The following is a 56901-nucleotide window of genomic DNA, read 5'->3' as shown; positions in this document are numbered from 1 at the left end:
CCGGCTCGGTCTGCGGCGAGAAGCGGGCGACGACCTTGCCGTCCCGGCCGATCAGGAACTTCTCGAAGTTCCAGCGGATGTCCCCGCTGTGGCCCTCGGCGTCGGCGAAGCCGACCAGACGGTCGTAGAGCGGATGCCGGCCCTCTCCGTTGACCTCGACCTTCTCGGTCAGCGGGAAGGTCACGCCGTACGTCGCCGAGCAGAACTCGGCGATCTCCTCGGCGCTGCCGGGCTCCTGCCCGAGGAACTGGTTGCACGGCACCCCGAGCACCGTGAACCCGCGGCCGGCGTACCGCTCGTGCAGCCGCTCCAGCCCGTTGTACTGCGGGGTCAGCCCGCACTTGGAGGCCACGTTCACGACCAGCACCGCCTGGCCTGCGTACTGCGAGAGATTCGCGGAACCGCCCTTCAGAGCGGCGATCCCGACGTCGAGGGGGGAGGAACCGTGCGTGTCAGTCGTCTCAGTCGTCATGAGCGGATGCTAGCCGCGCGAGATGTCGGCCCCCCGGCCGCACCCTGACCTTCCGCCCATTTGACCTCAGACACGGGACGTTCACGCGCCGCGTGGCGCGGTGGCACAGGGCCACCGCGCCACAGGTGCGGTGTTCCGGGTGGTCCGGGTCAGCCCGTACCGCAGGAGACGGTCGGCCAGGTCCAGTTGCCGTTGGGCTGGATGGTGACGCCGAAGGTGTTGCCGTTGCCGTTGGGTTTGGCGGTCAGTGTCTGGGTGTTGGGGTAGGTGGCGGTGGTGTTCCAGGTGGAGAGCACTTTGGCGGGGGAGGGGACGTTCATGGTGACGGTCCAGTTGCTGGAGCCGGAGACGGTGACGTTGAGGTTGTAGCGGTCGCTCCACTGCTGGCCCGCGGACACGGTCGCGGTGCAGCCGCTGCCGGTGCCGCCGCCGGTGCCGCCGCCGGAGCCGCCGCCGTCGGGAGCCACGGCGCGGCCGGTCTGCGGCGAGATCATCCCGGCACACAGGCCGCGAGCGGCCAGCCCCTGCGCGATCCGCGGGATCGCGGCGAGCGTGTTGGCGGACCAGTCGTGCATGAGCATGATCTGGCCGTTGGTGAGCCGGCCGGCGGCCTGCACGATCGCGTCGGTACTGGCGCCGTTCCAGTCCTGGGAGTCCACGTCCCAGATGATCTCGGTCAGGCCGTACTTGGCCGCGACCGACTTCACCGTCGCGTTGGTCTCGCCGTACGGCGGCCGGAACAGCTTCGGAGTGCCGCCGCCCGCGCTCGCGATGGCCTGCTGGGTCCGGGAGATCTCCGAGTCGATCTGGGACTGGCCGAGCTGGGTCAGGTGCGGATGGGTGTAGCTGTGGTTGGCGACCCACATGCCGGCGTCGACCTGGGCCCGTACCTGGGACGGGTTGGCGGCGGCGTACTGGCCCTGGTTGAACATCGTGGCCCGCAGCCCGTTCTGCCTGAGCGCGCTGAGCAGGCTCGTCGTGCTGCCGGACGGGCCGTCGTCGAAGGTGAGCCCGACGTACCCGTTGCAGGCGGCGGCCCGCGCCGGGGCGGCCTGCGCGGCCTGTGCGGTGTGCGCGGTGAGCGTGCCGGCGGCGGCCGTCGCGACGACGGCCAGCCCGGTGCCCAGGGCGCGTAAGCAGCGCATCGAGAGACGTGGTCTGGTGCTCATACGGAGTGTTCCTCCAGCCTGGGATGCGGGGTCAGCTCGCGCTGCAGGAGACGGTCGGCCAGGTCCAGTTGCCGTTGGGCTGGATGGTGACGCCGAAGGTGTTGCCGTTGCCGTTGGGTTTGGCGGTCAGTGTCTGGGTGTTGGGGTAGGTGGCGGTGGTGTTCCAGGTGGAGAGCACTTTGGCGGGGGAGGGGACGTTCATGGTGACGGTCCAGTTGCTGGAGCCGGAGACGGTGACGTTGAGGTTGTAGCGGTCGCTCCACTGCTGGCCCGCGGACACGGTCGCGGTGCAGCCACCGCCGGTGCCACCGCCGGTGCCGCCGCCGGTACCGCCGCCCGAACCGGTGCCACCCACCGTGATGTTGGAGCTTCCGCTGCTCTGGTATCCCTCGGTCGCGAGGATCATGTAGTAGTTGAAACTGCCGAGGGGCATTCCGGCGCGGGTCCAGGCGTCGAAGTGGTTGCCGGTGGTGATGGTTCCCCCCGTCCTCTTCGACTGCCGGACGCTCCAGTACTGGTCGAACGTGCGCGTGCCTTCGACGGACGGGGCGTTGTACCGCGTCGTCTTGTAGATGTCGTACGTACCGCCGTCACTGGTGACGGTCCCCATGGGCGTCCCCGTGGGCCGGTACGTGCCCCAGTTGTCGACGATGTAGTACTCGACGAGCGGGTTCGAGGTCCACCCGTAGAGGGTCAGGTAGGCGTTGCCGGACGGGTTGAACGTGCCCGAGTAGGTCACCGCCCTGCGTGAGCCGGTGCTCCAGCCCTTGCCGGCGACGAAGTTGCCGGTGTTGCTCCACGAGGTGCTGTAGTTGCCCCCGGAGCCCAGGTTCATGGAGACCGTGCCGGGGGCGTCGGTCCAGAACGAGTAGTAGTAGCCGTTGTTCGTGCCGGTCTGGTTCGTGTTGACGACCGTGTCGGCGTGGGCGGTGCCCGGCATGGTCATCGCGGCCACAGCGACCAGCGCGGTGGCGCAGACACCGCTGATGAACAGCCTGAAGCGGCTGAGCGTCCGGAAGCGGCCGAGGCCGCGACCGCGACCGCGTGCCCGGTCGGCGGGGTGTTCGGGGTGTGCGGGTGCGGGTGCGTCGTTCATGTGTGTTCCTCCTCGTCCTCGTGAGGCCGGCGGCGGACCAGACAGCGGGACATGACCTGCGGTGGTCGCGACCGGCAGGTGAGGGTGGCCGCGCAGGGACGGCGGCGACCGAAGTGGCAGCGGTTGAGCCCTGCCAACGGCGACAGTGTTGGTCTGGCCACGTCAACTGTCAACTGTTTCGGCAATGATCGCGAAACATTCGGTCGGTGGTTGAGGGGGCGAGGGCGCGTAATGCCTGATCAGAACCCGTTCGCGGTGGACCTGTTCGGCCATGGCTGGCAAGGTTGCCGAAGGTCGCGATCTGTGTGGACCCTCGATTCTTCGAAAGTTTCGAGGAATTTCCGGATCAAACAGAGCTGACAGAGAGGGCCGTGTCACTGCCTCGGAAGCGGTGGCACGACCCTCTCCTGGCTGCCGACTCGTGTGAACCGAGGTTCACTTGTGCCGCTGGGGGATCCATTCACGGATGCGCTTGGTCTGACGATCATGCTGAGAGGCGAAGCCTGTGACTCCAAGGCGTGATCCCGAGGCGTGATCCCAAGGCGTGATCCCGAGGCGTGACTCCGAAGTGCCAGGCGATGTCAGGAGGCGGAGTCCGGGCGGGATGTGTGGGCAGGATGGCCGGCTGTGCGGCGGGTCTCCTTCAGCTCCGCCTCGTACAGATGGTCACGGCCTTCGGCCAACTGGTCCACCGCGGCGCGTTCGAGCCGTTTGAACGGCTCGTAATAGGTGGCGTCATAAGCTTCGATGATCTGGAAAGTCCAGTGGCCGGGGATGACGTTGCGCCCCAGGACCTCTGTCTCTACTTTCTCGGCCCACTCCGCGTGATCTGCTTTTCGCAGGAGCTCCACCGCGCGGTCCAGTTCCAGATCCGCCGTGCCGGTCAGCTGGTGAAAACTGTAGAGATGCCCGCGGGCCCGCTCTGTGGTCTCCAATGCCTTCGACAGAGAACCCAGGGCCTGCACCATCGTGTCGCTGAGGCCCTCGGGGCGCTGATGGGCGTGGTCGGGGACGTCGTTGTGAGCGCTCATGCTGTTTCTACCCAGGAGATGGTGGTCGGATTGCCGCCTCGGAAACTCAGGGAACTCAAGGGATCCCCGAGGATCTCAGGAGGCACTGCCTTCGGTTGAGGGTGCCCCCTTCTCCCGGAAAACACCCGCGCTCCGGCGAATGCCCCCCAGACGGAACAGGGCGGGCGGAATGAGGGCGGGCGGGCGATGAGGGTGAGCGGGCGATGAGGGCGGACGCGCTCGGCACCGCCCGCCACCGCTCGCCACCGCCCGCCCCTGCCCGCCGGGGCGCACGCCGCTCGCCGCTCGCCGCTCGCCGCCGACCGTCCCCGGCTGATCGCCGGCTGATCGTCGGCGCAGTTTGGTCGCCCAGGTCATGTGGGGTTTGCGCCAGACGTGGTACTCGCCCACAGGAGCCGCTTTCGACAGCCGACTCGTCACCGGCCCGACCGTGAGGACCAGAGCCATGACCGCACACACGCGCCACCCGGCCCGTACCTCCCGCACCCCCGTACAGCAGGCCGCCATGGCGGTGGGAGCCGTATTCCTCCTCGTGGGCATCCTGGGATTCATCCCCGGCATCACCACGCGTTACAGCACGATGGAATTCGCCTCGCACGAATCGGGTGCCGAGCTGCTGGGCATTTTCCAGGTTTCCATCCTGCACAACCTCGTCCACCTGGCTTTCGGCATCGCCGGCCTGGCACTGGCCCGGACGGCTTCCGGAGCGTATTCCTACCTGCTGGGCGGCGGTGCCATTTACCTGGTGCTGTGGATCTACGGTCTGGTCGTCAGCCACGGCAGTGACGCGAACTTCGTCCCCGTCAACGCCGCCGACGACTGGCTGCACTTCGTCCTGGGCATCGCGATGATTGGTCTCGCCCTTCTCCTCAGCCGACGGGGTGTCCGGCACTGACGCCGCGGTAAGGGCGGCGCGCAGCGCGTTCATCGCCTGCGAAGAGGTCCCCGTCTGACACAAGGACGACGGCATGCAGACTTTCCTGCCCTATTCCGACTTCAGGGCCTCGGCCCTGGCCCTGGACCGTCGCCGGCTCGGGAAACAGCGGGTCGAGGCATTGCAGGTCCTGCGCGGCCTGATCGTGCCGGGTTACGGGTGGCGCCACCATCCGGCGGTGCGGATGTGGACCGGATACGAGGAGGCGCTGGTCCGGTACGGCCTGGAAATCTGCAAGGTGTGGTGTGAGCAGGGCCGCCAGGACAGCTGTGCGACCACTCTCGTCGCCGATCTGTTCGCGTTCCGTCCCGGTGCCTCGATACGCGACCAGGCGCTGCTGGCGGACGCCGGTGAGCTGCCGTCCTGGCTCGGTGACGACGCCTTTCACCGCAGCCACCGGTCGGCACTGGTCCGCAAGGACCCGACCACGTACGCACAGCTCTTCCCCGACGTACCGGATGACCTGCCCTACGTCTGGCCGGCGTCGGACCGGACGGCGGAGCCGCTTCCCGAGGCGTGAGGCGCGAGGCGCGAGACGTGAGGCGGACTCCAGCAGGGCCGTGCAGGCCCCTTCGGCGGCCCGGTCCTGCGCCGGGTCCGGGGGCCGGGGCCGGGGTACCGAGGGTGAGCAGGGTGTCGTAGGGGTAGTGCCGAAGGCCGAGGCAAGGCCAAAAGCCGCCGGGTGCGGCCACGAGCGGTGAGGCGGCGGGCAGCCCCGCGCGCCGAGTCGTCAGGCGGGCTGGACGGTGATGGTGCAGAGGCGCTTGGTGGCCCGGGTCAGGGCTACGTACACGTCCCTTTCCCCACCGGAGCGGGCCGTGCTGATTTCCTCGGGGTTCACGACGACGACCCCGTCGAATTCCAGGCCGCGTGCTTCGGACGCCGGCACAATGCGTGCGTGGTGAGCGATGCCCTGGGCCGTCAGCTCGCTCACCCTGGTGTCCGCGCAGATCACTCCCAGCAGCTCGCCCGGGTGCGCGGTGCTCTGGGCGCGGAGTTCCTGAACGACGGCGGTGACCAACCCGTCCGCAGGCGTGGTCACGGTGCGAGGGCTCTCACCGCTTCGCAGTGACCGTGTGGGCTTCTGGTCCGGAGCGATCCGCGTGAGCAGGTCCCGGACGCTCTCCAGGATCTCCTGCGTGGTGCGGTAGCTGACGGTCAGGTGGTGCAGTGCGAACCGCGGTCCGACGTGGGGGCTCAGTGCTTCCTTCCAGTCGCGCGCTGTCGCGACCGGGCCTGCCTGGGCGAAGTCACCCACCAGCGTCATCGCCCTTGCCGGGCAGCGGCGGACGATCATCCGCCACTGCATGGCGGTCAGTTCCTGCGCCTCGTCGACGACGACGTGCCCGTACGTCCGCTCAGGGGGGCCGTCGACCAGGCTCGCCGCCTCGTCCAGCAACGGCACATCGGCATCGGTCCACGGGTCGTCCGGACCGCGCAGCAGAAGGGACCGCTCCTGCGCGGTCAGGCGGGGCAGGCGCTCGGCGAGAGCGCCGGCGTTCGTCAGGAGCGCCTTCACCAGGTCACCGGGTGCCAGCCGCGGCCACAACACCTCGACCGCTCGGTCGACGCCGGCGTCGTCGAGGAGATCGGCTCGGATGGCGTCCAGGTCCAGCTCGTGGACCGGACCCGAGTCGGCCGCACCTTCGGCACGGCGCTGGGCGGCTCCCGTGAACCGGTCGAGGTCGATGCCCGTCATCGTTTCGGCATCGGCGTCGATCTGCTCCAGGAGGTCGCCCATGTCTCGTCGCATCGCGTCGGTGACAGCGTCGACCAAGAGCTCCTTGAACACCTGGCGCGCGGGGTTGTGCCCCGGTGCGGCTGCCACGGCGGCGTCGCGTGCCGTGGCGACCTCCTCGCCGGACAGGTGAACCAGTTCCTGTCCGACCCGCACGGTGAAGTCACCGGCGGGGGCTTGGTGGACGCGCAGCAGGCCGGCCAGGGCGTCGGCGAGGTCGGAGCTGCCCTTGAGACGCGCCGTGTCGAACGGGGCCGCCGTGTCCGTCGACACTCCGGCCAGTTCCCGGCAGGTCGCCAGAACGACGTCGTTCTCTCCGAGCGAGGGAAGGACCTGGGAGATGTAGTCGAGGAACCGGGCGTTCGGGCCCACCACCAGGACACCCTCCTCCGCGGCGCGCGGGAACGCGTACAGGACATAGGCCGCCCGGTGCAGGGCGACCACCGTCTTGCCGGTGCCGGGCCCGCCCTGCACCACGGTCACCCCGCGGTGGGCGGAGCGGACGATCTCGTCCTGCTCGGCCTGCAACGTCGCGACGGCCGCGTGCATCCTGCCCGTACGCCGTGCCGACAGAGCCTCGGCCAACGGGCCGTCCCCCACGACGTCCTCGTCGGTCGGGGCACTCCCGTCCAGCAGTTCGTCGCTCACCGAGATGACCGTGCGCTCCGCGAGGCGCAGGTGCCGGCGCCGCCGCAGGTCCATCGGGTGGACCGGTGTCGCCTCGTAGAAGGGCCGCGCCGCGTTCGCGCGCCAGTCCACGAGCAGAGGCAGGTCATCCTCCTCCGTGTGCAGTCCGATCCGCCCGATGTGCAGGGCCGTGCCGTCCGTCCAGTCGATGCGCCCGAAGACCAGCCCCTTTTCGGCGCCCTCCAGCCGGCCGATTTCCTTGGCCAGACGCTCGGCGGCGATTTCCCTCTCGTATGCCTCACCGGCGCTTTCCGCCGGGGCCTTCAGCACACTCGCTCGGTGTGCTCGCGCCTCGGAAAGCCGCTCGGTGAGCAACTCATACAAGGAGGACACATAATCCCGCTCCAATTCAACCGCACGCACAGCGGGATCATTCATTTTCGACAACAGGGGGCTCCTTCGATTCGAGCCATACCATACGGTCAAAGCACCCTGAAGATAAGTCTTGACTTACGTGGTGAAACCATGGCCCTATGACGCCGTTCCGTATATCGCCAATTGCGTTCCCGATGCCCGCCTGCCTTATGGGCGAGCCCGCCCTCGGATGCCGGCGATGTTTTGCCGCGCTCGGACTGCACTCGGACTGCACTCGGACCGCGCTCGGACCGCGCTCGGGAAAGCGGAGGACTCCACGTGCGGTACGGAGGAACGGACGGCCTGGTCCCCTCGACTCGCCACACGTCTCTCGACCCCGCACCAGCCGACCGCTCTTGACTCTCCGCGTTGGCCGGGCGACCGACCGCTGGCCGCCTGTCCAGCCACGGGCGGAGCGGCTCGACTGGTGCTGCCGTCATGAGATGGCACAGCCAAGCCCTCGCCAGCCACCCGCACCGGCCCAACCCGTCGGGCCGCGCGACCTACCGCCCGTTCACCCTGTCGCCTACCGTCACCAAAGGTGACTGCGTCGTCACCGATCCGACCCCGTCCGCCTTTCTGTAACCGTTCCCGTCCGTCCCGTTGACACTCTGCACACGTCCCCTTACTGTCACGCCAACATTGCGAACGTTGGACGAGATTTCGAACCCTGAAAGGTGACTGCCCTGTGCAGCCCCGGAATCAGCACGCACGTGGCCGGAACGCCGTGGCGCAGCCTGACGTACAGGAGCACACCGGCAAAGGGATCACGGGAGCCGGCGAGCGCCGGACGCCGGGTCGCAGCAACGCACTGATCCGCGATGCGCGGGGCACCGAGGCGTCCCAGCGCCGGCTCAGGCAGCGCGCAGGGCCGACCTGACCTCAACCATGTGAGCGAGGTCCGCCGGTTCTTCAGTCGCCTTGGAACTTGCGTACCCCCAAGACCCCCGACGCGACGACACCAGAACCTCCGACGACCTCGGCGGTTACGTGCGGACCGATGAGGGCGCCGAGCTGATCCGCCCCGGCGCACCGTTCCGTCTGAAGTCGGCTCGTCGGCTCGTCGGCTCGTCGGATCCGTCCAGGGTCAGACATCGCAGACGGGTGCCGTACGGGTGGATCCCCGGGTGCCCGTCACCCGGGAACGGGTCGGAGCGTCCGCCTCGCTCCCGACCGTCCTGCCGAGTGCCCGGCTGACTGCCCGGCCGACTGCCCGGCCCGCTCCACCGTTTCCCCAGCAACGTCCGATACGCCGTCATCCTCTCAACGACGAGAAGAACAAGGACCGATCACCATGTACACCCGAAGAGCCGCCCTCGCCTCCCTCGCCGGAGCCGTCTCTCTCGCTCTCACGTTGTCCGCCTGCGGCGAGAACAGCGAGGGCAGCTCCGAGACCAGCCCCGAGGGCGGTACCGTCGGCATCGCCATGCCGACCAGGTCCTCCGAGCGCTGGCTCACCGACGGCAAGAGCGTCGTCGAGAACCTGAAGACCGAGGGGTACAAGACCAAGCTGGTCTACGGTGACGACAACCCGAAAGTCCAGGTCGCGCAGATCGGGGACCTGATCAAGCAGGGCGTCGACGCGCTGATCATCGCGGCCATCGACGCCAAGTCGCTGAACGGCGTGCTGCAGCAGGCCGCGGATGCGGAGATACCGGTGATCTCCTACGACCGGCTCATCCTCGGCACCAAGAACGTCGATTACTACGTCTCCTTCGACAACGAGATGGTCGGCCGGATCCAGGCCCACCACATCATCAAGAAGCTCGGCCTGGAGGACGGCGAGGGCCCGTTCAACATCGAGCTGTTCGCCGGCTCCCCCGACGACAACAACACCAAATACTTCTTCGACGGTTCGATGGCGCTCCTGCAGCCGTTCCTGGACAGCAAGCAGCTGGTCGTCCCGTCCGGCCAGACCGAGCTCAGCCAGATCACCACCCTGCGCTGGGACGGGCCCACCGCGCAGAAGCGCATGAGCGGCCTTCTCGCCCAGTGGTACAGCGCCAAGAAGGTCGACGCGGTCCTGTCGCCGTACGACGGCATCTCCATCGGCGTCCTGTCCGCGCTGGAGTCGGACGGCTACGGCTCCGGCAGCAAACCGCTCCCGGTCATCACCGGTCAGGACGCCGAGCTGGCCTCGATCAAGTCGATCATCGCGGGTCAGCAGTCGCAGACCGTCTACAAGGACGTCCGCGAACTCGCCAGGGCCGCATCGGAGATGGTCGACGACATACTCAGCGACAGGGTGCCGCGGGTGAACAACCGGCGTGACTACAACAACGGCGTCAAGGACGTGCCCGCCCACCTGTTGCAGCCGCAGAGCCTCGACAAGGCCAACTACGACATCCTGGTCCAGGACGGCTACTACACCGCCAACGAGCTCAAGTAGCGACGTACCTTCTCCGCGCCAAGCCCGCCCGTCCCCTGCCTCGGCACGGCCGGCCGCCGCCCTTCCCTCGACGGCGGCAGGAACGTCGGCTTGGCTCAAGACCGACCCGACATCCCGATATCCCGATATCCCGACGACACTGACGCCGCTTGCCTTCGCCCGGGCTGTGTGCTTGCTCTGGAGCAGATCCTTTGGCCTACGCTTCGGGTTTATGGGGGCGATGGACTGGAGCGGTGTCCGGGAGCGGGTGGAGGGGTGGATTCTTAAAGGCTGACATTGACAACGGCCTTGTACATGAAGGGCCGTTGAGCGGTGGTGCGTGTCTGACTGCGTGACAGCGCCACGAGCAGGGCGGCCTCAGGTGCCATCGGGAGTGAGCGTGGCCATCATGCGGGCCACGCCCTCCCTCTCGGCCACCGTCGGCCCGGTCGAACGGGCGGGCGCGGGGCGTCTCGGGGTCCTCGGGGCGCTGAGGGACGATGCCGATGCCTCCACGAGAGCGCGGACCTTGGCGAACATCTCCTCGTCAAGCCGGTAAACGTCCCCATTCCCGGATTCGTAATGACGGAAGATGGCCTCCATCTCGGTCAGGTCATATCTGGACCCATCACCGTGTTCCATCCAGCTCTCCAGAGCCCATTCGGCGTAATCGTCCATGCGGCCTACGACATACTCATGCGCCTCTTCGCCTTTTTCGAAATCCGTCAGTAGTGAGGCGAAATCCAGGGCGTCGCTCAAGGATCGCCAATCCGGAAGATCGAACTCCATGATCCATTCGGCTGCCTGGTCGACCGCTTGCGGGAAGAATTCTCTGAGATCCTGTCTCTTCGAATCGCCGAGAAAGCTGAGAATGTCCTGAACCGTCTGCGGATCCCATGCCTCGCTGATCACGCTGTGTTCGCTGATGCTCCGCCACCCAATGTCATGCACGCGCTCGGACGCCACGGCGGTTCCCAGCTTCAGGCAGAGCAGGGCCCGATGGGCGTTGTCATGCGCGGAGTGGTGACCTTCCACCACGACGGTCTCCGCCCGGAAGGCAAGCTCCGCACTCCGTTCCAACTCCGGCATGCAGCGCATCAAGGCTTGCAGCACCTGCTCCGCGTTACGGGAGGAGAGCATGGACCATAGCGACTCGACCTGCTCGAAGAGCCGGATGCGACCGACGAAGTCCTTCATCTCGGAGTGATCGGAAGAGATGAAATCGCGCATGTAGTCACGCACCGACGGGTTATGGAACTCCACGAACATCACTTCTCCGTGACGCACACTCCTGAGCATCGTCCCGTCCAGCACCTTCAGTGCATTGTGCAGGTCCCGGAGTGCACCCCCCGACGAAGCCCAGACGCTTTCGAGCGTATCCATCCGGATACCGGACAGGAAGGATAGTTGCGTTTTAAGTAGGAGGGTGTCAGATGCCCCGATTTGATGGTTGACGATGTGGCCCCAAACGCGGCCGGGGTCATTCAGGTTCGCGACCATTTCGGTCGCGATGCGCTTCCCGGCGGTTCCGAATGCTACAGCCTCGGACAGCGTCGCGGCGATGACGCGCGGATTGAAATTCTCGTGCTGGACAATGGGTGCGTACGCATCTGGAGATGCGAATATTGACTTCGTGCGGTCCGGAAGGCTGGAGGCAGAGACGTGATTGTAGAGGATTGACGCCCTCGCCCCGTACGTGTAATCGGCCACATCGAGCACGCACGTCTGGACATCGAAACGGTGCCTATCGAGGCGCTCGTACCTCTGTCTGGCCTGCGCGAGAATGTACTCCCGCGTGGTGAGCAAAAACCTCTTGTTGGGGGAGTTCGTCGCCCGTTGCATCAGAGATATGAGGCGGCCGTCCTCGTTCTTCCCCAGCTTTTCGTCGATCGCGGTCTGTCCCAGAAAATCGTCGTAGTAGAACAGTTGAGGGACGTCAGGGTCCCATAGTGCATTTGCTTCCTCCGCGTCTTCGGAGATCTCTATGATGTCGTACCCGTGACTCGCGTAGTGGGCACACAGCACATGGCTGAGCGTGGTCTTACCTACTCCCGGAGCCCCTGCGACCACGCACACGTGCCGATCGTCAAGAAGTCGCAGCGCTTCCCCGAGGCTGCCGTTGTCGGCATACGTGCGCAGTGTGGCCTTGACTGCGTCGGCGAGGGCGTGGGAACGAGTGACGATGCTCTTGGACATGAGGGAGTTGAGTACCGAAGCGCTCGTGAGCCAAAGTCGAAGATGCCGCCTGACCACCTGATCGTGCTTGCGGAGAAGCGCATCGATGTCATCTTTGCCGTAGATGTCGCCCGGTGACCTGACGAACGGCTGCAGCATGTCGTAGAGCTTGTCCTTGGCGGCACGGCTGAGCTCGACCGATGTGGCAAGGACGTAGCGCCCTGGCTTGAGATGGGCGAGCTTGGGGGCCTCGGCCTTCCGCATGTGGGCCAGCAGCTTGGCTCGGCCGGACCGGTGGAAGTGCTTGCACTGCACGATGAGGGCGGGATCGTCTCCCTGCATATGCCGCAGATCCACGCCTCCGTCCGGCCCGGAGGTGAAGATCTCCAGCCGAACGCCGAATTCCAGCTCGAGGAGGTCCTTGCACACGGCCTCGAAGTCGAAGTCCGTCAGCCTGCCCACGTCGAACGTTTCCATGGTCCCGCCCCCTGCCTGATCATCCGCGGGCCGGGCCACTAGCCAGGGCTGCGGGCCCCGAAGTCACGCTGAACGGGGCGTGGATCAGCATTCCATGAGTCGCGATGTCATGCGTGCGGCTGGCTCTGGCCAGGGCTTTGGATATGGCAGAGCAGTCGGTGTCGTTCGAAGACGGCGGGGTCGTAAGCGCCGATCAGCGGATGACGCGGATCATCACGGTGAGGATCGGCGAGGCCGGTGACGGCTGGCTCCGCCCGATGTCCTCGTACCCCCACGACCTGTAGAGCGCGTGGACCTTCCCGTCGCCGGCAGCCGGGTTGACCATGAGAGTGACGAACGGCTCGTCGCGGGTGGCGAGGAGGGCGTCGTGGATACGGCGGGCGGTACCCGTCTTCCGCCAGGTCGGCCGGACACCGATCTCCTTCATGGCCACGGCCGGACGCTTGGTGTACTTCTCGGCCGGCGTCGGGCTGGTGCGCTGCCAGTACCGGTCGCCGTGCTCGATGGTGTTGCCGTAGGCGTAGCCGACCGGATTCCCGTCCGCATACGCGAGGACGGCCGTGAACCTCGGCTCGGTGCCGTGCCGGTCCAGGCGCTCCCCGAACGCGGTGACCGCGTAGTTCGGCAGGTGGAGCAACGGGGCGCGCACGTCGGCGTACACGTCGAGGAGGTCGCCGCGGGCCGTGTCGAGAGTCGTGAACGTGCGCAGTTCGATGGCGGGCGCCGTTGTCATGCAGCCATCCTCCAGGCGGCGGTGTGCTCGGTCCAGGTCTGCACGGTGGAGCTACCCGACGCGGTGGCGCGCAGTGCGGCCCCGAACTCCTGCAGCATGCGTGTGACCCGGGCGTGCTGGGTGGCGGCTTCGGCGGGGACCTTCATCGCGGTGGCTGTGGCGGCGTCGGGGGCGCCCTGGGCGAGCTGGGCGTGGGCGAGCCGGGTCGTGGTGATGGCCCGGGACCGGATCATGTGGGGCCGGAGGGCGGACAGACAGCGGTGGGCGTGGTACTCGGCGGTCGAGTAGTCGCCGAGCGCCAAGTGTGCGGAGAGGGCCAGGGAGTCCAGTTCGGCCTGGTCGTAGAAGGCGAGCATCCACACCGGTCGGTAGTCGGTGGGGTCGGCGCGCAGCATGGCGTCCTGTGCCTGATCGAACGCTCGGCGGGTGCCGGTGCGGTCCTGTGCCGCGCCGTGGATGGCGCCTTGGCGGGCCAGGCCGAGGGAGGCGAACAGGGGGTCACGGCGGGTGAGGTGCAGGTTGCGGGCGACGTCGTTGGCGGCGAACGCGTCCGCCGGTCGGCCCATGTGCCGGTACATGGTGCCCGCGTGACTCCAGATGCGGAACTTGATCGCCTGGTCGCCGGACATCTCGGCGAGGGCCTGGGACTCGCGCATGTGCGCCTTGGCGACGTCGTAGCGCCGGCCGTCGATGGCGGCCCACATCGCGGAGGAGCGGAAAGCGGCTGCTGAGGCATAGAGGTTGCTGCGTACGCGCTGGGTGGCACTGCCGGCGTTCTGGAGGTTGAGTGCCTCGTCGGCGAGGGCGGCGGCCCGCTGCTCGATGCCGAGTTGTCCGCCGTGGCGGTGGTCGCTGGCGATGATCTCGGCGAAGCGCTTGTTGAGGCGGTTGACGTCGCTCATGCCGATACGGCGCGGCGATGCGGTGCCGGGTGCGGCTGCTGCTGCGGCAGCCGCCGCGATGCTGCCGACGAGGGTGCGGCGCTTCATGTCGGAGTCCTCCTGCTGCGGTGAGGCCGGGGTGGACGAAGGCCGGCTCCGTGGCACGAACCCTAAAGCGACGGCGGGTAGTCCGGTGACGTCCTCAAGTGCCTTGCGGGCGGCTGACTTTGGCCAGGCGACCCGGCCCGCTTTCCATGCCCGGACCGATGAGCCGTCGAGTCCTCCAGGGCGCCCGGTCAACCGTTCAATGGCCCTGTTCACGGCCTCGGCGAGGCTGTTGGAGCTGTAGCCGTGTTCGGTCATCCACGCCTCAAGAACGGTATTGCGGGTGGTGTCCATGCGGGCACGGTAGTCCGCGCGATCCCAGCTCGCCAGGTAAAGGAGAGGTCAAAACGCCCTAGGTCGGTCCGTCGGCTGAGCAACTGAACGTCCTAACCAACCTGCTGGAAAAGGGAGTTGTCTGGGTACCGGTCGCCCTCTACGCCCCACCGTGCGGGCGGCTGTTGACGGCCCGGCCCGCCCCTGAGGTTTCCCCGCGGGGGTGGGCCGGGCGCCGAGACGACACGAAGGCTCCACCCCAATGACGAGTCTGAGAACACCAGTTGAGGCCCTCTCCGTCTGCCACCCCACGTACAGCCAGACCTTCCCGTGCGAGCCGTCCACGGCCGAGCTCGGCCGTGAACTCGTCCGGGACGTCCTCGGCGTGTGGCACCTCGACGGCCTCGCCGACCGAGCCGCGCTGATCATCACGGAGCTGATCGCGAACGCCTCCAGGCACACTCCGTGTCCCGAGATCCGCCTCACGGTTGGGCGGCCGAGCGCGACACGACTGCGTGTCGGGGTCGTGGACCGGGAACCATCGCGTTTGCCCACACTCAGCCAGGCGGCTGACGACGACGAGTCGGGGCGCGGGCTGCTCCTCGTCGATGCAGTCGCCGACCGGTGGGGCTACGACCTGCACGGCTCGGACAGACGGCCGTGGGGCAAAGAGGTCTGGGCGGAACTCCGCACCGAGGGCGGCAAGTGAGCGTCCCGGCCACGGCACCCTCGCCCCTTCCGGATCTGGCCCGACTCCGGCCCCGCCGGCAGATGGCCATGGATTGCGCCCTCTGTGCCCGGCGGCTGGGAGCGAGCGGTCGACGGCTGGGCGAGATATGCCACTGGGGCCTGACGTTCCAGCTCTGGGCCTGTGCTCCCAACTGCCAGGCCGCCCGATCGACTATCCCGACCAGCTGAGAAAGGGGATGTCCTTCCATGGAGTGGCCGTGGATCACCGGTGATTGCTGGCTCGGCTGCGGGCGTACCGGCGTCCTGGTGATCTGGCTCGGCCCGGTGCAGTGGGACGGGCAGCACGCGCCCTTCTACGCGTGCGGGCCGTGCCTCGATCGCCTCAAGGCCCAGGCGCTCGCCTACTTCATGGAGCGGCGGCCGACGTCCGCTTGATCAGACTCCCGGCACACGACTTCCCGGCGTGAGGCAGACAGCCCGCGAAGACTTCCCACGCGGAGCATGTCCCCTCGTGCCGGGCGGCCAGGAGCCGTCGGGTGAGCAGCTGCCTGGCAGCGCTCCCGTGACAGCACCTGGTGGGCGTTCCAGCCCAGTAACACCACAACGATTACGAGGAGTTTAAGCATGACGCGCAGCACCGTAGTTCCCAGCCGCACCGAAGTACGCCCGCAGATCCCGGGGGCATCGGACGGCTTCGACCTGGACGTTTCCCTCGTCGAGATCGCCGACCCGGCGGGCCTGGTCAACCTGACCGACGACAACTGCGGGTCCACCTGCGGCGCCTGCACCACCAACGTCGCCTGACCCGGACCCGAGATCACCCCAGTCTGGTGCCGCCGCGTCTCCGCGCGACGGCACCAGCCGCCCGTCCCCTCGCCTACGGAGGTACTTGGTGGTTGCTTCGCCCGCAGCGTTCCGCACCGGTTCCACCGCTCTCGTGCGCGCCGTGGCCCAGCCCTCGCTGCCGTTCCCGCCATGCCCTGACCTCGATGACCGCTCGCCCAGTGGCTCGTCTGCCCGCGTGGCGTGGCTACGCGGGGTCTGGGCGAACAAGGACGTCGCCGAGGCACTCCAGCACTCCAGCCCGGTCCTGGCCGCACAGGTAGGGGCCCTGTGCACGGCCGAGCGCCCAGCCCTCCGTGATGTGCGGCGCGCGGCGCTGTCCGTGGCCCGCTACCTGCTGCGGGCCCAGCACCGGGCGACACCCTTCGGCCTGTTCGCCGGGGTGGCCACCGCGGAGTTCGGCCCGCAGGCGCGGGCCGACTGGGGCGAGGAGCACGTGGCCGTCGGCCGCGCGGGGACAGAGTGGCTGGCGGCCGTGGTCGAGCGGTTGGAGTCGTGTCCGGACCTCCTCGAACGGCTGCCCGTCGTTATCAACAACACCGTGACGTACCGGGGAGACCGGCTCATCGTGCCGTTCCAGCCCGATGCCCAGGACGACCGGACTCGCGCGGTCGAGGCGTCTGTGGCCCTGACCGGACCGGTGCGCGCGGTCCTTGCCGCGACCCGACTGCCGATCCGGTTCGGCACCCTCGTAGACAAGCTCCGGGCGGAGTTCCCCGAGGCCGGTCCCGAGAAGGCGCGTCAACTGCTGGCGGAGTTGATTCGGCGGCGGGTGCTGATCACGGGCCTGCACGCTCCGAGCACCGAGACCGATGCCCTCGGGTATCTGGTGGGCCAACTTGACGCGATCGACGCTGCAAGCCTTGCCCCGGTCGCGGAGAGCGTACGAGCACTCCACGCGGTCCGGGCGGGCCTGGAGGAGTGCGCCACGCACGGCGGCCGGGACAGCGTCGCAGCGCGGATGCGAGACCTCGTCCCTGGCCTGCGTCGCCACCCCGTCGCGCTCGACCTCCGCCTGGACGCGCAGATCGTTCTGCCTGAAGCGGTCGCTCGAGAGATCGAGCGCGCTGCTCTCATCCTGACCCGCTTGAGCATCCGCCCGTACGGGACCGCTGCCTGGAACGAGTACCACCAGCGGTTCTACGAGCGGTACGGCATCGGCACGATGGTGCCGCTCGTGGAGGCCGTGGCGGACAGCGGCACCGGCTATCCCGACGGCTATCCAGGCGCTCCGGCCAGCGCACGCAGGCCCCGCGTCTCCGCCCGGGATGACGCCCTCGTACGGCTGGCTCAGGCCGCCGCGCTCGACGGCCGTGACGAAGTGATCCTCACGGACGAACAGATCGAGGCCCTGGACATGGGTCCTGACGAGCCTCGGCTGCCGCCGCACTTGGAGATCGGGGTGCGGGTGCACGCGGCCAGCCTGGAGGAGTTGCCGCGTGAGCGGTTCCGGCTGGAGGTCGTGAGTGTGTCCCGTGGTGCCGGCGTCTCCATGGGCCGGTTCCTCAGCGTGCTGGCCCCCGCCGACCGGGAGGCCCTGGTCGCAGAGCTTGCCGACCTCCCGGCCGCAGACGGCAACACCATGCCCGCGCAGCTCTCTTTCCCGCCCCTGCTCCCCGAGAGCGCCCACGTCACCCGCTCCCCACATGTTCTACCCACCGTGATCAGCCTTCAGGAGCACCGCGCCCCGCAGGACACCGTCCTCACCCCGGAGGACTTGGCTGTGGGGTGCGACGGCCGTCGCATGTACCTCGCAGTCCCTGAGCGCGGACATCGCGTCGAGGCCATCGGGATGCACGCGCTGAACCTCCACACCCACACCCCGCCGCTGGTGCGGTTCCTCACCGAACTGTCCCGCGCCCAGTGCGCGCAGGTCACCGTCTTCGACTGGGGCGCCGCAGCGGCGATGCCGTTCCTGCCACGTCTGCGGTACGGCCGGACCGTGCTGGCCCCTGCACGCTGGCGGCTGGAAGCGTCCCAACTGCCCGGCCATGCCCGCCCTCGGGCCGAGTGGGACGCCGCACTCAGCGACTGGCGTGCCCGGCGGAGGCTGCCGCACCGCGTCTACCTAGTAGAGGATGACCGGCGCCTCTTCCTCGACATCGACGAGGCTGGCCACCGTGCGCTCCTGCGCAGACACCTCGATCATTCGCGCCTGGCCGTACTCGTCGAGGCCCCGGAACCAGAGGCGTACGGCTGGTGCGGCGGGCGAGTCCACGAGGTCGTGGTGCCCCTCAAAGCAACCAGGCCGTCGGCATGGCCGCCACTGCCAGCCCCCAGCCGTGCCCGTGCCCTGTCTGCGGCCCAGATACAGACGCCTGCCGCTTCCTCGGTTCTTCTGGCCGCCCTGTACGGCGACCCCCGCCGCCAAGACGTCTTGCTCTCCCGGCACTTGCCCGGCCTCCTCGCACGACTCGGCAACCCGCCGTGGTGGTTCATCCGCTTCCGCGACCCGGGCCAACACCTCCGCGTACGCATCGCTCTCTCCGACCCGGAAGCTTTCGCCGGCACGGCCCGAATGGTGAGCGCTTGGGCCGACCAGCTACGAGGCATCGGCCTGCTGGCCGACCTGCGCTATCCCACCTCCTACCGGGAGATGGGCCGCTGGGGCTCAGGCACCGCATGGGAGGCGGCCGAGGAGGTCTTCCGGGCGGACTCGCGCGCCATCCTGGCCCAGCTCGCGCAGCCACAGCGCCCCAGTCAGCGCACGCTGGTGGCGGCCCACACGGTCGCTATCACCTCCGCCTTCCTCGGCACCACCGAGGCTGGGATGCAGTGGCTGATCGACCATGTCTCGCCGACTGCACCCGTGGCCGTTCCACGCGCGCAGTTCACCGAGGCCGTACGGCTCGCCGACCCGAGCGACGACTGGTCGGCCCTGCGCAGCGTTCGAGGCGGAGACGCCATCGTGTCCGGATGGGCCGACCGGGAAGCGGCGCTCGCCGCGTACCGGCCGCACCTGCCCGGCCCGGACACCCAGGGCATCGCCGTCGACGACGTCCTGACCTCCCTGCTGCACGTCCACTTCGTGCGCCACGTCGCCGTGAACTTCCCGGAGGAAGAGGTGTGCCTCTACCTGGCGCGCGCCGCCGCCCTGGCCTGGACCGCCCGCACCCATGGGAGGGCCTCGTGACCGCTCACCCCACGCTAGGCCTGGTCGACGCCATCGCCGTCCGGCTCGCCGACCCCGACACCGTGCCCCTCGGCTCCAGAACGCTGTCCTGGGACCGGCAGCATCTCGCTTACGGCCCGCCCGGCATCGCGCTCCTGCACATCGAGCTGGCCGCGAACGGCCTCGCTCCGTGGCACCGTGCCCACGACTGGCTTGCCGCCGCCTCCCGGCAGCCGCTCACCAGCGGCCCGGACAGCCACCCCTTCTACGGAGTGCCCGCCTTCGCCCACGCCCTGGCCTGTGCCGCCGACCACCTTCCCGACTCCTACCAACGCGCCCTCGACACGATGGACGCCCAGATCGCAGTCGACGTCGGACGCCGTCTCGACGCCGCACACCGCCGCATCGACGCCGGACACCTGCCGCAGCTCGCCGAGTTCGACACCATCCGGGGCCTCACCGGATACGGCGCCTACCTACTGCGCCGAAACCCCGGCAGCTCCACGATGCGCGCCGTTCTCGACTACTGCGTGCGCCTCACCGAACCGATCACCCACCACGGCGAGACCCTGCCGGGCTGGTGGGCGGAGACCGGGCCCTCGGGCAGCCCAGACGACCGATTCCCCGGCGGGCACGCCAACACCGGTATGGCACACGGCATCGGCGGAGTGCTCGCGCTCCTGGCCCTCGCAACTCGGAACGGCTCCGTCACCGATGGGCACCACGCCGCACTGCGCACCACCCTGGCCTGGTTGGACCGCTGGAAGGAAAGGGCCAGCGGCGGACCGGTCTGGCCGTACTGGGTCACTCAGGGAGAGCTGCGCCGGGGGCGTCTCGGCTCGTTAGCCCTCAGGCGGCCGTCCTGGTGCTACGGCACCGCCGGCCTCGCCCGAGCCCAGCAACTTGCTGCGCTTGCGCTCGGCGATACCAGCCGCCAGATCGACGCGGAGAACGCACTCGTGGCCGCCCTCACCGACCCCGAGCAGCTGAAGGCCACGACGGACAACGGCCTCTGCCACGGGTTCGCCGGCCTCGCCCACGCTGCCGCGCGTACGGCCGACGACGCCCACCCCTCGACTGCGGGAGAACTCCGCGCCGCGATGCCGGCCCTGCTGGCTGCGGTCATTCCACCGGGCACCGACCCCGAACTCATGGCCACGGCGCTCATTCAGGACGAGGAAGGCGGCCCCGGCCTACTCGACGGGGCCGCCGGCATAGCCCTGGCCCTCCTGGCGCCCAGCACCGCCGCACCACCCCGGTCCGCCTGGGACACATGCCTCCTCATCGCCTGATACACCGACCGAAGGACCTCTATGCCTCCCGACCACTGGCAGCAGCACAACATCACCTTCGTCGAGCGCGAGAGGGCCCGGCGCACCATCGCCGAACGCCTCGGCCCCGCCCTGATCGAGGCCGAGACCGACGGGCAGCTCACCGGCTGGTGGTTCATGAACAAGCAGCCCTGGCCGCTGCGTTACCTCGCCGACGAGCCCTCACCAGCCATTGAGTCGCTCCTGAGTGATCTCATCGGCGACGGCGTGGCTGTGTCGTGTCTGCCCTGCATCTACGAGCCCGAGACCGACACGTTCGGCGGCCCGGAGGCCATGGACGCAGCCCACGAACTGTTCCACAGCGACTCCCTCCACCTGCTCACCTACCAGCAGAGCCCGATGCACTTGGGACGCCGGGAGACCGCCGTCCTGCTGGCGAGCGTCATGATGCGCGGTGCTGGACTCGACTGGTTCGAACAGGGCGACATATGGGCGAAGATCACGGCCCTTCGACCGGCCGCCAATCCACGACCACCCGAACGAGCCGCCGAACTGGCTCCGGCCATGCGGAAACTCATGACCGCCGATGCCCACAGCCTCTGCCGCCCGCGTGGCCCACTCCACGCGCACGAGGAATGGGTGACCGCCTTCGAACGGGCCGGAGCCACGCTCGCCGAACTCGCAGGCCGCGGCGCCCTCACCCGCGGCCTGCGAGCCGTCATCGCCCACCACGTGATCTTCCACGCCAACCGCGCCGGTCTCCTCCGGGACGACCAGAGCGCCCTGTCCCACATCGCACGAGAGGTAGTCATGGGAACGAGTGACCACACCGAGTTGCCCACCGAGGCAACGGCCGAGATCGATAGCGTCAGCGCGGTGAACACCGACACGATCGCCATCCCTACGGCGGACGCCGAGCGCCTCCGCAACGCCCTGGTCGACCAGCTTCGCGCGGACGGGCACGCCCGCACGACCGCCGTCGAGGCCGCGTTGCGGACCGTGCCCCGCCATGTGTTCGTGCCCGACGCGTCACTCGAAGACGCCTACGCCAACACACCGGTGCACATCAAGTACGACACCGACGGCACATCGATCTCCTGCGCCTCCCAGCCGGGCGTCGTCGCCCTCATGCTGGACCAACTCGACGCCCAGCCCGGCGAGCGCATCCTCGAACTCGGCGCCGGCACCGGCTACAACGCCGGCCTGCTCGCCCACCTGGTCGGCGAGAGCGGACACGTGACGACCCTCGACGTCGACGACGACCTCGTAGAGGGCGCCCGCGAGCACCTCGCCGCTGCCGGGATCACCAACGTCGAGGCCGTGACCCGCGACGGGGCACTCGGCTACGCCGAAGCAGCGCCGTACGACCGGATCATCGCCACCGTGGGCGCGCACGGCGTGCCGCACGCCTGGCTGCAGCAGCTCGCCCCCGACGGTCGGCTCCTCGTCCCCCAGCGACTGAAGGGCACGGTGTCCCGTTCCATCGCCTACGAGCAGCGTGATGGCCGGTGGGTGTCCCTCGGCAGCGAGATGAACACCTTCATGCCGCTTCGGCGGGGCATCGCCGACGACGACCGCCGCGTCATCCCGCTCAGTGGGGACGGCACTGTCCGGCTTCAGGCCCCCGCGGGGCAGCACATCGACACCGACGCCCTTGCCGGTGTGCTGGAGCAGCCCCGCACCGAGGAATGGACTGGCATGACGGTCCAGGCCATGGAGTCGCCGGAGTGGATGGAACTGTTCGTGGCCTGCTCCCTTCCCTCCGGCCTGATCCGGATGCTGTTCCCCCAGAGCGCCAAGGGCGGTGTGCTCACCGAGGATCCCTACCCCTCGTCGACCGCCGTCGTCGACAAGGGCGCCGTCACCTACCTGGCGCGGCGGCTGTCGGAGAAGAGGACCCCCGAGGGCGGAAAACTCTGGGAGTTCGGCGTCATCGGCCACGGTCCCGGCAGCGACGAACTGGCCGCGAAGGTCGCCGACGCCATCCGCACCTGGGACCGCGAATACCGCAGCCGCGAAGCCACGTTCGAGATGCAGCCCCTCGACGCCCCCAGCATCGAGCGGCGCCCCGGCCTCTTCGCTCTCGACACCCCGCTGAACCGCATCGTCGTCGACTGGCAGTGACGCCCCACGTGTGGCGGACGGTGCCCGCCGCGTACGGCCGGCGGGCACCGTCGCCTCACCAGTTCTCACTTATGCCTGGGGGACCCATGGACCCGCACGGACCCACAGCCCAACGCTTCCCGCTCGTTGCCCGATTCCGGCCCGCCTGCCTGCCTCTGCCCGAGCGTGTGCGCGCTCTCGTCGACCTGGCCGACACTGCGGTGAACAAGACCGACCAGGGGCTCGCATCAGCTGCCTACAACCAGGCCGCGCTCATAGCCTCCGATCTCGACCTTCCCCACCTCGCACGCCAGATGTGCCACCAGCACGCTGCTGCCTACCTCCACGCCTGCCCCCTGCCCGGCATGAGCGCAATCCGAGGGCTGGAACCCGTCGTCAACCTCGCCCGCCTCCAGATCCGCGCGGGCCGCGCTGATGAAGGCCGCCGGCGACTGCTCGACCTGCATGGGGCCGTCAAGGCGGGCGTAGACGCTCGGTTCGAGGGTGTCGAGGTACCCGCCGACCTCACCGCGACTGACGAGGACCGCCACGAGGTCCGTGCGTGGCTGTGGCGTGTGCTCCTCGCCGACGGCACGCGCACACTCACCACCAAGGGGCGCTGGGCCGAGGCCCTGACGCACATCGAAACTTACCGAGGCGTAGGCAAGCGGATGCTCGACGGACGCCAAGTCGCCATACTCGCCGCCCTCGTTGCGGGTGACACGGCACGGGCCGCCGTGCTCCTCGCCGACACGATGCCTGGCGATCCGTGGGAGCAAGCCGTTACGGCATGCCTGACCGTCCTGTGCCGCCGCGACGCCGGGCAGAGGGTCGACGGCCACCTGGCGGACCTGGCGGCCACCTATCTTGAGCGTCGGTCTGGACCTGGGATGACTGTCTTCGATGCCCGGCTCGGCCTTACCGTCCTCGACGCGATCGGTTCCGCCGATTCGCCCGCCGCGCACCGCATCGTCGAGGACCTCCACCGCAGGACGACGGAGGCCGAAGACGGCTACGCGGCCCGCGAGAACCTGGCTCACTCTCTGTTCACCGCGATCGCCACGGGCCGGCAAGTACAGGACTGCCGTGCACTGGTGCGTTCCTGCGCCCTCGGGGCAGGGACCATGCCGGACGAGTTGAAGGGCGAACTGACGGCGGCACTTCGCGCCAGCGACAGCGTGATCCGGGTAAGCCTTGCGTGCCCCTCAGATCTCGGGCGTGCAGCCCCTTTGGAGAGAGCCTGATGAACGCAGGGACCTGGGAGCTCGTCGAAGGGCTGGAGCTGCGTGCCCCCAGGTTGTCCACAAGGTCGTGATCAGCGCCGCCGTGCCTGTTGTGGCTGCGGAGCCGGGGCGGCTGCTGCCGTGTGGTCTGGGGCGGTGGGGCGCTGTGTGGTGCTTCGGGCCTGTGCTGCGTGGGCCCTGTGCTGCGCGGGCTCCTGCGCTGGGTGCCGGCCTTGCGTTGAGACGTTGTATGCGCCAGGTCAGGACTCGTGCGGGGCGGCGCGCGTCGTCCAGGGCGCGCGGGTCGGCGACCTGTTGGAGGAGCCGTTCCGGGTCGTGTCCGGCTGTTTCTGCCTCGGCGAGGGCGGCGGTGAGGGCTGCGAAAGCGGGGTCTTCGATGATCTGCTCCGCGTGCTCGGGCAGGATCTGGCGTAGGCGGCGGATGTTCCGGTCCACGGCCTGCTGGGGCGGCTGGCGCTGTGCAAGGGCGGCGAGCGGTGCGGCGGCTGCTTGGTCGTAGGTGGCCTGGAGGTGGAGCAGGGTCTGCTGGGCGGCGGTGACTTGTCGGTCGTGGTGGCGGAGCTGGTGCCAGCGGGCGGCGGCGATGACGAGCCTGCTCCCCGAAGCGGACCTGGCGATCGCCGAGGCCACAGCCAGGCTCGTACCGCGCGCCCGCGCCACTTCCGAAAACACCGCCCCCGAAGCGGAGGCCGAGCCCGACGACGCGGAGCATCCCGGCCCGGGGTCCGTGCCGGATGATGATGACCCGTTGGGAGAAATTCCGGAGATCAACTCTCCGTCCGCTCACGCACCGCTCACGCAAACGGCCCCGGACGAGGAGTCCGAGGCCGAGTAGAAGCCCTCCCTGGGGAAGAAACTCCAGGTCAGAGCGGTAATGCGTTGTGCCCCCGGCAGGATTCGAACCTGCGACACCCGCTTTAGGAGAGCGGTGCTCTATCCCCTGAGCTACGAAGGCAAGGCTGTGCGTCGCCGGGGTGGCGGCGTACGGCGTCAGTGTAGCGGGTGGGGGGTCTTCGGCTGGGGTGGGCGGTGGGGTGGGGCGGGGTTGACCTCAAGTTTGGTTGGGGTTTTACGGTCCTGGCATGCATCCCAACCCGCTCAAGATCGGTGTCGTCATCGGCAGCACGCGTGTCGGACGGTTCGCCGACACGGTCGCTGACTGGTTCATGTCCGAGGCCGGCCTGCGTGAGGACATGGACATCCATGTCATCGACCTGGCCGAGCCCGCTCTCGTCGATGAGCTCAAGCTGAGTTTCGACCGGTCCGGGGAGCGTTCCGGTGACGTTCCGGGGCTTGCCCAGCGGATCGGGGGCCTTGACGGGTTCGTCGTCGTCACGCCCGAGTACAACCACGGGTACCCGGCCTCCCTGAAGCTCGCCATCGACTACGTCTACAGCGAGTGGCGGGCCAAGCCGGTCGGGTTCGTCTCGTACGGCGGTATGGCCGGCGGGCAGCGGGCCGTGGAGCAACTGCGGCAGGTCTTCGCCGAGCTGCATGCCGTCACCCTGCGCGACACCGTGGGATTCCACATGGCCTGGGAGAAGTTCGACGAACAGGGGCGTCCCCGTGATGAGGACGGTGCCGCCAAGGCCGCCGGTGTGCTGCTCGACCAACTCGCCTGGTGGGGGCTGACCCTGCGGGAGGGACGGGCCGCCCGGCCCTACGACGGCTGACGTCAGCGAAGTCAGCAGCCGGCGGCACCTTTTCCTCAGTGCAGCGCCACCCGTACGAATCTTCCCGCCACCCCCAGCTCCGCCTCGATCCGCGCCGCCGTCGCTCTCAGCTCGGGCAGGATCTCGTCGACGCATTCCTCGGGCGTGCGGCGGGCCGCGTGCAGGGCCACGTTGGCCGCGGCGACCACCCTGCCGGTGCGGTCGTGGATCGGGACCGCGATCGAGCGCAGGCCCTCCTCCCACTCCTCGTCGAGGAGGGCGTAGCCCCGCCGTCGTACGTCGTCCAGGATCCGTCCCGGTAGGGAACCCGGCACGGAAGGTGTGTGGGACATCCCGTCCCGCTGCGCCAGCAGTACCTGGCCCAGTGACGTCGCCGGGGCCGGCAGGCGGGTGCCGACTGTGATGTCCACGCTCATCACGCGGTGCGCGGCTGCCCGGGCCGTGTAGTGGATCTCCTCGCCCGTCGGGGACAGGACCGCCAGTGACGCCGACTCGTGGAGCCGGGCGGCGAGGTCCGCCAGGTGAGGGTCGGCGATGCGGGGGAGGGAGGTACGGGAGAGGGGCGGGAAGCCGAGGGACAGGACGCGCGGGGTGAGCGCGAACGCCCGGTGCGGGACCGGGGTCACCAGGCCCAGGTACTCGTACGTGATCAGCGCCCGGCGTGCGGTCGCGCGTGCCAGGCCCGTAGCCTTCGCGACCTCCGTCAGGGTCAGCGCCGGCCTGCCCTCGCCGAACGCCGTCAGTACGGTCAGCCCGCGGGCCAGCGACTCGACGAACTCCCGGCCCAGCTCCTGCTTCGACGCCCCGGTCCAGGCCGCCAGTCCCGACGGGGCCACCATCTCCGGCTCACCCGGCCCGGGTGCCGCTCCGGCCTCCCGCAGCGCGCGTTCCATGTCGGTGACCGCCGCCCGTAGCCGGGGGAGCAGTGCGTCGCGCAGGTGGGTCGCGGTGTGCCGGCTCGTGTGGCTCACCACGCTCGCCACGCAGGCGATCCGGCCGGTACGGGGATCCCGTACGGGTACGGAGACGGCGACCAGCCCCGGTTCGATCAACTGGTCGTCCAGCGCCCAGCCGTCCTGCCGTGCCCGCGCGGCACGTTGCTCGAAGTCCCGGCCGGATGCGGGATGTTCGCGCGGCGGTACGGCCGGGAAGCCCCGGTCCTCCGGGTCCGCCGCCCGGCGTGAGCGCCACGCCTGCCACTCGTCGTCCGTCCACTCCGACGCGAACAGCGGGCCGGGGGCGGTGCGTTCGGCCGGGAGCAGGTCGCCGATGCGGAAGCTGAGGGACATGGCGCGGCGGCGGGTGGCCTGGTGGATGAAGCGGATGCCGTCGAGGTCGCCGACCGCCAGGGAGACCGACTCGTCGAGCTCGTCGGCGAGCGCGTCCGCGCGTGCGGCCAGCAGCGCGGGCAGGCGCAGGGCGGCCAGGTAGGCGTTGCCCAGTTCCATCAGGCGGGGGGCGAGGACCACGTCCCGGCCGTCGAGACGGACGTATCCCATGCGGGCGAGGGTGGAGGTGATCCGGTCCACCGTGGAACGGGCGAGACCGGTGGCGCGTTCCAGCCCGCTCGGGCTCGACCGCCCGCCGGCCTCGGTCAGCTGCCGCAGCACACCGACACCCCGGATCAACGGCGTGACCGCCTCGGGCGGCACGTCAGCCCTCTCGAGCGGCGGTGCGCCGATGCCCGCAGGTGCGCCGCCTGCCGGTGCGCCGCCCGCCGGAGTGCCGCGCCTCGGTGAGCCGGCCGCCCGTGTACTGGCTCCCCGGGCGCCGGTCGCGGGTTGGCCGGTCGCGGGTGCGCCGCTCGCCTCCGCGCCGCCCGCCTGCACATCACTCGCCCCCGCGCCGCTCACCCCCGCACCATCCGCCTCCGTCCCCGCCTCAGCCGCCGAACCGTCGGCGGAGGGTTCAGCCGGTCCCGCGGTGTCCCACGGCGGGGGCTCGTTCAAGGGTGTCTCAGCTGGCATCGGTTCTCCGGTACGGCGGTCGCGGCAGCCCTACCGTAATCCGGGAGCCGCCTCTCACCACGCCGTGCCCCGGCAACCGGCCGTTCCCGGAGCCGGAGCCGGAGCCGGAGCCGGAGCCGGAGCCGGAGCCGTTGCCGCTCCGCCGCCGCTCCTCACCCCGCCCCCCCGCCACCACCACCCGGTGGTTCCCGGAAGGGCCCGCCCCCCACCTCCTCACGGCCCCGCGATCCGCGGAAAAAGGCACTCCCCGCTCTCCCCGCTCTCCCGGCCCTCCCCTCCCTCACCCCCGCGTCACCACCACCCGGTAGTTCCCGGATAGATCGGCCCCCGCCACCGCGATGCGTATGTCTCTCCTCGTGTCCCGGAAGTCCTCGCCGGGGGCGAACGGGGCGTCGGAGAGTTCCGCGTGGACGTTCGGGGAGCGGGTGCACCCGCCGCTGTCGCGGTGGGAGTCGTACACCGTGACCGGGCCCTGGCCGGTGTCCACGTCCGCGTCGACCCGGTAGATCAGGACGCCCGGGCGGCACACGGTCTCGTCGTTGCCCCCGCGGGTGCGCAACTCGACGGCGTAGCCGGTCCGTCGGCCGACGGGGACGACGACCAGCTTCGAACCGCCCGCCCGGGCCAGCGGCGTCAGCGTGTGCTCCGTCGTCCCGGGCGTCGTCACGCAGTCCACCTGGCCCGCGTCCAGCCAGCCGAGCTTCCACTTGTGCCAGCCCAGCAGGTCGTTGTTGGCGCCCCAGTCCTCGCTCATGATGTCCCAGTGGCCGACCGCGCCGCCGCCCTCCTGGGTGTACAGGTCGGGCAGGCCGAAGACGTGGCCGTTCTCGTGCGGGAGGACGCGGTAGCCGGTCTTGTCGTAGGAGCCGGAGCCGTCGTCCTGGCGGGAGTAGACGAAGGAGGCGTTCGCGACGGGGACGCCGTCGGCGACCGGTGCCTCCGTGTTGCCGGCGAAGGTGACGGACAGGACCGTGTCCAGGGCCGACGGGCCGGCGTTCGGTGTCACCAGCACGTTCAGGAAGTCGTACGACCGGAAGTCCACCTGCGGATCGGCCGCGGCCACCATGTCCTGGACCAGCTGCCGGTACCCGGGGTCGAAGGGGGCGCCGCGTTCTATGCCGTAGGCGCTGAACGGCTTGGGCATCCGCAGCCAGCCGGGGACCGGGGTCTCGGGGCGGTAGTCGAGACGGCCGTAGGAACTGGTGCGGAACCACTCCCGGGTCTGCGGGAAGAACTCGCGGAAGCGGTCGAGGGCGCTGCCCTGGCCGGGGGCGTCGGAGAAGTCGACCATCAGGGTGAGGGCGCGGACGGTGCCGGTGGAGCGGGAGTAGCCGCCGGGGGTGGGGAGGCCCTCCGACATCTCGACGGCCGGGCCGCCGCTGATCATGCAGGGGCCGTGGGTGGCGGAGTGGGCGAGGGCGGTCGGACCCGCTCCGGCCGTCGCGGGGCCCGGGGGGAGGTGTCCGGTGCCGGCCGTGGTGCTGACCGCGAGGGTCAGCGCGGTCACCGACGCCAGGGCGGCCACGCGGCGCCGGCGTATCCGGCGGCGGAGGCGCGGTTCCGGGGAGGCGCCCGCCCCTTCCCGGGGTTCCCCAGACTGCGGCTGCATGGATGGCCCCTTCGGTCGGCCCCTTCGGTCAGCGGCAGCCGCCGGCTTGAAGGCTGCGCCCTTTCGATCACCCTGAGACGAGGGGTTCGCGGGCGCGCGCCGGGAGAGGCCGAACGTGGGTTTCCCCGAAGGGGGTATGTGACTCAGGTCACAGGAAATCGTCCGCTGGGCGGGAAATAACCGGGGACCACTTCCCCGTTTAGCCATGTGTCGGATCGAAACGGGGAGCCTTTCCCCGGATCGCGAACCGTCGCCTGATCCAACGCATCATCCAAGGCCTGATCCAAAGCCTGACCCAAGGCCGCCTCATCCATCGTCTGATCCAACGTCTCGCTCATCGCCACCACCAGCCTCAGGAGTACGCCGTGCAGACCGCGACCCCCGTGCAGCGCAAGGCGACCCGGCCGCGTGCCGACGCCCTGCGCAACCGGGAGCGGATCGTCACCGCCGCCCGGGAGATGTTGACCGAGTTCGGCCCCGACGTGCCGCTCGACGAGATCGCCCGACGGGCCGGCGTCGGCAACGCCACGCTGTACCGCAACTTCCCGGACCGGGACGCCCTGGTCCGTGAGGTCGTGTGTTCGGTCATGGACCGGACCGCGGAGGCGGCCGAGCAGGCGCTCGCGGAGAACGGCGACGCCTTCGCGGCGCTGGAGCGCTTCGTGCACGTCGCCGCCGACGAGCGGATCAGCGCGCTGTGCCCGATGGCCGTCAGCACCTTCGACCAGCACCACCCCGACCTGGTGGCGGCGCGGGAGCGGGTCGAGCAGCTCATCGGCGAGCTCATGGACCACGCCAAGGGGGCCGGACAGCTCCGCACCGACGTGGGTGTGGGCGACCTGATGGTCGCCGTGGCCCAGCTCAGCCGGCCCCCGGCGGGGACCGGGTGCGTCAGCGCCGACCGCTTCGTGCACCGTCATCTCCAGCTGTTCCTGGACGGACTGCGGGCCCCGGCCCGTTCTGTCCTGACGGGCACGGCCGTGACCATGGAGGACCTGCGGCTGACCTGACCGACCAGTTAGGCGCTCCACACGCCAGTCACCACACGCCAGTTGCCAAACGCCAATCGCCACACGCCGATCACCACACGCCAGTCACCGCCCGGCAATCACCGGAACCGGTCGCCCCACCGACCGGTTTCCACCGACCAGGCCCCCCACAGACTCCGGCCGTCACCGTTGACGAGTCGTTCCTTCGCCACACCCGTTGAGAAGACTTTTCCACCACTACGTCCCGTATTTACGTCCCGTATTTACGTCCCGTTTTTCCGTTACGAAGTCCCGGAGTGGGTACAGCCATGTCTGAAACAGCACATGCCAATCGCTGGAAGGCGCTGACGTTCATCGCGCTCGCCCAGCTGATGGTCGTCCTGGACGCGACCATCGTGAACATCGCGCTGCCGTCCGCCCAGCAGGACCTCGGCATATCCGACGGCAACCGCCAGTGGGTCATCACGGCCTACGCCCTGGCCTTCGGCGGTCTGCTGCTCTTCGGCGGCCGTATCGCCGACCTGTGGGGCCGCAAGCGCACCTTCGTCGCCGGGCTGATCGGCTTCGCCGGCGCGTCCGCCCTCGGTGGCGCGGCCACCAACGAGGCGATGATGCTCGGTGCCCGTGCCCTCCAGGGTGCGTTCGGCGCGCTGCTCGCGCCCGCCGCGCTCTCGCTGCTCGCCGTGATGTTCACGGAGCCCAAGGAGCGCGCCAAGGCGTTCGGCATCTACGGTGCGATCGCCGGTGGCGGCGGCGCCGTGGGCTTCATCCTCGGCGGTGTCCTCACCGAGTACCTCGACTGGCGCTGGACGTTCTTCGTGAACATCCCGTTCGCGGTCATCGCCGCCGCGGGCGCGTACTTCGTCATCCGTGAGCCCGAGGGCGGCCGCAACCGCTCGCCGCTCGACATCCCGGGTGTCGTCCTGTCCACGCTCGGTCTGGTCTCCCTCGTCTACGGCTTCACCCGCGCCGAGTCCGAGGGCTGGGGCGACTCGATGACGGTCGGCCTGTTCGTCGCCTCGGCCGTCCTGCTCGCCGCGTTCGTGTTCACCGAGTCCAAGGTCAAGGCCCCGCTGCTGCCGCTGCGCGTCCTCACCGAGCGCAACCGCGGAGGCGTCTACCTCTCCCTCGGTCTCGCGATCATCGCGATGTTCGGCCTGTTCCTCTTCCTGACCTACTACCTGCAGATCGTGAAGGGCTACACGCCGGTCAAGACCGGCCTCGCCTTCCTGCCGATGATCGGCGGCATGATGGTGGGCTCCACGCAGATCGGCACCCGCCTGATGACGCGGGTTCCCCCGCGCCTGCTGATGGCTCCGGGCTTCCTGGTCGCCGCGGCCGGCATGCTCTTCCTCACCCAGCTGGAGATCGGCTCCTCGTACGCCGGCGTGATCCTTCCGGGGATGGTGCTGCTCGGCCTCGGCATGGGTACGGCGTTCATGCCGGCCATGTCCCTGTCCACCCAGGGTGTCGAGCCGCGTGACTCCGGTGTCGCCTCCGCGATGGTCAACACCTCGCAGCAGGTGGGCGGCGCGATCGGTACCGCCCTGCTGAACACGATCGCCGCCTCGGCGACGACCTCGTACATCAAGGACAACATCGGCGGTGCCGGTTCCCAGGCCCAGCAGCAGCTGGTCCAGCTGGAGGGCCAGGTGCACGGGTACACCACCGCGATCTGGTTCGCCGTCGGCATCCTCGTGGCCGCCGCGGCGGTCGCCGCGACCTTCATCACCGCCGGCAAGCCGGGCTCCACCACGGTGACCGGCTCCGGCGGCAGTGTCGAGGACGAGCTGCCGGTGCCGGTGATCGCGCACTGACGGCGGCCGTCCGGCCGTATCCCTCCGGGCCTTCGGGCCTTCGAGTTCCTTCGGGCCATCGGTACGTACGGGGAGGGGACGCCCCGTACGTACCTCCCACAGGACCTGCCCTGGCTGCCCGGCCGCGCTCCGCGGTCAGCGCAGCCAGGGCAGGTCCGCACCCGCTTCGTTCGGCTGGAGTCCCTCGGCGACGATCTCCATGATCTCGCCGAGGGACTTCTGCTGTTCCGGGGTGAGCCGGTCGAACACCGCGTTGCGTACGGTGGCCACATGGCCCGGCGCGGCCTGCCGGAGCACTTCCCGGCCCTGCTCGGTGAGCACCGCGAACTGGCCCCGCTTGTCGGAGGGGCAGTCCTCGCGGCGCACCCAGCCGTTCTTCTCCAGACGGGCGACGGCGTGCGAGAGGCGGGAGCGGGTGATCTTCGCGTGCATGGCGAGTTCGGTCATGCGCAGCCGCCGCTGCGGCGACTCGGCGAGCTTGACGAGAAGGCCGTAGTAGATGTGCGGCAGGCCGGCGTCCCGTTGGAGCTGTCGGTCCAGGTGGTCCTCGAGGAGCATCGTGGCGTGCAGGTAGGAGCGCCACACACGCTGCTCCTCGTCGGTGAGCCAGCGAGGTTCCTCAGCGCGCGCGGATGCGGATGCCGTGTTCATGTATCCCACTGTACGAGAGTTCTCCTTGAATCTTAAACAAGTGCGGCGTACACTCAGTGGAGTCATAGCTTGAGGTTTCAAGCGTCTGTCCTTCCGGAGGGAGCCGCCCCATGTCCGCCGCCACCGAGGAGCGCATGCCGGCCCTCTACCTCAGTCACGGCGCCCCGCCGCTCGCGGACGACCCGGTCTGGCCCGGCGAACTCGCCGCGTGGTCGGCCGGCCTGCCACGCCCCAAGGCGATCCTCATGGTCTCCGCCCACTGGGAGGAGGCCCCGCTCGCCCTCGGCGCCATCGAGACGGTCCCCCTTGTCTATGACTTCTGGGGCTTCCCAGAGCACTACTACCAGGTGCGGTACGAGGCGCCCGGCGCCCCCGAACTCGCCGCGTCCGTACGGAAGCTGCTGCGGGCGCCCGGCATCCCGGTGCAGGACATCCCGGACCGCGGCCTCGACCACGGCGCGTACGTCCCGCTGGTCGAGATGTTCCCCGAGGCCGACATCCCGGTCCTGCAGATCTCCATGCCGACCCTCGACCCGGTGCGGCTCATGGAGATCGGCCGCAAGCTCGCGCCGCTGCGCGACGAGGGCGTGCTGATCGTCGGCTCCGGCTTCTTCACCCACAACCTGGCCGCGCTGCGGCACACCGGCCCGGGAGTGCCGGCCTGGTCCTCGGAGTTCGACGACTGGGGCCGCCGGGCCCTGGAGTCCCGCGACTGGGACGCCCTGCTGGACTTCCTCCACAAGGCCCCGGCCGGCCGCTACGCCCACCCGCGCACCGAGCACTTCGCCCCGCTGTTCGTGACCATGGGCGCGGCGGAGGCCGGCGGCGAGCTGGACGCCCAGAAGTCCGTGATCGACGGTTTCTGGCTGGGAATGGCGAAGCGGTCGGTGCAGTTCGGCTGAGGAGGGGGCCCGGGCACTCGCACGGCACGCGCGGCACTCGCGCGGCACGGCACGGCACTCGCGCGATCCGTGCCGTGAGTTCCCGCGGTCTCGGCCGGAGGTTCGCGGCAGCCCCTAGAGATCCTTCTCGTACCAGGCCACGTCCCAGTAGCGGCCGAACTTCCGGCCCACTTCCCGGTACGTGCCGACGTACCGGAATCCGAAGCGCTCGTGCAGTCGCGTGGACGCTTCGTTGGGCTGGGCGATGCCCGCGTAGGCGCGGTGCAGATCCTCGCCGGACAGGGCCGCGAAGAGGGCCTTGTAGAGGAGCGTGCCGACCCCCTGGCCGCCCGCGTCCGGGGCGAGGTAGACGGTGACCTCCACGGAGGTCGCGTACGCGGGCTTCGCGCGATAAGGGCTGGATGTGGCGTAGCCCAGAATCTCCTGTGTGTCCGCCCGCGTGGCAACCATCAGGCGGAACGGGCCGTCTTCAGGGTGAGAGAGCAGCCAGGGGCGGCGCTCCTCCGGAGTGAAGGCCACGGTGTCAAACGTGATGGACGTCTCACGCACGTAGTGGTTGTAGAGGTCGGTGAGAGCCTTGAGATCCCCCTCGACTCCCGGTCTGACCTGCACCTCTGTATATCCCGACAGCACCGTGCCTCCTCACGTGGCCGGACAGGGTACTGCATGATCAGAAAAATAGAGGGGTGCGTTGGGAATTCTGTCCGGATTCCAGTCGTTGTTTCCATCGGAAGCAGGGCACCCGAGGAGAGTGCCCAGCGTCTCAAGGACCACCCGCTGACCTCACCATCGCAAGGGAGCACGCATGGCAACCCGTGCCGTCGCCCGTCGTCAGTCCGCCACCGGCGGGACCGACGCGGCAAGCAGTGTTCGCACCCATGGCGGCGAGATCGCCGACCGCGACCTGGTCGGCATGTACCTCGACGAGATCGCGCGTACGCCTCTGCTCGACGCCGCCAAGGAAGTCGAGCTGTCCCAGATCATCGAGGCGGGTGTGTTCGCGCGACAGATCCTCGACGGATACGAGGAGTCCCCGGCGGACGCCTCCCGCGAGGAGCTCCAGGCCCTCGTCGACGAGAGCGAGCGCGCCAAGGACGTCTTCATCCGCTCCAACCTCCGGCTGGTCGTCGCCGTGGCCCGCCGCTACCCCCGCAGCGGCCTCCCGCTCCTCGACCTCATCCAGGAGGGCAACGCCGGGCTGGTGCGCGCGGTCGAGAAGTTCGACTACCGCAAGGGCTTCAAGTTCTCGACGTACGCGACCTGGTGGATCCGTCAGGCCATCACCCGCTCCATAGCGGACCAGTCGCGCACCATCCGGCTGCCCGTCCACCTGGTGGAGGAGCTGGGCCGGATCCGGCGCGTGCAGCGCGAGTTCAACCGCGAGCACGGCCGCGACCCGGAGCCCGCGGAGATCGCCGCCGAGCTCGACTCGAACCCGGCCCGCGTGACGGACGTCCTGGACTGGGCCCGCGACCCGGTCTCCCTCAACATGCCGGTGGACGACGCGGGCGAGACCCAGTTCGGCGACCTCCTGGAGGACGCGTCGGCGGTCTCCCCGGAGCAGTCCGTCCTGACCCTGCTGCGCAGCGAGGAGCTCGACGACCTCATCGGCCGCCTCGACCAGCGCACGGCGTCCATCATCAAGATGCGGTACGGCATCGAGGACGGCCGGGAGCGCACGCTCACCGAGGTCGGCAAGGAGCACGGCCTCACGCGCGAACGCATCCGCCAGATCGAGAAGCACGCCCTGCTGGAACTGAAGAAGCTGGCGCGGGACACGGGGTTCGACGCGGCGGCGTGAGCCCGAGGTCTGGTGCGAGCCCGAAGTCCGGTGTGAGCCCAAGGCCCGGCGTGAGCCTGAGGCCCGGTGTGAGCCCGAACTCCGGTGTGAGGCGGGCCTGTCCGAGCCGGGTCCGTTCGAGCCGGGTCTGTTCGAGCGCCGGCCCGTTACCTCACAGCCGGGTCCGTTCGTGCCGGCAGTCCCCGCCGGCGTCGGCGCGTGGGCGAGCCGGTGCCGGGTGGCGCCGGTGCGGTGCGGGCCACGGCGCGGGCGGGTTCGTGCGCGCAGGGCGGCGTGCGACCGGTGCCGCCCCCGCGTCGGCCGCGTACGCCGGGTGGCGAAAGACAGCGCAAACATGGCGGTGTAACGCCGCTTCAATCGGCTGGACCCGGGAACAAAACTTCAGGGTCCATGAGTTCGAACCCCGGGCCGGGTTCCCACCGGCACCTTCGGTCCCGCTCAGCCCCCAGAGCCACGTCCCGTCGCACTCCCCCCGGCGCCGGGACTCTCCCCGAGCCGGGCTCCGGCGCCCTCCCCCCGGGGCGCCGGGGTCCGGCTCGCTTTCTGTCCCCGGCCCAGCCCCGTCATCCGTCCGGCCCCGTCATCCGCCCCGTTCCGCCATCCGCCCCGTTCCGTCCGGGCATGCCGGAGCGGCGGGACACCCCGTACCTGAACTCCGGGGTGGCCCGCCGGATGGCAGATTGTGCCACATGGGCATAGCCTGCCCAACGTGAGCAGCCCCACCCAGCCGTCTTCTCCGACGGCACCCCTCTCCCTCATGGAACGGCGCAAGGCCGAGACCCGGATGGAGATCGCCCGTGCGGCGGCCGGGCTCTTCGTGCGGCACGGCCTGCGGGCCACCCGCGCCGAGGACATCGCCCAGGCCGCGGGCGTCGCGCCCCGCACGTTCTACCGCTACTTCGCCACCAAGGAGGAGGCCGTCACCCCGCTCTACGCGGCGGGCGCCCACCTCTGGGCGGAGGCCGTCCGCAACGCCCCGCCCGGCCTGCCCGTCCCCCAGGTGCTGGAACACGCGGTCCGCCGCACCCTCGTCCCGGGCGCCGACGGCTCGGTGGCGTCCTGGGAATGGGTCCGCACCCTCATCCGCCTGACGGAGACGAGCCCCGCCCTGCGCAAGGTGTGGGCGGAGGTGTGCCACGCGGGGGAGCGGACGCTGGCGGAGCTGCTGACGGAACGCCGGCGGCTGACGCCGGATGACGACGGCGTCGGCGAGCGTTCCCAGGTGGCCGTGTCCCCCGACCTCCGGTTCGCGGCGGCGGTGGCGAGCGCCGCGGTCCGTACGGCGGTCGAGGCCTGGGTGGCGAGCGACGCCCCGGCCGACGGCCCCGAGGGCCCGGCGGAACTGGCGCTGCGGAATCTGGAGGCGGTGGGGGATTTCCCCTGGGAGCGGGTGTGGGGGCACTGGAGTGCCGGGAGCGACGGCAGTGCCGGGAACGATGGCAGTGCCGGGAGCGACGGCGCGGAGGGATGCGCTGAAGCGCGCTGACGCCCCACGGGCGGGTGGACGAACACGCTGACGCGCCGCTGGGCTGCGGGCCGGGTCGGGTCGGGTCGGGTCGGTAGAGGGTTCAGCCCCCTCACCACCGCGCGCCTCACCGTCACCGCCCTACAGCCCACTCTCCTCACCCCGCGCCTGACCCTCATCACCGTCATCACCGCGCGCCTCACCCTCACCGCCCCCGGCGCGAACCAGCCGCCCGCCCACGTCCCGTACACACCGCGCCAGTTCCGTGGGCTCCTGCACGGTGAAGTCGAATCCGAGCAGGGCCAGCCGCACCGCCAGCCACTCCATCGCGTCCCCCGCGGTCCCGCGCAACCGGCACCGTCCGCCGTCGATCGCCTCCGGAACCCCGAGCCACGCCGGCACCCGCGCGGCCACCGCCTCGGCCGCCGCGTCGAACGTCACGGTGAACGCGTACGTCTCCTGCCGCTGGTACATCGAACGCCGCAGGTACTCCGCCGCGCTGCCCGTCGGCAGCTCCCGCGCAGCGAACCGCGTGCCCGTGGCGAACGGGGAGCTCACCCGGTCGACGCGGAACGTGCGCCAGTCGCCGCGATCGAGGTCGTACGCGACGAGATACCACCGCCGCCCGGTCGACACCAGCCGGTACGGCTCGACCACCCGCCGCGACTCGGCGCCGTCCCTCGCCCGGTAGGCGAACCGCAACCGCTCCCGCCCGGCGACCGTGGAGGCCATCACGGTGAGTGTCTCGGGCGCGATGCTCGCCCCGTCCCCGCTGGTCAGCGGGGTCGTCGCGGCCTGGAGGGTGGCCACGCGGTGCCGCAGCCGGGACGGCAGCACCTGCTCCAGCTTGGCCAGCGCCCGCACGGACGCCTCGTCCACGCCCTCCAGCGCGTGTCCGGCGCCCGCCCGCAGCCCGACCGCGATCGCCACCGCCTCCTCGTCGTCGAGCACGAGCGGCGGCATCGCCTTCCCCGCGACCAGCCGGTACCCGCCGTCCGCCCCCATGCTGGCCTGCACCGGATATCCCAGCTCCCGCAGCCGGTCGATGTCCCGCCGGACCGTACGGCGGGACACCCCGAGTCGCTCGGAGAGCTCGCCGCCGGGCCATTCGCGGGGCGTCTGGAGGAGGGAGAGGAGCTGAAGGAGCCGTGCCGGAGTGTCCGTCGTCATGCGTCCGAGGATGCCGCAGAAGTAGGACACGATCTGGCCTAATGGGGTCCTAGGTTGGCGGACATGACCTCATCCACCACCACCGGGCCCACGGCACCGAGCGACCGGCGCCGCTGGTTCGCCCTCGCCATCGTGATGACCGCGGCCTTCATGGACCTTGTCGACGTCACGATCGTCAACATCGCCATCCCGTCGATCCGGCAGGACGTGGGTGCCTCCTTCAGCCACATCCAGTGGATAACGGCCGGCTACGCGCTCGCCTTCGCCGCCGGGCTGATCACCGGCGGACGGCTCGGTGACATCCACGGCCGCAAGCGGGTGTTCCTGGTCGGCATCGGCGGTTTCACCGTCGCCTCCGCGCTGTGCGGCCTCGCCGCGAACCCGGAGATGCTGGTCGCCTCCCGCATCCTCCAGGGCGGCATGGCGGCGCTGATGGTGCCGCAGGTCCTGTCGATCGTGCACGCCACCTTCCCGGCGCACGAGCGGGGCAAGGTGTTCGGGCTGTTCGGCGCGGTCGTCGGGCTGGGGGCCGTCTCCGGTCCGCTGCTCGGCGCGCTGCTGACCGAGTGGAACCTGTTCGGGCTCGAATGGCGGCCGATCTTCCTCATCAACCTTCCGGTCGGCATCGCGGGACTCGTCCTCGGCAGCCGCTTCATCACCGAGTCGAAGGCGCCGAAGGCCCTGAAGCTCGACCTCGTCGGGGTCACCCTGGTCGTCGTCGGCCTGCTGATGCTGCTCTACCCGCTCACCCGCGGCCGCGAGCTGGGCTGGCCGCTGTGGGGATACGGCTCGATGGCGGGCGCGTTCGGGGTGTTCGCGGCGCTGGTGGCGTACGAGCGGCGCAAGGCGGCGCGGGACGGCTCCCCGCTGATCGAGCTCTCCCTGTTCCGGGTCAAGAGCTTCGCCGCCGGTATCGCCGTGCAGACCGTCTTCGGGATCGGGCTCGGCATCTTCTTCCTGGTGTGGACGCTGTACATGCAGGACGGCCTGGGCTGGACCCCGCTGCGGGCCGGGCTGACCGGCGTCCCCTTCTCGATCGCGGTGTCGCTGGCGGCCGGTCTGTCGGTGCAGCAACTGGTCCCGCGCTTCGGCCGCAAGGTGCTCCAGGCGGGTGCGCTGCTGATGGCGGCGGGCGTCCTGCTCTACATCTGGGAGTCCGAGCGGTACGGCCTCGCCATCACGTCCTGGCAGATGGTTCCGCCGCTGGTCGTGATGGGCGTGGGGATGGGTCTGATCGTCGCCCCGCTGACCGACGCGGTGCTCTCGGAGGTGCCGCGCGAACACTCGGGTTCGGCGTCGGGGCTCATCAACACCGTGCAGCAGATGGGCAACGCGCTGGGACTCGGCCTGGTGTCGGTGGTCTTCTTCGGGAAGATCGGCGACGACCTGCTGCCGGCCCAGCTGGGTCCGGCCTTCGCGGACGCCTTCCAGCACGCGCTGGGCTGGGTGGCCGCCGTGATGGGCGCCATCTTCCTGCTGATGTTCGCCCTGCCGAAGCGGCCGGCCCAGCATGCGGAGGGGACGGGACCGGAGCTCGGGGCGGTGGCGGAGAAGGAGCCCGAGCTCGTGTCCTGAGCCGGCGGCCGCCGTACGGCGCGTCATGACCAGACAGGGCCCGGCACCGGAGGTGCCGGGCCTCCTTGCGTGCACTGAAGTGCGGCCTTCGTGCGTGCTCGGCCACGTACGGAAATCCGGCCTCCGTGCGTGCTCCGGCACATACGGAAGTCCGTTCATGCCCGAATCGCGTCTCAACCTGTTTACTTTCCGGACATCCGGGCGTAGCCTCCCTGGCGAAACCACAGGTTCGGGCACAGGTCGGAGGCGAACGGACATGTACGCACCGGAGCGGCAGCAGGAGATCCTCCGGCTGGCCCGGGACGGCGGCCGGGTGGACGTGGTGTCGCTGGCCGAGGAGTTCCAGGTCACCGCGGAGACCATCCGCCGGGACCTGAAGGCCCTCGACCGCGCCGGCCTCCTCCGCCGGGTGCACGGCGGGGCCATCCCGGCCGGCCGCCTCGACTTCGAGCCGGACCTCGCCGAGCGCGAGACGACGGCCGCCGACGAGAAGGACCGCATCGCCAAGGCGGCCCTCGCCGAGCTGCCCACCGAGGGCACGATGGTTCTCGACGCCGGGACGACGGTCGCCCGCGTGGCCGCCGCCATCCCGCTGGAGGCCTCGCTCACCGTCGTCACGCACTCCCTGCCGATCGCGGCCCGCCTCGCGGACCACCCCGGCATCCAGCTCCACCTCGTCGGAGGGCGCGTACGGCACCGTACGCGCGCCGCCGTGGACGCCTGGGCCCTGCGCGCGTACGGCGAGATCCGGGCCGATGTCGCCTTCGTGGCGGCCAACGGCTTCTCCGCCGGCCATGGCCTGACCACCCCCGACCTCGCCGAGGCCGCGGTGAAGCGGGCGGCGATGACCGCGGCCCGCCGCGTGGTGCTGCTCGCCGACTCCTCCAAGCACGGCCAGCAGCAGTTCGCCCGCTTCGGCGCCCTGAGCGACGTGGACCTGCTGATCACCGACAGCGGGCTGAGCCCCGAAGACGCCACCGCGATCGAGCGCGGCGGCACGGAAGTAGTGCGCGCATGATCCTCACCGTCACCCCGAACCCGTCCCTGGACCGCACCTACGAGGTCCCCTCGCTGGAGCGTGGCGAGGTCATCCGCGCCACCGGCGAGCGCATGGACCCCGGCGGCAAGGGCGTGAACGTCTCGCGCGCCGTCTCGGCCGCCGGACAGCGCACGGTCGCGGTGCTGCCCCTGGGCGGTGCGCCGGGCGCACTCGTCGCCGACCTGCTGAAGGCGCAGGGCATCGAGGTCGCGCCGGTCCCGGTCGCCGGAGCCACCCGCTCGAACATCGCGCTCGCGGAGTCCGACGGCGTCCTCACGAAGATCAACGCACCGGGTCCGGAGCTGTCGGCGCAGGAGCAGGAGCTGCTCCTGGAGACGGTGCGCACGCAGTCGCGCGACGCGGACTGGATCGCCTGCTGCGGCAGCCTGCCGCGCGGCCTCGCGCCGGAGTGGTACGCCGAGCTCGTCGCGCGGGCGCACGCCGTGGGCGCGCGCATCGCACTGGACACCTCCGGGCCCGCTCTGCTCGCCGCGCTGCGCGAGCGGCCCGACGTGGTGAAGCCGAACGCCGAGGAACTCGCCGAGGCCGTCGGACGCCCGCTGGCCACAGTGGGCGACGCGGTGAAGGCGGCCGAGGAGCTGCGCGCGATGGGCGCCCGCGCCGTGCTCGCCAGCCTGGGCGCCGACGGGCAGCTGCTCGTGGACGACGCGGGCGCCTGGTTCGCCGGCGCGCGCGTGGCCGCCGTACGCAGCAATGTGGGTGCCGGCGACTCCTCGCTGGCCGGTTTCCTGATCGCCGGCGGGAGCGGGCCGACGGCCCTCGCCTCGGCGGTCGCGCACGGCGCGGCGGCCGTACAGCTGCCCGGCAGCGTGATGCCCACGCCGGGCGACCTGGACCCGGCGGCGGTGACCGTCACGGCCGAGGTGCCGGTGGACCGCGTACTGAAGGAGCCGGTCTCATGAACGTCCTCACCACCACCTCCACGGCTACGACCCCTCGGCCGGCCCTCGCGCGGCGGTACTCCCCGTTACTCGCCGCGGCACACGGGAGGCAGGGCCGCGCGAGCCGCCCGGCCATCCCCGGGAGGCGGGCCGTCCCCGGCCCCCTCTCGCCCCTGAGCCCCACCACCCCCCACAGCACCCCTGTCCTCACCCCCGCCCACCCCACGCCCCGGGCGATACGCGTGCGAAGGAGCCCGCGATGAGCGAGATGATCACCGCGGATCTGGTCGATCTCGACCTGTCCGCCCAGACCAAGGAAGCGGCGGCACGTGCCCTCGCCGAGCGCATGGTGGCCCTGGGCCGGGTGACCGACCTGGAGGGCTTCCTCGCCGACGTGGCGGCCCGCGAGGCGCAGATGCCGACCGGCCTCGACGGCGGCATCGGCATCCCGCACTGCCGCAGCGCGCACGTCACCGAGCCGACGCTGGCCTTCGGGCGCAGCGCCGCCGGGATCGACTTCGGCGCGGCGGACGGCCCCGCCGACCTGGTCTTCCTGATCGCCGCGCCGGCCGGCGCGGACGACGCCCACCTGACGATCCTGTCCTCGCTGGCCCGCCAGCTGATGAACGCCGAGTTCACCGACGCGCTGCGGTCGGCGGGCGACGCGGCCACCGCGGCGGCGCTGATCCGCGGGGACCAGGCGCCGGCGACGGACAGTGCCTCGGAAGACTCCGCTGTGGCGTCGGCGGCGGCCTCCGCCGACGCCACAGCGGGTGACAGTGCCCCGGCCGCCCCGGCCGCCCCGGCCGCCCCGGCAGCTCCGGCAGCCCCGGCCCCGGCCGCCTCCGCTCAGCGGGAGCGTCCTTTCCGTATCGTCGCTGTCACCTCCTGTCCCACCGGTATCGCCCACACCTACATGGCGGCCGAGTCGCTGGAGAAGGCGGGCCGCGAGGCGGGCGTCGAACTCGTCGTCGAGACGCAGGGCTCGGCCGGGTTCACCCGGCTCGACCCGGCCGTGATCGCGGCGGCGGACGGCGTGATCTTCGCGCACGACGTGCCCGTACGGGACAAGGACCGCTTCGCCGGGAAGCCGACGGTCGACGTCGGCGTGAAGGCCGGCATCAACAAGCCCGCCGAACTGATCGCCGGCGTGCGCGGCAAGGCCGAGCGCGGCGAGGTCACCGCGGGCGCCAGGGACGGTACGCCGGTCGAGCGGGCCGGTGAGTCCGGCGACAACTACGGCACCAAGCTCCGCAAGTGGCTGATGACCGGCGTGAGCTACATGGTCCCGTTCGTCGCCGCGGGCGGTCTGCTGATCGCCCTCGGCTTCGCGATCGGCGGCTGGGAGATCAACAAGGCGCCCTCGGTCATGGAGCACTTCTCCTGGACCCAGATCGACAGCTGGGGCGCCCTGCTGTTCCAGATCGGCGGGGTCGCCTTCGGCTTCCTCATCCCGGTCCTCGCCGGATACATCGCGTACGGCATGGCGGACCGTCCCGGTCTCGTCCCCGGCTTCGTCGGCGGAATGATCGCCTCCCAGATCGCCGCCGGCTTCCTGGGCGGCCTGGTCGCCGGTCTGCTGGCGGGCGCGGTCGTCCTCGCGATCCAGCGCGTCAGGATCCCGCCGGTGCTGCGCGGCATCATGCCGGTGGTCGTGATCCCGCTGATCTCCTCGCTGGTCGTCGGCTTCCTGATGTTCGTCGTGATCGGCAAGCCGATCGCCGAGGCGCAGAAGGGCATGACGGACTGGCTCTCCGGCCTCTCCGGCACCAACGCCATCCTGCTGGGCGTCCTGCTCGGCCTGATGATGTGCTTCGACCTCGGCGGACCGGTCAACAAGGTCGCGTACGCCTTCGCCACCGCCGGCATCGCCGTCCAGGACCCCAGCGACTCCGCGATGAAGGTCATGGCCGCCGTGATGGCCGCGGGCATGGTCCCGCCGCTGGCCATAGCGCTGGCGACCACCCTGCGCAAGAAGCTCTTCACACCGACCGAGCGCGAGAACGGCAAGGCCGCCTGGGTCCTGGGCGCCTCCTTCATCTCCGAGGGCGCCATCCCGTTCGCCGCGGCCGACCCGCTGCGCGTCATCCCGGCCTCGATGGCGGGCGGCGCGGTCACCGGCGCCCTGTCGATGGCCTTCGGCGCCACGCTGCGCGCCCCGCACGGCGGCATCTTCGTGGTCCCGCTGATCGGCAGCCCGCTCCTCTACCTGGTCGCCATCGCGGCGGGCGTGTGCGTCACGACGGCGCTGGTCGTCGTCCTGAAGAGCATGCGCAAGCCGGCGCCGGGGGCCGTGACCGCCGAGACGGCGGAGGAGTCGGCCGCGGCCTCGACGGAACGGAAGCAGCCCGTCGCGGCCTGAGCGGCACGACGACCGCCAAGGGGACAGGAACCGGGCGTGTTCCTGTCCCCTTGGGCTGGGCAGGAACGGAACAAGGCGTGTTCCTGTCCCTTTGGGCTGCTGTGCGCCGTTCACAGCATCTGCGAGATACGTCACGGTCCGGGACCACAGTCCCGGACCGTGGTGTCTACTGGACCGCATGCCTGAGCACGTCTCCGTCTACCAGTTGCTTGGTATGACCTTCCTCGTCCTGGTGACCGTCGCCTGGGGGATCGGTCTGGCCCTCATGCTGCGCCGCGGGCGCGTCGAGACCGCCCGGTGGCGTGCGCGGACCCTGCCCGCGCTGCCGCACCAGCGGCAGACGGGCCCTCAGCGCGAGTCCGTCGAGCTGAGCCCGGCGGAAGAGGACGAGTTCGCGGGACTGGTACGGCGCCTCAGCGCCGGCCGCTGACCCGCTCCACGCGAGCCACGCGCCCCGCTCAGGAGACCCGCGCCGCGCGCCGCTCCATCGCGTCCCTGGCCGCGTCCTCGCTCGTGTACACCTCGCACATGTGCCGTCCGTCCGGCGTCGCCGTGTGCTCGACCTCCCAGAGGGAGACCTCCTCGCCGTCGCGCAGCAGGAACGCGTGCTCGTAGAGCGAGAAGCACAGCCTCGCCCGGCCGGCGCGGCACGGCCGGCCGAAGGCCTGGGTGATCTGATGGGCGAACGCCGTGGCCAGCAGCGCGGCCGTCTCCGTGCCCGGCCGGTCCGGGTTCTCCGCCCGGCGCAGCAGCCGGCGCGCGTGATCCGCCGAGTCGTCCGGCACGTACGCGTGCCGGGGCACGGGGACCGGGACCGGCGACAACTGCGCCGTCACCGGCAGCTCGAAGTCCGGTGCCTCCGGCGGCAGCGGCAGCCGCGCGGTGGCGGTCCGCAGTTCCTCCTCGTCGACGTACACCTCGTGCTGCGGGTCGCTGCCCGGAGCGGTGTTGTGGACGAGCTCCCACAGCGTGAGCGCCGAACCGTCGACGAGCAGCCAGGTGTGCCGGTACGTCTCGCGGTGCAGCCCCGCGCTGTGGTGCGCGGAGTGCAGCGAACTGTCGTACGCCAGCGCGCAGTCCAGTCGCTGTATCGTCTCGTCGGGCAGCTCGAAGGAGTTCAGGGCACGGCCGAGGAGCCGCGCGAGATGCTCCTCCGGAGACTCCGGCGACTCGGGTGGTTCGTACGCTGCCGTCTCGTACGGAACGCTCAAGGTTTCTCCCGGCGTTGCTGCATGTCACCTTGTGGGTGCATACCGTAGCCCCTCGATCGGACATCATGTCCGGGAACCGAGAAAACGTACGCCCGGAAAACGCGCGGACCGCGAGAGAAGTTCCCACGCGGCCCGATGATCCGTCAAAAACCGCCGGTCAGAGGCCCCTTGCCCGGTCGGCGCCCCCGCTCAGCCGGCGCTCCCCGCGACCCACTCGTTCCATGACATGTTCCAGCCGTTGAGCCCGTTGTCGGGCGCCACCGCTTTGTCCGGGGAGTTCTTGACGGTCACCACGTCCCCGATCAGGGAGCTGTCGTAGAACCACTTGGCGGACGTGTCCCCCTTCCCGCCCCGCACGTCCGCGAGGCCGACGCAGCCGTGGCTGGTGCCCTCGCGGCCGAAGGGCGGGCTGCTCTTGCTGTACCAGTAGTTGCCGTGCAGGAAGGTCCCCGAGGTGGTCAGCCGCATCGCGTGCGGCACGTCCGGGATGTCGTACTCGCCGCCCAGGTCGACCGTCTGGCTGTTCATACGCGTCCGCGTGAACTTCTCGGAGATCACCATCTGCCCGTTGTACGTGGGGTACTTCGCGTCGCCCGCCGAGATCGGCACCTTCTTGACGGTCTTGCCGTCCCGCACGACCGTCATGGTCTGCGTGTTCACGTCGACCGTGGACACCTGCGAGCGCCCGACCGTGAAGGTGACGGTCTTCTTCTGCACCCCGCGGACACCGTTCGCGCCCTCGACCCCGTCCAGGTCGATCTTCATCGTGACCTTGGACCCGGTCTTCCAGTACTCCTCGGGCCGGAAGTCGAGCCGCTGCGCGCCGAACCAGTGCCCGACCACCTTCTGTCCGCTGCTCGACGTCACCGTGATGTGCGACTGCACGGCCTTCTTGGCGCTGATGGCCTTGTCGAAGCTGAAGGACACCGGCATCCCGACGCCGACCGTGGTGCCCCCGTCCGGCGTGTACGTCCCGACGAAGCTGTTCGCCGGACTGACGGTGGTGAAGACCGAGTCGGCGGCGGTGGTCCTGCCGTCCGTGTCCTTCGCGGTCGCCGATATCTCGTACTTCGTCCCGCGCTCCAGCTGCTCCTTCGGCTTCCAGGCGCCGCCGTTCGCGGATACCGCCCCCGGTACGGCCTCCCCCGTCCCGGCGACCGTCATCCTCACGTCGGTCAGCCGGCCGTCCGTGACCTTCACGCCGGTCGCGTTGATCGACGCGCCGGTCGAGCCGTCCTTCGCCGAGATGAGGATCTTGGCGGCGGAGGTCTTCGGGGAGTCCGCGCCACCCTTTCCGTCCTTCTCGGCGTCGGTGCTCCCACCGCAGGCGGTCAGGGTCAGGGCGCCGACCATCAGGACGGCACCGGCCCCCAACGCGCGCCGCTTTGCTGTGTCCGGCGTTGTCACGAGCTGCTCCAGGTTTTTGTCGTGTGGGTGATCCGCTCCGGCTGTGCAGAAAGATCCGTGAGGAAGAGATCCGTCAGGAAGAGATCCGTCAGGAAACGAATCCGTCAGGAAAGAAGGGATCGCGGACGGACCGGGTTCCCAAAGCCCCGGGTGAAGGCCATCACGTGACAGAACCGGGACAATCGCTCGCTCAGCCCGTCGGCCGGCGCATCCCTCACCCGGCCCCGTACAACTCCCCGTACGACGGCCACACTCCGCCCGGACCGGCCGTCGGCTCGGCGGCGCGCACGGCGCGGACGATCGCGCGGGTCACGGTGTCCGCGCCCGCCGCGAGGATCTCGTTGAGCGCGAGGGGGTCGTCGGCGCCGAGCGGATGTGCGCCGGTCGCCAGCGCGAACACCGTGTCGCCGTCGTGCAGCAGATGCACCGGGCGCACCGCCCGCGCGATGCCGTCGTGCGCCGTGCCGGCCAGTTTCTGGGCCTGTGCCTTCGACAGGACCGCGTCGGTGGCGACCACCGCCAGCGTCGTGTTGAGCGGGGGAGGCGCGTTGTCCGCCGCGACCTGGGCCAGGCGCCGGAGCGCCTCCTCGTGGACAGGCGCCTGCGGGTACTCCACCCGCCCCTGGAACAACTCCCCGTACAGCACACCCGTTTCCGGATCCGTCACCGAGCCCGCGGCGTTGGCCACCACCAGCGCGGCCACCGTGATTCCCGAGCCGAGGACGGTACTCGCGCTGCCGACACCGCCCTTGAGCGGCCCGACCGTGGCTCCCGTGCCGGCCCCCACGCACCCCTGCGGCACAGGTGCGCCGGCTCGGCTCGCCGCGGCCGCCTCCACCGCGGCGCGTCCGGTGGCCGCGTCCGGTCTGGCCCGGAAGTCGCCGCCCCGCCCCAGATCGAACACGCAGGCCGCGGGCACCACCGGTACGACGTGCGCCGGGTCCGCCCCGACCCGCACCCCCCGCCCCCGCTCCTCCAGCCAGGCCATCACCCCGGACGCCGCGTCGAGCCCGTACGCGCTGCCGCCGGTCAGCACGATCGCGTCGACCTTCTGCACGAGGTTGCGCGGATCGAGGGCATCGGTCTCCTTGGTGCCGGGCCCGCCGCCGCGCACGTCCACGGCGGCGACGGCCCCGCCCTCGGGCGCGAGCACGACCGTCGTCCCGGTGAGCCACCCCTCGCCGGTACACGTGGCGTGCCCCACCCGCACTCCGGTGATGTCCGTCAATGCGTCAACTGTCATGAGGTCCAGTCTCGTCCAGCCACCGTGGGCCGCAGTGCTCCGACGCCCACCGGCGGCTGCGACGCTCCCGCGCCCACCGGCGTTGTCCGGCGGCCCGTGCCCCCCGCCACCGCCACCGCCACCACCCCCGCCTCCACCATGCGCGCACTGAGCAGCGGAGGCTCCTGTGAACGGCTCCACCAGCGGTGGTGACGCCCCCGGGCCGTACCCTGGACGCATGAGCACCGCCCCCGAGCCCGAGCCCGAGCCGCGTGAGCCGAAGGCCGCGCTGGTCTTCGACGATCCGCTGGACCAGCAGTCCGTCGACGACACCGACCGTGGGTGGGGCGAGCGGCCCGGCGCCGACAGCGCGGCCGACCTGAGGCGCTTCCTCGACGAGAAGCCGCCCCACCACATCTGAGCCCGCCGGGCCAGGCGGACCGCCGCCGCTACCGCTCGGTGTGGCCCGGGCCGCGCTGCCGCTGCTGTGCGACCAGCGCGTCGCGGATCTCCTTCAGCACCTCCAGCTCGGTCACCTCCATGACCTCCTGCGTGCCCTCCTTCGCCTTCCTGCGGGCCTCCATGCGGGCCAGGTACTTCGACATCGGCAGGACCATCAGGAAGTACACGACGGCCGCGGTGATCACGAAGGTGAGGGTGGCGCCGAGGACGGTGCCCCACATGATCGGGATGCCGCTCGTCACCGTGCCGTCCGCCGCGACCTTGCACGGGGACTCGAGACACGAGCTGTAACTGTCGAGACTCTTGGTGCCGATCGCCCCGACCAGGGGGTTGATGATCCCCTTCACCACCGAGTTGACGATGTTGGTGAAGGCGGCCCCGATGACCACCGCCACCGCCAGATCGACGACGTTCCCGCGCATCAGGAAGGCCTTGAAACCCTGCCAGACGCTCGGCTTCTTCTCGCTCAACTCGGGGACTCTCCTCATACACGCGGGTTGGGGAACGAACAGCTCCGCAACCTACGTCAGGACAAGGCGCCCGTGTCCCAGGGGGTAGCTCCGACGAGGGACGTGACGACAGCATGCGCGGGCCGGCGGTCGCATGGATCAGCACAGCGTCACCGCCAGCCGTGCCGTCGTGCTCGCGCCGGCCAGCCGAGCCGCGGTGGAGCGGGGCACCGACAGCACGACCAGCGCCCCGTCCTCGGCCGTGCCGTCCAGCGCCTCGGGCACCTTCGCCACCCGCGCCCCGCGCGCGACCACATGGGCGTCGCCGCCGGTGGCCGTCTGCTCGGCGGCGATGACGTCCACCCGGTCACCGGGCCGCAGCAACCGGACCGTGGCCCCGTCGGCGATCCGCACCGGTGCCGTCACCAGCCGGACGGCGCGGTGCTCCCGTACCGGATCCGCCACGGGGTGGCCGCGGGGCTGCTCCGGGTCCCGGGGCCCCGCCGCCACGAGCGCGGCCGCCGTGATCGCCAGACCGGCCGCCACGGCCCGCCTGCGGTGCCGTACCAGCCGTTGCAGATGACGGCGCCCGCCGCGTACCCGCACGGGGGCGAAGTGCGGTACCTCGCACGTCGGGGGAGCGTCCGTACCGGGCGGGAGGGGAGGAAGGGAGGGGAAGGCAGGAACGGAGGGGAAGGGAGGAGGAGCGAAGGGCACGGGGACCACCACCTGCGACGAGGGATCGGCTTGCCCTGCCACGATGCGGCTTCGCGCCGATTCCCGCCGGGGCCGGTGGGTTACTGGCGGGTTGTGGACAACTCGCTCACCCGAACGGGGCGTTCCGCCCTCCCCGGGATGCCGTGGCCCCGCTACGGCAGCGGGAATCCGGGATCCATTCCGCCCAGCGCGTGCGTGCACAGGCAGTCCCGCTCCCCGGCCGCCGGCAGCGCGGCCACCGCGTCGAACAGCACGCCCCGAAGCCGGTCCACGTTCGCGGCGAACACCCGCAGCACCTCGTCGTGGGAGACGCCCTCGCCTGTCTCGGCGCCCGCGTCGAGATCGGTGACCAGGGTCATCGAGGTGTAGCAGAGCTCCAGTTCACGGGCGAGCGACGCCTCGGGGTGGCCGGTCATGCCCACCACCGACCAGCCCTGCGCCTGGTGCCACGACGATTCGGCACGGGTCGAGAAACGCGGCCCCTCGATCACGACCAGCGTGCCGCCGTCCACCGGCTCCCAGTCCCGCCCACGGGCCGCCTTCAGTGCCGCCGCCCGCCCGGCCGGGCAGTACGGGTCGGCCAGGGACACGTGCACGACGTTCGGCACCGTGCCGTCCGGCAGCGGCAGCCCGTCGAAGTAGGTGCCCGCCCGGGACTTCGTACGGTCCACCAGCTGGTCCGGCACCAGCAGTGTGCCCGGACCGTAGTCGGCGCGCAGGCCGCCCACCGCGCACGGGCCGAGGACCTGGCGCACACCGACGGACCGCAGCGCCCACAGGTTGGCCCGGTAGTTGATGCGGTGCGGTGGCAGATGGTGGCCGCGTCCGTGCCGGGGCAGAAAGGCCACCCGCCGGCCGGCGACCTCACCGAGGAAGAGGGAGTCGCTGGGCGGTCCGTAGGGGGTGTCCACCTGGAGCTCGGTCACGTCGTCGAGGAACGAGTAGAAGCCGGAGCCGCCGATCACGCCGATCTCCGCGTTCGCTTTGGTCGCCATGGTCCGCACCCTAGCCGTCTGCGCGAACGCCGAGGACCCCGCCGTCGGATGACGACAGGGTCCGGCAGGACCTGGGAGCTACGCGGCGGAGCTGCTGCTGGACGGGGTGCCGCTGCTCGACGACTTCGAGTCCGAAGAGGCCTTCGAGTCCGAGGAGGACGACTTCGACTCCGAGGACGCGGCGGACGCCGGCGCGGCCGACTTCGAGGACGACGCCGGCGAGCTGCTCGACGAGGAGCTGCGGCTGTCGTTGCGGTAGAAGCCGGATCCCTTGAAGACGATGCCGACCGCGGAGAACACCTTCTTGAGGCGGCCCTGGCAGTCGGGGCACTCGGTCAGGGCGTCGTCGGTGAACTTCTGCACCGCCTCGAGGCCCTCGCCGCACTCGGTGCACTGGTACTGGTAGGTGGGCACTGTCTTCCTCCTGGCACTCTCACTCAATGAGTGCTAACGATGGTCCATAGTGACGTATTCCTGAGGATCAGTCCACTGCCACCGGCACGCGGTGACCCACGCCACGTGCGACGGTCCGGCCGCGGGGCCGTGCCGCGAGCCGTGAACGCAGGGCCAGCAGGGTCGCCAGGGCGAGCAGGGTGCCGCCCGCCGGCACCAGGAATCCGGCGCCGTCCCAGAAGCGGTCCTCCAGCTGTCCGGCGATCGTGACGGCCGCCGCCTGGCCGAGCGCGACCGCGCCGGTCAGCCAGGTGAACGCCTCGGTGCGGGCGCCGGCCGGAACCAGGTCCTCGACCAGGGTGTAGCCGCTGATCAGGGCGGGCGCGATGCACATGCCGACGAGCAGGCCGAGGCCGGCCAGCACGAGCACCGAGTGGGCGGCCCACAGCCCGGACGCGGTGAGCGCGAGGGCGGCGTACCCGACGAGCAGGCGCCGCTGCGGGGCCACCTTCCAGGCGACGGCCCCGCAGACCAGGCCGGAGAGCATGTTGCCGGCGGCGAAGGTGCCGTACAGGACGCCGTTCAGACCGGGTTCGCCGATCGACTCGGTGAACGCGGCCAGCGAGACCTGCATGCCGCCGAAGACGGCACCGATGCCGAGGAAGGCCACGATCAGGACCCGCACTCCGGGGACGCGCAGAGCCGAGGCGCGCTCCCCGCGCGCGTGCCCGCCGCCGGCGACAGCGGGCTGGGTGCTCTTCTGCGCGGCGAACAGCAGCCCGCCCAGCAGCGTCAGCGAGGCCTCCGTCACCAGTCCCGCGGCCGGGTCCACCGCCGTGCACAGCGCGGTGGCCAGCAGTGGGCCGAGGACGAAGGTGAGCTCGTCCGTGACCGACTCGAAGGCCGCCGCGGTGGGCATCAGGGGCGAGCCCTTGAGCTTCTCGGCCCAGCGGGCGCGCACCATGGGCCCGATCTGAGGTGTCGAGGCGCCCGCCGGCACGGCTGCTGCGAGCAGCGCCCACAGGGGAGCGTGGCTCAGCGCGAGGGCCGTCAGGGTCAGGACCGACAGCGTGTGCACGATGACGCCCGGGACCAGCACGGTGCGCTGTCCGTAGCGGTCGGCGAGGCGGCCGCTGTAGGGCGCGAACACCGCCATGGAGACACCGGTGACGGCCGCGGCGGCGCCCGCCGCGCCGTACGAGCCGGTGGTATGCCGCACGAGCAGCACGATGGAGACGGTGAGCATCGCGAACGGCTGGCGTGCCGCGAAGCCGGGGAGCAGGAACGTCCAGGCGCCGCGGGTGCGCAGCAGCTGCCCGTATCCGGGGCGGGAGGTGACCGTGGATGCCACGGCCCGTGCCTTTCTGCCGCCTGGTGACGCGGCTCCCCGAAGGGGCCGGCGCCGAGAGCTGTCCTCTTGCGCGGACTGCGGTAGATGCCGGTGCGTGCTGCGAAGAGCGTCTCGGCCGCCATACGGTCGCGCCAGCTCTGCGTCAGGCAGAGTTGGTTCGATCAGGGTGCGCCTTCATCGTACAGGGGTCGGTACGCGGTGGGCCTGTGAAAACGAGCACCACGGGTGCGTGCGCCTGTGAATGCCGTGAAGGGTGAAGCGTAGGAACGAGCCCTCAGTGGGCTGTGTGGTCATGGTCGGTGCCCAGCCATCCGGCGAGCTTGCCGCCGTGGCCCACCGCGCGCAGCCGTCGTTCCGCCGCGTCCCGGACGGGGTCGGTGGCGACCACGAGCAGTTCGTCGCCGCGCCGCAGCACCGTCGTCGGCAGCGGAACGAACGATTTCCCCTCGCGCACCACGAGGGTGACCGCGGCCCCGGCCGGCAGCCGCAGTTCGTTGATCTCGACGCCGTGCATCTTCGACCCCTTGGGGATGACGACGGACAAAAGGTGCCCGCGCAGCCGTTCCAGGGGCGCCGACTCGATCCCGAGGTCGGCGGCGGCCTCCGCGTCCTCGCCCAGGCGCAGTTTCCGGGCCAGCCAGGGCAGGGTCGGCCCCTGGACCAGGGTGTAGACGACGACCAGGACGAAGACGATGTTGAAGATGCGGCGGCTGGCCTCGACGCCCTCCACCATCGGGATGGTCGCCAGGATGATGGGGACGGCGCCGCGCAGCCCGGCCCAGGACATGAGCGTCTGCTCCTGCCAGGGCACCCGGAACGGCGTCAGGCAGAGCACGACGCTCAGCGGGCGCGCCACCATCGTCAGCACCAGCCCGATCACGAGGGCGGGCAGGATGTCGTCGCCCAGCTCGTGCGGGGTGACCAGCAGGCCGAGCAGGACGAACATGCCGATCTGGGCGATCCAGCCGAGCCCGTCGGCGAAACCGCGGGTGGCCGGCCAGTGCGGCAGCTTCGCGTTGCCCATCACCATCGAGGCGAGATAGACCGCGAGGAAGCCGCTGCCGTGGGCCATCGCGCCTGCCGCGTACGCCATGACCCCGATCGCCATGACCGCGATGGGATAGAGGCCGGAGGCGGGCAGGGCGACGTGTCTGAGGCCCCAGGAGCCCAGCCAGCCCACCGCGAGACCGATGGCGGCGCCGATGGCCAGCTCCAGGGCTATCACCCCGAGCAGCACGTACCAGTGCTCGACCGGGCCGGCCGTGGAGAAGGAGACCACCAGGATGACCACCGGGGCGTCGTTGAAGCCGGACTCGGCCTCCAGCGTGCCCATCACGCGCGAGGGCAGCGGGATCCGGCGCAGCACCGAGAAGACCGCCGCCGCGTCCGTCGAGGACACCACCGCCCCGATGATGAGCGCCTGGCGCCACTCCAGCCCGATCAGGTAGTGCGCGGCCGTCGCCGTCACCCCGACGCTCACCGCGACCCCGGCCAGCGCCAGCGTGGAGGCGGACGGCAGGGCCGGCCTGATCTCCTTCCACTTCGTGCCGAGACCACCCTCGGCCAGGATCACGACGAGGGCCGCGTATCCGATGACCTGGGTCAGTTCGGCGTTGTCGAAGTGGATGTCGCCGATGCCGTCCTGGCCCATGGCGACGCCGATGCCCAGGTACACGAGCAGGCTGGGGAGCCCGCTGCGCGAGGAGATCCGGACCGCGGCGACGGCGACGAGCAGGACGAGCGAGCAGACGAGCAGGAGCTGGTTGAGGTGGTGGACAGTCAGCGGCCGTTCCCTTCCACGGCCCGCGGCGTCACGCGCGCGGGCTCACGTACATCGGACACGAGAACAGGGGGTACCGCGTCCAAGTACTTCATTACCTTACCTAACTCTTGACGATTTCTTGACGCTTGACAGGGCAAGATCGAACGCCCGTACGCGCTCGTTCCCGACTCCGCGTCAAGTGGCGCCGGGCCCTGCGCCTATGGTTGCTCCAGCGCTCAGTTAGAAGCACGGCCCGCCTGCCGCTCGCGTTAGGACAGCAAGGACAGCGATGCCCCCCAACACCACCGCCTCATCGGGTCAGCAGCCCGGCAAGTCCGGCAGGAAGAAGGGGCGCAAAGCCCGTCTGCTCGTCCTCGTCCTCGTGCTGGCCATCGTCGCAGGCGTCGCCTACGGGGCGTACTGGTCCATCAGTACCGTCCGCGCGTCGTTCCCGCAGACCAAGGGCTCGATCACGCTGGACGGCCTCTCGGGGCCCGTGGACGTCAAGCGTGACAGCTACGGCATCCCGCAGATCTACGCCTCCTCCGACGCGGACCTGTTCATGGCGCAGGGCTACGTCCAGGCGCAGGACCGGTTCTACGAGATGGACGTGCGCCGGCACATGACCTCCGGGCGCCTGTCGGAGATGTTCGGCAAGAGCCAGGTCGACGAGGACGAGTTCCTGCGCACCCTGGGCTGGGACCGGGTGGCGAAGCAGGAGTACGACAAGAAGCTGTCGGCCTCCACGAAGAAGTACCTCCAGGCCTACGCCAAGGGGGTCAACGCCTACCTCCAGGGCAAGAGCGGCGAGGACATCTCCCTGGAGTACGCGGCGCTCGGCTTCACCAACGACTACAAGCCCGGCGAGTGGACCCCGGTCGACTCGATCTCGTGGCTGAAGGCCATGGCCTGGGACCTGCGCGGCAACATGCAGGAAGAGATCGACCGCGCCCTGATGACCAGCCGCCTCGGGCCCCAGCAGATCGCCGACCTTTACCCGCGGTACCCGTACAGCCGCAACCAGGCGATCGTCCAGGAGGGCCAGTACGGCGAGCTGACCGGGACGTTCGAGGGCGGCGACGGCACGTCCGGCAGCGGCACGTCCAGCGGCACCTCCGGCACGAGCGGCACGGGCACCGGAACCGGCACAGGCACAGGCACCGGAACCGGCACAGGCACCGCTACGGGCGCGTCCTCGTCGGCCTCCTCGACGGCCGGCTCGGCCCTGGAGAGCCAGTTGTCCGGCCTCCAGGACGTGCTGGACGACGTCCCCACGGCCGTCGGCGTGAACGGCAACGGCATCGGCTCGAACTCCTGGGTGGTCGCCGGGAGCCACACCATCACCGGCAAGCCGCTGCTGGCCAACGACCCGCACCTGTCGGCTTCGCTGCCGTCCGTCTGGTACCAGATGGGCCTGCACTGCCGCACCGTCTCCGCCAAGTGCCAGTACGACGTCACCGGCTACACCTTCGCGGGCATGCCCGGCGTGGTCATCGGCCACAACCAGAGCATCGCCTGGGGCATGACCAACTCCGGCGTCGATGTCACCGACCTCTACCTGGAGAAGCTCACCGGCGACGGCTACCTGTACGACGGCAAGGTGAAGCCCTTCACCACGCGCGAGGAGACCATCGAGGTCGCCGGCGGCGCGTCCAAGAAGATCGTCGTCCGGCAGACCAGCGACGGGATGCCCCTGCTGTCCGACCGCAACGACGAACTCGTGAAGGTCGGCAAGAAGGCCACCGTCGACACCTCCGCCCCCGACCGGGGCGACGGCTACGGCATCGCCCTGAGGTGGACCGCGCTGGACCCGGGCACCTCCATGGACGCCGTCTTCGCGATCAACAGGGCGACGGACTGGAGTGACTTCCGCGAGGCCGCCGCCCTCTTCGACGTGCCGTCGCAGAACCTGGTCTACGCCGACACGGAGAACCACATCGGCTACACGCTGCCGGGGAAGATCCCCACGCGCGCGGACGGCGACGACGGCTCCATCCCGGCGCCCGGCTGGGACTCCAAGTACAAGTGGACCGGGTACATCGACCAGGACGAGCTGCCCTACGAGTACGACCCGGAGCGCGGGTACATCGTCACCGCCAACCAGGCCGTGATCGACAAGGACGACTACCCCTACACGCTCACCACGGACTGGGGCTACGGCACCCGCAGCCAGCGGATCACCGACCTGATCGAGCAGAAGATCAAGGGCGGCGGCAAGATCTCCACCGACGACATGCGGCAGATGCAGCTGGACAACAGCAGTGAGATCGCCAAGCTGCTCGTGCCCAAGCTGCTGAAGATCGACATCGACGACAAGGACGTCCGCGAGGCCCAGGAGCTCCTGGAGGGCTGGGACTACACCCAGGACGCCGACTCGGCGGCGGCCGCCTACTTCAACTCGGTCTGGCGCAACATCCTCAAGCTCGCCTTCGGCAACAAGCTGCCCAAGGAGCTGCGGGTCAAGGGCCAGTGCCTGTGGGTGGACCCGGTCAACACGACCGGGCCGGTGGACGACACCGGCAAGGTCCGCGAGTGCGGCCAGCGCGACGCCGGCCAGGCGCAGCCCGACGGCGGCGACCGCTGGTTCGAAGTGGTCCGCAGCCTCATGGACGACGAGGACAGCGACTGGTGGAAGACGTCCAAGTCGGGCACCCGCCCCAAGGCCGACAACCGCGACGACCTGTTCAAGCGCGCGATGATCGACGCCCGCTGGGAGCTGACCGCCAAGCTCGGCAAGGACATCGACACCTGGAGCTGGGGCCGGCTGCACCGCCTGTTCCTGAAGAACCAGACCCTGGGCACCGAGGGCCCCGGCTTCGTGCAGTACGTGCTCAACCGCGGCCCGTGGAAGCTCGGCGGCGGCGAGGCGGCGGTCAACGCGACCGGCTGGAACGCGGCCGGCGGCTACGACGTCGTGTGGGTGCCGTCGATGCGGATGGTGGTCAACCTCGACGACCTCGACAAGTCGAAGTGGATCAACCTCACGGGCGCCTCCGGACACGCCTACAGCGCCCACTACATCGACCAGACGAGCAAGTGGGTCAAGGGCGAGCTGCTGGACTGGTCCTTCTCCGACAAGGCGGTCGACGACAGCACGAGCGACACGCTGGTGCTGAGACCGTGAGCCGCTGACCCGCCGTCGGAACGGCCCTCCACGCGCCCTCGAAGACGAGCTGCGCGAGCAGGGGGTGGTGGGCATCTGCGGCATCGACACCCGCGCGCTGACCCGCCATCTGCGCGAGCGCGGCGCCATG

General features: G+C 70.3%; 47 protein-coding genes, 1 tRNA gene and 2 pseudogenes (1 of these 50 only partly in view). 25 read left to right on the top strand and 25 right to left on the bottom strand.

Annotated elements, in window-relative coordinates; all coding sequences use genetic code 11:
• From ACWD0J_RS00250 to ACWD0J_RS00235, 4 genes are all read right to left on the bottom strand, one after another.
• Nucleotides 1-472, bottom strand: partial view of a glutathione peroxidase gene (locus ACWD0J_RS00250; protein ID WP_451493436.1) — the 5' portion only. Its footprint begins 47 nt before the window's first position; 472 of the gene's 519 nt are visible here — the first part of the coding sequence; it begins with the start codon at nt 470-472; the stop codon falls past the left edge of the window.
• Nucleotides 473-621: 149 nt separating this feature from the next.
• Complete coding sequence (locus ACWD0J_RS00245) at nt 622-1641, bottom strand: polysaccharide deacetylase family protein (RefSeq protein WP_451493435.1); 1020 nt, start codon at nt 1639-1641, stop codon at nt 622-624.
• A gap of 31 nt (nt 1642-1672) precedes the next feature.
• Complete coding sequence (locus ACWD0J_RS00240) at nt 1673-2737, bottom strand: glycoside hydrolase family 11 protein (RefSeq protein WP_451493434.1); 1065 nt, start codon at nt 2735-2737, stop codon at nt 1673-1675.
• 581 nt (nt 2738-3318) lie between these two features.
• Nucleotides 3319-3768: a hypothetical protein gene (locus tag ACWD0J_RS00235; RefSeq protein ID WP_451493433.1), complete on the bottom strand. Its 450-nt coding sequence runs from the start codon at nt 3766-3768 to the stop codon at nt 3319-3321.
• Nucleotides 3769-4213: 445 nt separating this feature from the next.
• On the opposite strand from ACWD0J_RS00235, the gene ACWD0J_RS00230 reads away from it, so the two are divergent.
• Nucleotides 4214-4663 (top strand): DUF4383 domain-containing protein, encoded by a 450-nt coding sequence (locus ACWD0J_RS00230; protein ID WP_451493432.1) that lies wholly within the window; start codon nt 4214-4216, stop codon nt 4661-4663.
• 73 nt (nt 4664-4736) lie between these two features.
• On the top strand, nt 4737-5222 hold the full coding sequence (locus ACWD0J_RS00225; protein WP_451493431.1) for an MSMEG_6728 family protein: 486 nt from the start codon (nt 4737-4739) through the stop codon (nt 5220-5222).
• Nucleotides 5223-5432: 210 nt separating this feature from the next.
• Here ACWD0J_RS00225 and ACWD0J_RS00220 read toward each other — a convergent pair whose 3' ends face one another.
• Nucleotides 5433-7397 carry a HelD family protein gene (locus ACWD0J_RS00220; RefSeq protein WP_451493430.1) on the bottom strand — a complete coding sequence of 655 codons (1965 nt, stop codon included), beginning with the start codon at nt 7395-7397 and terminating at the stop codon, nt 5433-5435.
• A 1378-nt stretch (nt 7398-8775) separates the two neighbouring features.
• On the opposite strand from ACWD0J_RS00220, the gene chvE reads away from it, so the two are divergent.
• On the top strand, nt 8776-9870 hold the full coding sequence (chvE, locus tag ACWD0J_RS00215; protein WP_451493429.1) for a multiple monosaccharide ABC transporter substrate-binding protein: 1095 nt from the start codon (nt 8776-8778) through the stop codon (nt 9868-9870).
• A 357-nt stretch (nt 9871-10227) separates the two neighbouring features.
• Here chvE and ACWD0J_RS00210 read toward each other — a convergent pair whose 3' ends face one another.
• The 3 genes from ACWD0J_RS00210 to ACWD0J_RS00200 form a co-directional block, all read right to left on the bottom strand.
• Nucleotides 10228-12501: an nSTAND3 domain-containing NTPase gene (locus ACWD0J_RS00210; RefSeq protein WP_451493428.1), complete on the bottom strand. Its 2274-nt coding sequence runs from the start codon at nt 12499-12501 to the stop codon at nt 10228-10230.
• Between the two features lie 193 nt (nt 12502-12694).
• Entirely contained in the window at nt 12695-13234 is a 540-nt protein-coding gene (locus ACWD0J_RS00205; RefSeq protein WP_451493427.1) for an N-acetyltransferase family protein, read from the bottom strand.
• A complete protein-coding gene (locus ACWD0J_RS00200; protein WP_451493426.1) occupies nt 13231-14514 on the bottom strand; it encodes an XRE family transcriptional regulator in 1284 nt (427 codons plus the stop codon). The genes ACWD0J_RS00205 and ACWD0J_RS00200 overlap by 4 nt, the downstream gene beginning before the upstream one ends.
• A gap of 241 nt (nt 14515-14755) precedes the next feature.
• On the opposite strand from ACWD0J_RS00200, the gene ACWD0J_RS00195 reads away from it, so the two are divergent.
• The 7 genes from ACWD0J_RS00195 to ACWD0J_RS00165 all read left to right on the top strand — a co-directional run bounded on the left by ACWD0J_RS00195 (nt 14756) and on the right by ACWD0J_RS00165 (nt 23756).
• A complete protein-coding gene (locus ACWD0J_RS00195; protein WP_451493425.1) occupies nt 14756-15202 on the top strand; it encodes an ATP-binding protein in 447 nt (148 codons plus the stop codon).
• 227 nt (nt 15203-15429) lie between these two features.
• Complete coding sequence (locus ACWD0J_RS00190) at nt 15430-15618, top strand: hypothetical protein (RefSeq protein ID WP_451493424.1); 189 nt, start codon at nt 15430-15432, stop codon at nt 15616-15618.
• 189 nt (nt 15619-15807) lie between these two features.
• The gene (locus tag ACWD0J_RS00185; RefSeq protein WP_016825826.1) at nt 15808-15987 is read left to right on the top strand and encodes an FxLD family lanthipeptide; all 180 of its coding nucleotides are present in this window, start codon (nt 15808-15810) and stop codon (nt 15985-15987) included.
• 217 nt (nt 15988-16204) lie between these two features.
• Nucleotides 16205-19159, top strand: coding sequence for a lantibiotic dehydratase (locus tag ACWD0J_RS00180; protein ID WP_451493423.1), 2955 nt, complete (start codon nt 16205-16207; stop codon nt 19157-19159).
• Nucleotides 19156-20430, top strand: a complete 1275-nt coding sequence (locus ACWD0J_RS00175) for a lanthionine synthetase C family protein (RefSeq protein ID WP_451493422.1) — start codon at nt 19156-19158, stop codon at nt 20428-20430. Before ACWD0J_RS00180 ends, ACWD0J_RS00175 begins: the two co-directional genes overlap by 4 nt.
• Nucleotides 20431-20451: 21 nt before the next feature.
• Nucleotides 20452-22533 carry a methyltransferase, FxLD system gene (gene fxlM / locus ACWD0J_RS00170; protein ID WP_451493421.1) on the top strand — a complete coding sequence of 694 codons (2082 nt, stop codon included), beginning with the start codon at nt 20452-20454 and terminating at the stop codon, nt 22531-22533.
• Nucleotides 22534-22619: 86 nt separating this feature from the next.
• Nucleotides 22620-23756, top strand: a complete 1137-nt coding sequence (locus ACWD0J_RS00165; protein WP_451493420.1) for a hypothetical protein — start codon at nt 22620-22622, stop codon at nt 23754-23756.
• A 71-nt stretch (nt 23757-23827) separates the two neighbouring features.
• Here the strand turns inward: ACWD0J_RS00165 and ACWD0J_RS00160 are convergent.
• Nucleotides 23828-24347, bottom strand: a pseudogene (locus ACWD0J_RS00160) (mobilization protein); the annotation flags it as partial.
• Between ACWD0J_RS00160 and ACWD0J_RS00155 the strand changes: the two are divergent.
• On the top strand, nt 24340-24591 hold the full coding sequence (locus ACWD0J_RS00155) for a hypothetical protein (protein ID WP_451493645.1): 252 nt from the start codon (nt 24340-24342) through the stop codon (nt 24589-24591). The pseudogene ACWD0J_RS00160 and the gene ACWD0J_RS00155 sit on opposite strands and share 8 nt — an antisense overlap.
• Nucleotides 24592-24638: 47 nt before the next feature.
• Here the strand turns inward: ACWD0J_RS00155 and ACWD0J_RS00150 are convergent.
• Nucleotides 24639-24711, bottom strand: a tRNA-Arg gene (locus ACWD0J_RS00150).
• 127 nt (nt 24712-24838) lie between these two features.
• Here ACWD0J_RS00150 and ACWD0J_RS00145 point away from each other — a divergent pair.
• A complete protein-coding gene (locus ACWD0J_RS00145; RefSeq protein ID WP_451493419.1) occupies nt 24839-25429 on the top strand; it encodes an NADPH-dependent FMN reductase in 591 nt (196 codons plus the stop codon).
• Nucleotides 25430-25464: 35 nt separating this feature from the next.
• Here the strand turns inward: ACWD0J_RS00145 and ACWD0J_RS00140 are convergent, their stop codons facing one another.
• The 3 genes from ACWD0J_RS00140 to ACWD0J_RS00130 form a co-directional block, all read right to left on the bottom strand.
• Nucleotides 25465-27081: an IclR family transcriptional regulator domain-containing protein gene (locus tag ACWD0J_RS00140; RefSeq protein ID WP_451493418.1), complete on the bottom strand. Its 1617-nt coding sequence runs from the start codon at nt 27079-27081 to the stop codon at nt 25465-25467.
• Nucleotides 27082-27676: 595 nt separating this feature from the next.
• Nucleotides 27677-29005, bottom strand: a complete 1329-nt coding sequence (locus ACWD0J_RS00135) for a M6 family metalloprotease domain-containing protein (RefSeq protein WP_451493417.1) — start codon at nt 29003-29005, stop codon at nt 27677-27679.
• Nucleotides 29006-29148: 143 nt separating this feature from the next.
• Nucleotides 29149-29343 carry a hypothetical protein gene (locus tag ACWD0J_RS00130; RefSeq protein WP_451493416.1) on the bottom strand — a complete coding sequence of 65 codons (195 nt, stop codon included), beginning with the start codon at nt 29341-29343 and terminating at the stop codon, nt 29149-29151.
• A 27-nt stretch (nt 29344-29370) separates the two neighbouring features.
• Between ACWD0J_RS00130 and ACWD0J_RS00125 the strand changes: the two genes are divergently transcribed.
• Together ACWD0J_RS00125 and ACWD0J_RS00120 are read left to right on the top strand one after the other, a co-directional pair.
• Nucleotides 29371-30015, top strand: a complete 645-nt coding sequence (locus tag ACWD0J_RS00125) for a TetR/AcrR family transcriptional regulator (protein ID WP_451493415.1) — start codon at nt 29371-29373, stop codon at nt 30013-30015.
• Nucleotides 30016-30302: 287 nt separating this feature from the next.
• A complete protein-coding gene (locus ACWD0J_RS00120; protein ID WP_451493414.1) occupies nt 30303-31811 on the top strand; it encodes an MFS transporter in 1509 nt (502 codons plus the stop codon).
• Nucleotides 31812-31946: 135 nt separating this feature from the next.
• Here the strand turns inward: ACWD0J_RS00120 and ACWD0J_RS00115 are convergent, their stop codons facing one another.
• Nucleotides 31947-32462 carry a MarR family winged helix-turn-helix transcriptional regulator gene (locus ACWD0J_RS00115; RefSeq protein WP_451493413.1) on the bottom strand — a complete coding sequence of 172 codons (516 nt, stop codon included), beginning with the start codon at nt 32460-32462 and terminating at the stop codon, nt 31947-31949.
• 110 nt (nt 32463-32572) lie between these two features.
• On the opposite strand from ACWD0J_RS00115, the gene ACWD0J_RS00110 reads away from it, so the two are divergent.
• On the top strand, nt 32573-33364 hold the full coding sequence (locus ACWD0J_RS00110) for a dioxygenase family protein (protein WP_451493412.1): 792 nt from the start codon (nt 32573-32575) through the stop codon (nt 33362-33364).
• 114 nt (nt 33365-33478) lie between these two features.
• Here the strand turns inward: ACWD0J_RS00110 and ACWD0J_RS00105 are convergent, their stop codons facing one another.
• Nucleotides 33479-33997, bottom strand: a complete 519-nt coding sequence (locus tag ACWD0J_RS00105; protein ID WP_451493411.1) for an N-acetyltransferase family protein — start codon at nt 33995-33997, stop codon at nt 33479-33481.
• 172 nt (nt 33998-34169) lie between these two features.
• Between ACWD0J_RS00105 and ACWD0J_RS00100 the strand changes: the two genes are divergently transcribed.
• Both ACWD0J_RS00100 and ACWD0J_RS00095 read left to right on the top strand, forming a co-directional pair.
• A complete protein-coding gene (locus ACWD0J_RS00100) occupies nt 34170-35165 on the top strand; it encodes a sigma-70 family RNA polymerase sigma factor (RefSeq protein ID WP_451493410.1) in 996 nt (331 codons plus the stop codon).
• A 757-nt stretch (nt 35166-35922) separates the two neighbouring features.
• Nucleotides 35923-36651 carry a TetR/AcrR family transcriptional regulator gene (locus ACWD0J_RS00095; RefSeq protein ID WP_451493630.1) on the top strand — a complete coding sequence of 243 codons (729 nt, stop codon included), beginning with the start codon at nt 35923-35925 and terminating at the stop codon, nt 36649-36651.
• A 120-nt stretch (nt 36652-36771) separates the two neighbouring features.
• Here the strand turns inward: ACWD0J_RS00095 and ACWD0J_RS00090 are convergent, their stop codons facing one another.
• Nucleotides 36772-37800: a helix-turn-helix transcriptional regulator gene (locus ACWD0J_RS00090; RefSeq protein WP_451493409.1), complete on the bottom strand. Its 1029-nt coding sequence runs from the start codon at nt 37798-37800 to the stop codon at nt 36772-36774.
• Between the two features lie 63 nt (nt 37801-37863).
• On the opposite strand from ACWD0J_RS00090, the gene ACWD0J_RS00085 reads away from it, so the two are divergent.
• The 5 genes from ACWD0J_RS00085 to ACWD0J_RS00065 all read left to right on the top strand — a co-directional run bounded on the left by ACWD0J_RS00085 (nt 37864) and on the right by ACWD0J_RS00065 (nt 44108).
• Entirely contained in the window at nt 37864-39375 is a 1512-nt protein-coding gene (locus ACWD0J_RS00085; protein WP_451493408.1) for an MFS transporter, read from the top strand.
• Nucleotides 39376-39631: 256 nt separating this feature from the next.
• Nucleotides 39632-40393: a DeoR/GlpR family DNA-binding transcription regulator gene (locus ACWD0J_RS00080; RefSeq protein ID WP_451493407.1), complete on the top strand. Its 762-nt coding sequence runs from the start codon at nt 39632-39634 to the stop codon at nt 40391-40393.
• On the top strand, nt 40390-41337 hold the full coding sequence (pfkB, locus tag ACWD0J_RS00075) for a 1-phosphofructokinase (RefSeq protein ID WP_451493406.1): 948 nt from the start codon (nt 40390-40392) through the stop codon (nt 41335-41337). Before ACWD0J_RS00080 ends, pfkB begins: the two co-directional genes overlap by 4 nt.
• 238 nt (nt 41338-41575) lie before the next feature.
• Nucleotides 41576-43678 (top strand): PTS fructose transporter subunit IIABC, encoded by a 2103-nt coding sequence (locus ACWD0J_RS00070; protein ID WP_451493405.1) that lies wholly within the window; start codon nt 41576-41578, stop codon nt 43676-43678.
• A gap of 178 nt (nt 43679-43856) precedes the next feature.
• Nucleotides 43857-44108, top strand: coding sequence for a hypothetical protein (locus tag ACWD0J_RS00065; RefSeq protein ID WP_451493404.1), 252 nt, complete (start codon nt 43857-43859; stop codon nt 44106-44108).
• Nucleotides 44109-44136: 28 nt separating this feature from the next.
• Here ACWD0J_RS00065 and ACWD0J_RS00060 read toward each other — a convergent pair whose 3' ends face one another.
• The 3 genes from ACWD0J_RS00060 to ACWD0J_RS00050 all read right to left on the bottom strand — a co-directional run bounded on the left by ACWD0J_RS00060 (nt 44137) and on the right by ACWD0J_RS00050 (nt 47539).
• Complete coding sequence (locus ACWD0J_RS00060; RefSeq protein WP_451493403.1) at nt 44137-44889, bottom strand: DUF6227 family protein; 753 nt, start codon at nt 44887-44889, stop codon at nt 44137-44139.
• A 189-nt stretch (nt 44890-45078) separates the two neighbouring features.
• Nucleotides 45079-46296, bottom strand: a complete 1218-nt coding sequence (locus ACWD0J_RS00055; protein WP_451493402.1) for an Ig-like domain-containing protein — start codon at nt 46294-46296, stop codon at nt 45079-45081.
• Nucleotides 46297-46510: 214 nt separating this feature from the next.
• Complete coding sequence (locus ACWD0J_RS00050) at nt 46511-47539, bottom strand: P1 family peptidase (RefSeq protein WP_451493401.1); 1029 nt, start codon at nt 47537-47539, stop codon at nt 46511-46513.
• A gap of 217 nt (nt 47540-47756) precedes the next feature.
• Between ACWD0J_RS00050 and ACWD0J_RS00045 the strand changes: the two genes are divergently transcribed.
• Entirely contained in the window at nt 47757-47939 is a 183-nt protein-coding gene (locus ACWD0J_RS00045; RefSeq protein ID WP_451493400.1) for a hypothetical protein, read from the top strand.
• A 28-nt stretch (nt 47940-47967) separates the two neighbouring features.
• Here ACWD0J_RS00045 and mscL read toward each other — a convergent pair whose 3' ends face one another.
• From mscL to ACWD0J_RS00015, 6 genes are all read right to left on the bottom strand, one after another.
• Complete coding sequence (gene mscL / locus ACWD0J_RS00040) at nt 47968-48450, bottom strand: large conductance mechanosensitive channel protein MscL (protein WP_451493399.1); 483 nt, start codon at nt 48448-48450, stop codon at nt 47968-47970.
• A gap of 138 nt (nt 48451-48588) precedes the next feature.
• Nucleotides 48589-49146: a hypothetical protein gene (locus ACWD0J_RS00035; protein WP_451493398.1), complete on the bottom strand. Its 558-nt coding sequence runs from the start codon at nt 49144-49146 to the stop codon at nt 48589-48591.
• A gap of 152 nt (nt 49147-49298) precedes the next feature.
• On the bottom strand, nt 49299-50141 hold the full coding sequence (locus ACWD0J_RS00030; RefSeq protein WP_451493397.1) for an S-methyl-5'-thioadenosine phosphorylase: 843 nt from the start codon (nt 50139-50141) through the stop codon (nt 49299-49301).
• A gap of 78 nt (nt 50142-50219) precedes the next feature.
• The gene (locus ACWD0J_RS00025; RefSeq protein ID WP_451493396.1) at nt 50220-50555 is read right to left on the bottom strand and encodes an FmdB family zinc ribbon protein; all 336 of its coding nucleotides are present in this window, start codon (nt 50553-50555) and stop codon (nt 50220-50222) included.
• A 67-nt stretch (nt 50556-50622) separates the two neighbouring features.
• Nucleotides 50623-51885 (bottom strand): MFS transporter, encoded by a 1263-nt coding sequence (locus ACWD0J_RS00020; RefSeq protein WP_451493395.1) that lies wholly within the window; start codon nt 51883-51885, stop codon nt 50623-50625.
• Nucleotides 51886-52159: 274 nt separating this feature from the next.
• Entirely contained in the window at nt 52160-53668 is a 1509-nt protein-coding gene (locus tag ACWD0J_RS00015; RefSeq protein ID WP_451493629.1) for a potassium/proton antiporter, read from the bottom strand.
• Between the two features lie 268 nt (nt 53669-53936).
• Here ACWD0J_RS00015 and ACWD0J_RS00010 point away from each other — a divergent pair, with 268 nt between their 5' ends.
• Both ACWD0J_RS00010 and ACWD0J_RS00005 read left to right on the top strand, forming a co-directional pair.
• Nucleotides 53937-56771 carry a penicillin acylase family protein gene (locus ACWD0J_RS00010; RefSeq protein ID WP_451493394.1) on the top strand — a complete coding sequence of 945 codons (2835 nt, stop codon included), beginning with the start codon at nt 53937-53939 and terminating at the stop codon, nt 56769-56771.
• 37 nt (nt 56772-56808) lie between these two features.
• A pseudogene (locus ACWD0J_RS00005) lies at nt 56809-56901 on the top strand (carbamoyl-phosphate synthase domain-containing protein); the annotation flags it as partial.

It is taken from the genome of Streptomyces sp. NPDC003011, from assembly GCF_053591515.1.
This window is presented reverse-complemented; position numbering and strand designations above follow the sequence as displayed.

Excerpts from the sequence above, each read along its gene's own strand:
- ACWD0J_RS00230 (WP_451493432.1), top strand. The coding sequence starts at position 4,214 with ATGACCGCACACACGCGCCACCCGGCCCGTACCTCCCGCACCCCCGTA.
- ACWD0J_RS00065 (WP_451493404.1), top strand. The coding sequence starts at position 43,857 with ATGCCTGAGCACGTCTCCGTCTACCAGTTGCTTGGTATGACCTTCCTC.
- ACWD0J_RS00225 (WP_451493431.1), top strand. The coding sequence starts at position 4,737 with ATGCAGACTTTCCTGCCCTATTCCGACTTCAGGGCCTCGGCCCTGGCC.
- ACWD0J_RS00240 (WP_451493434.1), bottom strand. The coding sequence starts at position 2,737 with ATGAACGACGCACCCGCACCCGCACACCCCGAACACCCCGCCGACCGG.
- ACWD0J_RS00130 (WP_451493416.1), bottom strand. The coding sequence starts at position 29,343 with ATGAGCGAGACGTTGGATCAGACGATGGATGAGGCGGCCTTGGGTCAG.
- pfkB (WP_451493406.1), top strand. The coding sequence starts at position 40,390 with ATGATCCTCACCGTCACCCCGAACCCGTCCCTGGACCGCACCTACGAG.
- ACWD0J_RS00145 (WP_451493419.1), top strand. The coding sequence starts at position 24,839 with ATGCATCCCAACCCGCTCAAGATCGGTGTCGTCATCGGCAGCACGCGT.
- ACWD0J_RS00010 (WP_451493394.1), top strand. The coding sequence starts at position 53,937 with ATGCCCCCCAACACCACCGCCTCATCGGGTCAGCAGCCCGGCAAGTCC.
- ACWD0J_RS00200 (WP_451493426.1), bottom strand. The coding sequence starts at position 14,514 with ATGGACACCACCCGCAATACCGTTCTTGAGGCGTGGATGACCGAACAC.
- ACWD0J_RS00205 (WP_451493427.1), bottom strand. The coding sequence starts at position 13,234 with ATGACAACGGCGCCCGCCATCGAACTGCGCACGTTCACGACTCTCGAC.
- ACWD0J_RS00165 (WP_451493420.1), top strand. The coding sequence starts at position 22,620 with ATGGACCCGCACGGACCCACAGCCCAACGCTTCCCGCTCGTTGCCCGA.
- ACWD0J_RS00135 (WP_451493417.1), bottom strand. The coding sequence starts at position 29,005 with ATGCAGCCGCAGTCTGGGGAACCCCGGGAAGGGGCGGGCGCCTCCCCG.
- ACWD0J_RS00195 (WP_451493425.1), top strand. The coding sequence starts at position 14,756 with ATGACGAGTCTGAGAACACCAGTTGAGGCCCTCTCCGTCTGCCACCCC.
- chvE (WP_451493429.1), top strand. The coding sequence starts at position 8,776 with ATGTACACCCGAAGAGCCGCCCTCGCCTCCCTCGCCGGAGCCGTCTCT.
- ACWD0J_RS00090 (WP_451493409.1), bottom strand. The coding sequence starts at position 37,800 with ATGACGACGGACACTCCGGCACGGCTCCTTCAGCTCCTCTCCCTCCTC.
- ACWD0J_RS00120 (WP_451493414.1), top strand. The coding sequence starts at position 30,303 with ATGTCTGAAACAGCACATGCCAATCGCTGGAAGGCGCTGACGTTCATC.
- ACWD0J_RS00115 (WP_451493413.1), bottom strand. The coding sequence starts at position 32,462 with ATGAACACGGCATCCGCATCCGCGCGCGCTGAGGAACCTCGCTGGCTC.
- ACWD0J_RS00050 (WP_451493401.1), bottom strand. The coding sequence starts at position 47,539 with ATGACAGTTGACGCATTGACGGACATCACCGGAGTGCGGGTGGGGCAC.
- ACWD0J_RS00110 (WP_451493412.1), top strand. The coding sequence starts at position 32,573 with ATGTCCGCCGCCACCGAGGAGCGCATGCCGGCCCTCTACCTCAGTCAC.
- fxlM (WP_451493421.1), top strand. The coding sequence starts at position 20,452 with ATGCCTCCCGACCACTGGCAGCAGCACAACATCACCTTCGTCGAGCGC.
- ACWD0J_RS00045 (WP_451493400.1), top strand. The coding sequence starts at position 47,757 with ATGAGCACCGCCCCCGAGCCCGAGCCCGAGCCGCGTGAGCCGAAGGCC.
- ACWD0J_RS00095 (WP_451493630.1), top strand. The coding sequence starts at position 35,923 with ATGGAACGGCGCAAGGCCGAGACCCGGATGGAGATCGCCCGTGCGGCG.
- ACWD0J_RS00210 (WP_451493428.1), bottom strand. The coding sequence starts at position 12,501 with ATGGAAACGTTCGACGTGGGCAGGCTGACGGACTTCGACTTCGAGGCC.
- ACWD0J_RS00185 (WP_016825826.1), top strand. The coding sequence starts at position 15,808 with ATGACGCGCAGCACCGTAGTTCCCAGCCGCACCGAAGTACGCCCGCAG.
- ACWD0J_RS00100 (WP_451493410.1), top strand. The coding sequence starts at position 34,170 with ATGGCAACCCGTGCCGTCGCCCGTCGTCAGTCCGCCACCGGCGGGACC.
- ACWD0J_RS00155 (WP_451493645.1), top strand. The coding sequence starts at position 24,340 with ATGACGAGCCTGCTCCCCGAAGCGGACCTGGCGATCGCCGAGGCCACA.
- ACWD0J_RS00085 (WP_451493408.1), top strand. The coding sequence starts at position 37,864 with ATGACCTCATCCACCACCACCGGGCCCACGGCACCGAGCGACCGGCGC.
- ACWD0J_RS00080 (WP_451493407.1), top strand. The coding sequence starts at position 39,632 with ATGTACGCACCGGAGCGGCAGCAGGAGATCCTCCGGCTGGCCCGGGAC.
- ACWD0J_RS00235 (WP_451493433.1), bottom strand. The coding sequence starts at position 3,768 with ATGAGCGCTCACAACGACGTCCCCGACCACGCCCATCAGCGCCCCGAG.
- ACWD0J_RS00030 (WP_451493397.1), bottom strand. The coding sequence starts at position 50,141 with ATGGCGACCAAAGCGAACGCGGAGATCGGCGTGATCGGCGGCTCCGGC.
- ACWD0J_RS00070 (WP_451493405.1), top strand. The coding sequence starts at position 41,576 with ATGAGCGAGATGATCACCGCGGATCTGGTCGATCTCGACCTGTCCGCC.
- ACWD0J_RS00245 (WP_451493435.1), bottom strand. The coding sequence starts at position 1,641 with ATGAGCACCAGACCACGTCTCTCGATGCGCTGCTTACGCGCCCTGGGC.
- ACWD0J_RS00190 (WP_451493424.1), top strand. The coding sequence starts at position 15,430 with ATGGAGTGGCCGTGGATCACCGGTGATTGCTGGCTCGGCTGCGGGCGT.